Origin of the sequence: Erythrobacter aurantius (assembly GCF_023823125.1) — a bacterium.
GTDB lineage: Bacteria > Pseudomonadota > Alphaproteobacteria > Sphingomonadales > Sphingomonadaceae > Erythrobacter > Erythrobacter aurantius.
The window spans coordinates 1,930,629-1,988,299 of the sequence record NZ_CP090949.1 but is presented as its reverse complement, the minus strand read 5'-3'; the positions used below and the strand labels follow the sequence as shown (position 1 = coordinate 1,988,299).

Annotated in this window: 45 protein-coding genes and 1 tRNA gene (2 of these 46 cut by a window edge); 17 read left to right on the top strand and 29 right to left on the bottom strand. The window is 60.7% G+C overall.

The genetic code is table 11. The features are described from left to right. From L1K66_RS09430 to L1K66_RS09410, 5 genes are all read right to left on the bottom strand, one after another. Positions 1-306, bottom strand: the start of a protein-coding gene (locus L1K66_RS09430; protein WP_252257638.1) for a sodium:solute symporter family transporter. It extends 1,278 nt beyond the left edge of the window; only the first 306 of its 1,584 coding nucleotides appear in the window; its start codon is at positions 304-306; its stop codon lies beyond the left edge, outside the window. 137 nt (positions 307-443) lie between these two features. Further along, positions 444-2,840, bottom strand: a complete 2,397-nt coding sequence (locus tag L1K66_RS09425; RefSeq protein WP_252257637.1) for a glycoside hydrolase family 3 protein — start codon at positions 2,838-2,840, stop codon at positions 444-446. Between the two features lie 99 nt (positions 2,841-2,939). Beyond that, a complete protein-coding gene (locus L1K66_RS09420) occupies positions 2,940-4,139 on the bottom strand; it encodes an MFS transporter (protein ID WP_252257636.1) in 1,200 nt (399 codons plus the stop codon). Positions 4,140-4,147: 8 nt separating this feature from the next. Then, positions 4,148-5,206 carry a LacI family DNA-binding transcriptional regulator gene (locus tag L1K66_RS09415; RefSeq protein ID WP_252257635.1) on the bottom strand — a complete coding sequence of 353 codons (1,059 nt, stop codon included), beginning with the start codon at positions 5,204-5,206 and terminating at the stop codon, positions 4,148-4,150. A 269-nt stretch (positions 5,207-5,475) separates the two neighbouring features. Next, entirely contained in the window at positions 5,476-8,772 is a 3,297-nt protein-coding gene (locus L1K66_RS09410) for a TonB-dependent receptor (RefSeq protein WP_252257634.1), read from the bottom strand. A 194-nt stretch (positions 8,773-8,966) separates the two neighbouring features. Here L1K66_RS09410 and L1K66_RS09405 point away from each other — a divergent pair, with 194 nt between their 5' ends. Both L1K66_RS09405 and L1K66_RS09400 read left to right on the top strand, forming a co-directional pair. Beyond that, the gene (locus L1K66_RS09405; protein ID WP_252257633.1) at positions 8,967-10,481 is read left to right on the top strand and encodes a tryptophan halogenase family protein; all 1,515 of its coding nucleotides are present in this window, start codon (positions 8,967-8,969) and stop codon (positions 10,479-10,481) included. A 209-nt stretch (positions 10,482-10,690) separates the two neighbouring features. Further along, entirely contained in the window at positions 10,691-11,821 is a 1,131-nt protein-coding gene (locus L1K66_RS09400) for a hypothetical protein (protein ID WP_252257632.1), read from the top strand. Positions 11,822-11,828: 7 nt separating this feature from the next. On the opposite strand, the gene L1K66_RS09395 is transcribed toward L1K66_RS09400, so the two are convergent. Next, on the bottom strand, positions 11,829-12,284 hold the full coding sequence (locus tag L1K66_RS09395) for a DUF3429 domain-containing protein (RefSeq protein WP_252257631.1): 456 nt from the start codon (positions 12,282-12,284) through the stop codon (positions 11,829-11,831). Positions 12,285-12,361: 77 nt separating this feature from the next. Here L1K66_RS09395 and L1K66_RS09390 point away from each other — a divergent pair, with 77 nt between their 5' ends. Both L1K66_RS09390 and L1K66_RS09385 read left to right on the top strand, forming a co-directional pair. Continuing rightward, positions 12,362-13,135 carry an SDR family NAD(P)-dependent oxidoreductase gene (locus L1K66_RS09390; RefSeq protein ID WP_252257630.1) on the top strand — a complete coding sequence of 258 codons (774 nt, stop codon included), beginning with the start codon at positions 12,362-12,364 and terminating at the stop codon, positions 13,133-13,135. Between the two features lie 67 nt (positions 13,136-13,202). After that, a complete protein-coding gene (locus tag L1K66_RS09385) occupies positions 13,203-14,585 on the top strand; it encodes an ABC1 kinase family protein (RefSeq protein WP_252257629.1) in 1,383 nt (460 codons plus the stop codon). On the opposite strand, the gene L1K66_RS09380 is transcribed toward L1K66_RS09385, so the two are convergent. Further along, on the bottom strand, positions 14,586-16,352 hold the full coding sequence (locus L1K66_RS09380) for a DUF885 domain-containing protein (RefSeq protein WP_252257628.1): 1,767 nt from the start codon (positions 16,350-16,352) through the stop codon (positions 14,586-14,588). Between the two features lie 69 nt (positions 16,353-16,421). On the opposite strand from L1K66_RS09380, the gene L1K66_RS09375 reads away from it, so the two are divergent. Then, positions 16,422-16,922: a low molecular weight protein-tyrosine-phosphatase gene (locus L1K66_RS09375; RefSeq protein ID WP_256471501.1), complete on the top strand. Its 501-nt coding sequence runs from the start codon at positions 16,422-16,424 to the stop codon at positions 16,920-16,922. Positions 16,923-16,938: 16 nt separating this feature from the next. Here L1K66_RS09375 and recG read toward each other — a convergent pair whose 3' ends face one another. Continuing rightward, on the bottom strand, positions 16,939-18,999 hold the full coding sequence (recG, locus tag L1K66_RS09370; protein ID WP_252257626.1) for an ATP-dependent DNA helicase RecG: 2,061 nt from the start codon (positions 18,997-18,999) through the stop codon (positions 16,939-16,941). A 55-nt stretch (positions 19,000-19,054) separates the two neighbouring features. Between recG and L1K66_RS09365 the strand changes: the two genes are divergently transcribed. Next, on the top strand, positions 19,055-19,333 hold the full coding sequence (locus L1K66_RS09365; protein WP_252260478.1) for an FAD assembly factor SdhE: 279 nt from the start codon (positions 19,055-19,057) through the stop codon (positions 19,331-19,333). Positions 19,334-19,395: 62 nt separating this feature from the next. Continuing rightward, a complete protein-coding gene (gene mfd / locus L1K66_RS09360; protein WP_252257625.1) occupies positions 19,396-22,890 on the top strand; it encodes a transcription-repair coupling factor in 3,495 nt (1,164 codons plus the stop codon). 5 nt (positions 22,891-22,895) lie between these two features. On the opposite strand, the gene L1K66_RS09355 is transcribed toward mfd, so the two are convergent. Beyond that, entirely contained in the window at positions 22,896-24,326 is a 1,431-nt protein-coding gene (locus L1K66_RS09355; RefSeq protein WP_252257624.1) for an amidohydrolase family protein, read from the bottom strand. A 101-nt stretch (positions 24,327-24,427) separates the two neighbouring features. Here L1K66_RS09355 and L1K66_RS09350 point away from each other — a divergent pair, with 101 nt between their 5' ends. Beyond that, complete coding sequence (locus L1K66_RS09350) at positions 24,428-25,018, top strand: hypothetical protein (RefSeq protein ID WP_252257623.1); 591 nt, start codon at positions 24,428-24,430, stop codon at positions 25,016-25,018. 8 nt (positions 25,019-25,026) lie between these two features. Here the strand turns inward: L1K66_RS09350 and L1K66_RS09345 are convergent, their stop codons facing one another. Next, entirely contained in the window at positions 25,027-25,854 is an 828-nt protein-coding gene (locus tag L1K66_RS09345; RefSeq protein ID WP_252257622.1) for an EAL domain-containing protein, read from the bottom strand. Positions 25,855-26,031: 177 nt separating this feature from the next. Here L1K66_RS09345 and L1K66_RS09340 point away from each other — a divergent pair, with 177 nt between their 5' ends. Together L1K66_RS09340 and L1K66_RS09335 are read left to right on the top strand one after the other, a co-directional pair. Next, on the top strand, positions 26,032-26,844 hold the full coding sequence (locus L1K66_RS09340; RefSeq protein WP_252257621.1) for an NAD kinase: 813 nt from the start codon (positions 26,032-26,034) through the stop codon (positions 26,842-26,844). A 99-nt stretch (positions 26,845-26,943) separates the two neighbouring features. Then, positions 26,944-27,018 (top strand) — tRNA-Asn (locus L1K66_RS09335). Between the two features lie 260 nt (positions 27,019-27,278). Here the strand turns inward: L1K66_RS09335 and L1K66_RS09330 are convergent. After that, complete coding sequence (locus tag L1K66_RS09330; RefSeq protein WP_252257620.1) at positions 27,279-27,932, bottom strand: GDSL-type esterase/lipase family protein; 654 nt, start codon at positions 27,930-27,932, stop codon at positions 27,279-27,281. A 25-nt stretch (positions 27,933-27,957) separates the two neighbouring features. Here L1K66_RS09330 and L1K66_RS09325 point away from each other — a divergent pair, with 25 nt between their 5' ends. Further along, positions 27,958-28,767 (top strand): hypothetical protein, encoded by an 810-nt coding sequence (locus tag L1K66_RS09325; protein ID WP_252257619.1) that lies wholly within the window; start codon positions 27,958-27,960, stop codon positions 28,765-28,767. A 32-nt stretch (positions 28,768-28,799) separates the two neighbouring features. Here the strand turns inward: L1K66_RS09325 and L1K66_RS16545 are convergent, their stop codons facing one another. From L1K66_RS16545 to L1K66_RS09290, 8 genes are all read right to left on the bottom strand, one after another. Next, positions 28,800-28,964, bottom strand: a complete 165-nt coding sequence (locus L1K66_RS16545) for a hypothetical protein (RefSeq protein ID WP_407931939.1) — start codon at positions 28,962-28,964, stop codon at positions 28,800-28,802. Next, positions 28,909-29,595, bottom strand: a complete 687-nt coding sequence (locus tag L1K66_RS09320) for a hypothetical protein (protein ID WP_252257618.1) — start codon at positions 29,593-29,595, stop codon at positions 28,909-28,911. The genes L1K66_RS16545 and L1K66_RS09320 overlap by 56 nt, the downstream gene beginning before the upstream one ends. Before the next feature lie 115 nt (positions 29,596-29,710). Continuing rightward, a complete protein-coding gene (locus L1K66_RS09315) occupies positions 29,711-31,204 on the bottom strand; it encodes a YfjI family protein (RefSeq protein WP_252260477.1) in 1,494 nt (497 codons plus the stop codon). Between the two features lie 2 nt (positions 31,205-31,206). After that, the gene (locus L1K66_RS09310) at positions 31,207-32,091 is read right to left on the bottom strand and encodes a DUF7146 domain-containing protein (RefSeq protein ID WP_252257617.1); all 885 of its coding nucleotides are present in this window, start codon (positions 32,089-32,091) and stop codon (positions 31,207-31,209) included. Continuing rightward, positions 32,088-32,279, bottom strand: coding sequence for a hypothetical protein (locus L1K66_RS09305; protein WP_252257616.1), 192 nt, complete (start codon positions 32,277-32,279; stop codon positions 32,088-32,090). Before L1K66_RS09305 ends, L1K66_RS09310 begins: the two co-directional genes overlap by 4 nt. Before the next feature lie 3 nt (positions 32,280-32,282). Then, entirely contained in the window at positions 32,283-32,471 is a 189-nt protein-coding gene (locus tag L1K66_RS09300; RefSeq protein ID WP_252257615.1) for a helix-turn-helix domain-containing protein, read from the bottom strand. A 334-nt stretch (positions 32,472-32,805) separates the two neighbouring features. After that, on the bottom strand, positions 32,806-35,934 hold the full coding sequence (locus tag L1K66_RS09295) for a class I SAM-dependent DNA methyltransferase (protein WP_252257614.1): 3,129 nt from the start codon (positions 35,932-35,934) through the stop codon (positions 32,806-32,808). Between the two features lie 462 nt (positions 35,935-36,396). After that, positions 36,397-37,704: a tyrosine-type recombinase/integrase gene (locus L1K66_RS09290; RefSeq protein ID WP_252257613.1), complete on the bottom strand. Its 1,308-nt coding sequence runs from the start codon at positions 37,702-37,704 to the stop codon at positions 36,397-36,399. Between the two features lie 285 nt (positions 37,705-37,989). On the opposite strand from L1K66_RS09290, the gene L1K66_RS09285 reads away from it, so the two are divergent. Genes L1K66_RS09285 through L1K66_RS09275 form a run of 3 tightly spaced genes read left to right on the top strand, consistent with a single transcriptional unit; the run spans position 37,990 to position 41,638 of the window. Next, complete coding sequence (locus tag L1K66_RS09285; protein ID WP_252257612.1) at positions 37,990-39,528, top strand: B12-binding domain-containing radical SAM protein; 1,539 nt, start codon at positions 37,990-37,992, stop codon at positions 39,526-39,528. Then, on the top strand, positions 39,525-40,802 hold the full coding sequence (locus L1K66_RS09280) for a nitric oxide synthase oxygenase (protein WP_252257611.1): 1,278 nt from the start codon (positions 39,525-39,527) through the stop codon (positions 40,800-40,802). The genes L1K66_RS09285 and L1K66_RS09280 overlap by 4 nt, the downstream gene beginning before the upstream one ends. Further along, positions 40,748-41,638, top strand: coding sequence for a glycosyltransferase (locus L1K66_RS09275; protein ID WP_252257610.1), 891 nt, complete (start codon positions 40,748-40,750; stop codon positions 41,636-41,638). The genes L1K66_RS09280 and L1K66_RS09275 overlap by 55 nt, the downstream gene beginning before the upstream one ends. Positions 41,639-41,651: 13 nt before the next feature. Here the strand turns inward: L1K66_RS09275 and L1K66_RS09270 are convergent, their stop codons facing one another. Continuing rightward, a complete protein-coding gene (locus L1K66_RS09270) occupies positions 41,652-42,533 on the bottom strand; it encodes a glycosyltransferase (RefSeq protein WP_252257609.1) in 882 nt (293 codons plus the stop codon). 11 nt (positions 42,534-42,544) lie between these two features. Beyond that, the gene (locus L1K66_RS09265) at positions 42,545-43,024 is read right to left on the bottom strand and encodes an acyltransferase (protein WP_252257608.1); all 480 of its coding nucleotides are present in this window, start codon (positions 43,022-43,024) and stop codon (positions 42,545-42,547) included. A gap of 342 nt (positions 43,025-43,366) precedes the next feature. Here L1K66_RS09265 and L1K66_RS09260 point away from each other — a divergent pair, with 342 nt between their 5' ends. Next, positions 43,367-43,735: a hypothetical protein gene (locus tag L1K66_RS09260; protein ID WP_252257607.1), complete on the top strand. Its 369-nt coding sequence runs from the start codon at positions 43,367-43,369 to the stop codon at positions 43,733-43,735. Positions 43,736-43,753: 18 nt separating this feature from the next. On the opposite strand, the gene L1K66_RS09255 is transcribed toward L1K66_RS09260, so the two are convergent. The 3 genes from L1K66_RS09255 to L1K66_RS09245 form a co-directional block, all read right to left on the bottom strand. Beyond that, the gene (locus tag L1K66_RS09255; RefSeq protein ID WP_252260476.1) at positions 43,754-44,497 is read right to left on the bottom strand and encodes a sulfite exporter TauE/SafE family protein; all 744 of its coding nucleotides are present in this window, start codon (positions 44,495-44,497) and stop codon (positions 43,754-43,756) included. A 39-nt stretch (positions 44,498-44,536) separates the two neighbouring features. Further along, positions 44,537-47,299: a preprotein translocase subunit SecA gene (secA, locus tag L1K66_RS09250; protein ID WP_252257606.1), complete on the bottom strand. Its 2,763-nt coding sequence runs from the start codon at positions 47,297-47,299 to the stop codon at positions 44,537-44,539. Between the two features lie 135 nt (positions 47,300-47,434). After that, entirely contained in the window at positions 47,435-47,713 is a 279-nt protein-coding gene (locus tag L1K66_RS09245; RefSeq protein WP_252257605.1) for a hypothetical protein, read from the bottom strand. Between the two features lie 122 nt (positions 47,714-47,835). On the opposite strand from L1K66_RS09245, the gene argJ reads away from it, so the two are divergent. Both argJ and L1K66_RS09235 read left to right on the top strand, forming a co-directional pair. Beyond that, on the top strand, positions 47,836-49,062 hold the full coding sequence (argJ, locus tag L1K66_RS09240) for a bifunctional glutamate N-acetyltransferase/amino-acid acetyltransferase ArgJ (RefSeq protein ID WP_252257604.1): 1,227 nt from the start codon (positions 47,836-47,838) through the stop codon (positions 49,060-49,062). Next, the gene (locus L1K66_RS09235; RefSeq protein ID WP_252257603.1) at positions 49,059-49,862 is read left to right on the top strand and encodes an inositol monophosphatase family protein; all 804 of its coding nucleotides are present in this window, start codon (positions 49,059-49,061) and stop codon (positions 49,860-49,862) included. Before argJ ends, L1K66_RS09235 begins: the two co-directional genes overlap by 4 nt. 9 nt (positions 49,863-49,871) lie before the next feature. Here the strand turns inward: L1K66_RS09235 and trxA are convergent, their stop codons facing one another. The 5 genes in view from trxA to L1K66_RS09210 are tightly spaced (at most 50 nt apart) and all read right to left on the bottom strand, a layout consistent with a single transcriptional unit that may run on beyond the window. Further along, entirely contained in the window at positions 49,872-50,192 is a 321-nt protein-coding gene (gene trxA, locus L1K66_RS09230; RefSeq protein ID WP_034953771.1) for a thioredoxin, read from the bottom strand. 50 nt (positions 50,193-50,242) lie between these two features. Further along, positions 50,243-53,785: a double-strand break repair helicase AddA gene (addA, locus tag L1K66_RS09225; RefSeq protein WP_252257602.1), complete on the bottom strand. Its 3,543-nt coding sequence runs from the start codon at positions 53,783-53,785 to the stop codon at positions 50,243-50,245. After that, positions 53,782-56,811: a double-strand break repair protein AddB gene (addB, locus tag L1K66_RS09220; protein ID WP_252257601.1), complete on the bottom strand. Its 3,030-nt coding sequence runs from the start codon at positions 56,809-56,811 to the stop codon at positions 53,782-53,784. The genes addA and addB overlap by 4 nt, the downstream gene beginning before the upstream one ends. Further along, positions 56,804-57,520 (bottom strand): nucleotidyltransferase family protein, encoded by a 717-nt coding sequence (locus tag L1K66_RS09215; protein WP_252257600.1) that lies wholly within the window; start codon positions 57,518-57,520, stop codon positions 56,804-56,806. The genes addB and L1K66_RS09215 overlap by 8 nt, the downstream gene beginning before the upstream one ends. Further along, a protein-coding gene (locus L1K66_RS09210) for an aminoglycoside phosphotransferase family protein (protein WP_252257599.1) crosses the window boundary here: on the bottom strand, positions 57,517-57,671 show its final stretch. Its footprint extends 835 nt past the window's final position; 155 of the gene's 990 nt are visible here — the last part of the coding sequence; its start codon lies off the right edge, out of view — the gene reads right to left on this strand; the stop codon is at positions 57,517-57,519. The genes L1K66_RS09215 and L1K66_RS09210 overlap by 4 nt, the downstream gene beginning before the upstream one ends.

Below are 57,671 nucleotides of genomic sequence, written 5' to 3'. Positions count from 1 at the left end.
CAGGAAGATCGGCAGGAAGTATTTGGCAACGATGATCAGGACGATGGCCGCCTGCCATTCATAAGCCGCAATCGCGACCCCGACGGCAAACCCTTGCCCCGACTGGCCGATGATCTGTTCCGCGGAAATATTCGACGCGATAAGCGAAGCGCCAATCGCCCACCACGGCAGCGCCCGTCCGGCGAGGAAGTAATCCTCGGTATTCTTGTCATGCCCTGCCGGTTCACGACTGACGAACAGCGCGATCCCCAGCAGCGCGAGCGCGTAGCCCGCGATAATTATGATATCTATTGTCTCCAGCGTCATCGGCCGATCCCCTCTCCTCGCGCGAGATTGTTTGCCCTCGCGTCGTATTCCCCCGATTTCAGATGACTAGCACACAAGCCGGCGGCTCCAATGAGACCCCGCCGACTTATGCGCCATCATCATTCAAACTGTTCCGTTCAGAACGAACATTGCGTGCCGGCGGGCAGTTCGCGGCGCGAAATCTCAACCACCGACAGTTCCAGCGGAGCGTCTGTCGCGATCGTCAGGCTGTCGCCCAACGAACCCAGACACGCCTGCGTGAGCACCATTTCGCGCCAGCCCTTGCCCGCCGCGATCGTCAGTTGCGGGCTGACCGAAACCGGCTCGCCGCCGCTGGAAATCGTCACCTGGCCCGCAGGAGCCTGAGGCAGGTTATAGCTGATGACGAACGCGCCCTCGCCCGATCCGTTCAGCGTCAAACTGCCGCCCGGTCCGAAGGTGATGCTGCGTGCGTCTTCCTGGCGATCCTTGTCGATCCCGCGGGCTACAAGGCCATCGCCCTGGCCGCGCAGATTGGGCAGGTCGCTGCCTCCGGCCAAAGCCGAAACACCCGCCGCCAGACGCCCGTTGGCATACCATTCCGAACCGGCGGAAAGGCTCAGGAAACCGCAATCCTCGCTCAGCGTGCCAAGCGCGCTGTGATCATCAAGAGCGCGGCCGTATCCCATAGCGAACAACGCGCCGTCGGGGCCGTTCAGCGGCATTCCTTCGCAGCTTGCCGGCCAGCTGAAAGACAGCTTGCCCGTGGCGGGAACGGCGCCGAACAGCACATTGGCCACGCCCGCGCCCTCACTTCCCGGAAGCCACGATGCGACAAACGCGTCGGAAGCATTCAATTCGCGGTTCATCCACAGCGGACGGCCCGAAAGGAAGACAGAGACAGTCGGAATGCCTTCAGCCTCGAACTTGCGCAGCAGTTCCAGCCCTTCTTCATCGCCGAAAACCATGTTTTTGCGGTCACCGGCGAATTCGGCATAGGGTTGTTCACCGAACACGACGATGGCGACATCGGGGCGCTGTTCAAAAGAACCATCGGCTGAAAGCGTCGCCGAACCGCCGCTTTCGACAGCAGCCTCTTCGATACCGGCCCAGATCGATGTCGCGCCGGGGAAATAGTCATTGGTGAGCTCGCGCCCACCTTGCCAGGTCAGCGTCCAGCCCCCGGCAGCCTGCGCGATGCTGTCTGCCGCTTCGCCCGCGACGAGGATATTCGCGCCCGATTTGATCGGAAGCACGCCCTCGTTCTTCAGGATCACCTGCGATTTGGCGACCGCTTCGCGTGCAATTGCACGGTGCGATGCCTGACCCAGCTTTTCATACTCGCCAGCGTTGGGGCGTGCAGATGGCTTTTGCGCATCAGGGCCGAGCAGCCCGGCGCGCATCTTCACGCGCAGGATGCGGGTGACAGCTTCGTCCACGCGCGCTTCGGGAATGGTGCCGTCGCGCACCTGTGCCAGAAGCGATTCATAGAGCGCCACCGCATCATCGGGCACCATGTAGATGTCGAGGCCCGCCAGCAGCGACTGCGGGCAATCCGAAACGGTGCACCCGGCAATCTGCCCGTGCGCGTTCCAGTCACCCACAACCAGCCCGTCAAAGCCCATTTCGCCGCGCAGCACATCCGTCAGCAGGTCACGATTGCCGTGCATCTTGATGCCGTTGATCGAGTTGAAGCTGGCCATGATCGTCTCGACCCCGGCGGCAATCGCCATCGGATAAGGCACCGCATGGATCGCCATCAGTTCTTCGATATCGCCGTTCACATCACCCTGATCGACACCCTGATCGGTTCCGCCGTCGGCAAAGAAGTGCTTGGCCGTCGCGATCACGCGGCCTTGTGCGAGGAAGTCTGCGTCACCCGGCTTCCCCTGCAACCCTTCGATCAGCGCCGCGCCCATTTGTCCGGTCAGCACCGGGTCTTCGCTATAGCTTTCGTAGGTCCGGCCCCAGCGATCGTCGCGCGCGACAGCCACAGTGGGGGAGAAGTTCCAGTCGATGCCGGTAACCTCGATCTCAACCGCAGTTGCCGCGCCAATCTGGCGCACGATATCGGGATCGCGGGTAGCACCCAGCCCGATATTGTGCGGGAAGATCGTCGCATTCATCACATTGGTGTGACCGTGCACCGCGTCTGTGCCCCACATGGTCGGAATGATCGGCTCGCCATTGGGCAGAGGCGCGGTAGATGCGTCCCACATCTCGTCCGCAAGCCGCAGCCATTCGGAAGCAGGCGCAAATTCGTCGCCATAGGGGCCGCCGTTGCCGCCGTTGAGATAGCTGCCCCAGCGATACTTGCGCATTTCCTCCGGCGTGACGGAATTGATCTGCGGCTGGATAAGCTGGGCAATCTTGCGCTCCAGGCTCATGCGCGAAACGATATCCGCGATGCGGGCTTCGCTGTCAGCTTCAACAGAGGTGGAAGCGGCCACAGCCACAGGTGTTGAACTGGCCGATTGCAGGCTTCCTTCGCTGCAACCGGAAACGGCAAGCGCCATGATGGCGCTGGCGAGCACCAGACGTGCTTTACTACGCATTTTCAGAGAGTCCCTCCCAAAGACCTTTGCTCTCTTATCCCAAATGAGAACGTTATCAATATACTACAAATCGCGCCTTTGAATGCAAGCTTTGCGGTGTCAGCGGCGCACAGGAATGGTGAAAAGCAGCGCTCCGGCGATCCCGGCCAACAGCGCAAAAAGCAGGAAAAGTCCTGTGAATCCAAAGCCCGGCACCAGAGTCAGGGTGAACCAGGGCATCACAATCGATGGCAGCGTATTGGTGAGATTGAACACGCCGAGATCGCGCCCACGGTGCCTTGGCTGCGGCAAAACGCGCAAGGTCTGCGCGGTGTGCAGCGAAAGGAACACCGATGCGGCGATTGAAAACACCACATATCCCGCAATCGCAACATCCAGTTCGCGCGCAAATGCCATCAGAACCAGCCCCGCGGTGATCACAAGAGCACAGATCGCCAGCGGAATGATCGGGCGCTCGCGCCGGTCAGACCAGCGGCCCAGCAACAGCGCGAGCGGAACCGATATGATCAGCACCATGCTGAAGATGTTGGCGGCGGTGTTTTCGTGAAAATCCTCTGCCAGCGAGCGCAGCCAGAACAGAAGAAAGGCGAACAGGCCCGCTTCGGCGATCTGCACAAGGAAACGCGCAGCCCACATCCGGGCAAAGGTGGCACGATCCTTGACGATCCTTGTATCCTCTTGTGTTGGGGGCGCCTCCTCCATCAGTTCCGGACGCACCCTGTTTCTTGCCGCGAGCGCCGCGGGCAGCACGCAAAGCGTCACCAGCAGAATGACGGTGAGCAACCGGTTCTGCGGATCGACTACGTGTTCGGAAGTCACCAGCGATCCAGCAACAGCGCCCATCGCAGGCGCCAGCGCCAATGCGCCACCCAGCACGCCTTTTTGACTGTCCGGAAAGCAATCCCCCGCCAGCGCCAGCAACGGAGCCAACATCATGTTGAGCCCCACCTGCCAAAGCATGACAAGGATCACCAGTTCGGTAAGGCTGCTGGCGTGTCCAATTGCGATCAGCAGCGCGCTGGAACTGGCTAGCCCCAGCAGGATCCACGGAGCGCGCGTTCTTGTCCTGTCGCTCAAGATGCCGAAGGCGATGTTGGCGAGGCTGGCGACAAGCGCACCGAAGAACGTCACCCGCGCAAGAGCGGGCACGTCCGCCGTCCCCATCAGAGCAGTGATCTTGAGCGGCAACAGGACCGTCAGGAACGGCACATAGGCAATTGCTCCTCCCCCCGCGGCCAATGCGAAGAGGGCAAGGTACCAGATCGGCTGGCGATTTTCGGGACTGTCGATTGCCTGCAACCCCGCGCTCAGTCAGCCTTTAGCGCCGGACCGATCGAAGCCCGTTCGACGAGGCTAGCAGGAACATCAATCACACCGCCCTTGTATGGCTTATCCTTAAGCGTGATGAGTTTTTCGACCGCTGCCGAAACTGTCTTTGCGATCGGCTGATCGATTGCCGTCAACGGCGGCTGCGAAAAACGGATGATCGGCGTGTTGTCGAACGAGATGATCGAAAGATCGCGCGGGACATGCATCCCCCGGTCGCGCGCCACTTCAAGCGCAGCCAGTGTCATCTGGTCGTTGCTGCCGATGATCGCGGTGATGCCGGGATTACGATCCAGCAGCGCACGGGCCGCCTTTGTCCCGGATTCATAACCAAAATCTCCGCGCTCGCTCAGCCCGTCAGCGTTCAAGCCATGCTCTTCCATAGCCCGCCGCCAACCATCGACACGCCATCCGCTGAGGCTGTAATCGCGCGGGCCGGCAATGATGCCGATGGTGCGATGGCCAAGCTCAATAAGGCGCGACGTGGCCTGATGGGCGGCTTCCTCATCGCCCATGGTCAACGGAATGCCCGGCCCATCCTCGGTCGACCCGATCCGGGCGAAAGGAATTCCCCGCCGCTCCAGCAGATCGGTGATCAGACGGTTTTCCGAGTGAGGCGGGGTCAGGATCACCCCATCCGGCTGAAGCGCCGAAATCGTGCCGTCCAGCTCGCGCTCGACATGGTCCATATGCGTGTCGACCAGTTCGACCATCATGCGATAGCCATGCTTCGAACAGGTCAGAATCCCGCCGAGCAGCATCTGGTCGACCCAGTCGGTGCCCTGCCTCTCGCGCCAGTCGGCCAGCGTTCGCTCACGATCATTGATGGCGAGGATGATGTAGGATCGCGATCCGCTCATCCGCTGGGCGGCAAGCGATGGCACATATCCCAGACGATCGATTGATGCCTGCACCTTGTCGCGCATCTGCGGACGGACATTCGGCCCGTCATTGATGACGCGGCTGACAGTTTGCAGCGAAACCCCTGCATCTTCCGCCACATCGCGGATTGTCACCGACTTGTTTCGACCCCGTGCCATGTCCCGTTCGCCGTCAATTCAGACCGGTTGCACTGCGTCCCTTCAGCGCAAACCAGCTCCCCTTTATCCCGATATCCCGATTATTGGCAAAGGCCGATGCAGGCAATCACCCGCTTCGTTTTGGGATATCGATTTGTGCCACAGCCGATGGCGTCGTGCCATCGGGTTGGCAACCAAGAAAGGGGAATCTTGCCCCCTCAAGCAAGATTCCCCTTTGCACCCTACCCAGTTACTGGGCCCGATTGCTCGGATGGCTTCGACGGATCCCCTTAGAAGTCGAAGCGCGCAAGGAAGGTGTAACGCCGGTCGTTGCGGAAGGCCGAACGTGTGATCCGGGTTCCGTCAAAGTCGACGACCTGGCTCGTCACGGTCACTTCGTCGAGCAGGTTCACGCCCTGGACGCCCAGCTTCAGGTAATCGGTGACCGAGAAGAAGATCGACGCATCGAGCTGACCGGTCGATTCCTGCCAGATCGGCGAGAACGGGAAGATGTCGTCGCGCGGCGTGATCAGGAAGTCCGAACGCCAGTTGTAGGCTGCGCGCATCGACAGCGGTCCCTTTTCATAGAAGACCGTGGCGTTGACCGTGTGCTCGGAAATCCCGGCAAGCGGCTGCGATGAAGCGAACAGGCTGGTGTTGCCCGCCAGATCGGAGTTCGAGAATTGACCACCATCAATGTAGGTGTAAGTCCCCGCGAACCCGAGGCCGTCAAGCGGCGAAGGCAGGAAGTCGTAAGTCTGCTGATAGCCGATTTCGACGCCCTTGAGCGTGCCGCCATTGGCATTGACTGGGCCGTTGACTTCAACCGGTACAACCAGATTGCCGCTCGGCGCAATGAAATCGACCGTATCGACACCCGAATTCACGATACCCTGAATGTCCTTGAGGAAGCCGGAAACCGTGATCGAGCCGACATCGTCGAAATACCATTCGACCGAGAGATCGTAATTCCAGGATTCAACCGGGCGAATGTTGCGGTTGCCGGTGAACAGCTGGAACAACGGACCGGTTTCCAGCGTGCCTTCGGCGCGCAGGTCGTTGGTGTTGTCACCAATCGCACCGCCCGAACGGAACAGCTGCAAGTCAGGCCGCGAAATGCCCTTCGAAACGGCAGCACGGAACAGCAGCCCGCCGCCGACATCAAGCCGTGCGTTGAAGCTGGGCAGCCAGTGATCGAAGGTGATGGCGCGATCATCGAGCACCAGATCGCCGGTGAAGGCCGCCGCAAATTCCTGTTTGCGGGCATCCGACAGGCCGCAGAAGCCCGGCAGGGTCTGCCCCGGAGGCGTACGACCGCAGGAAGCGTTAAGCTCCGACACTTCGACAATACCGTTACCGTTGCCCTGACCGTTGGTGACGCTGGGGTCATCAAAGCCGAACGGGCTCGGGAAACCGATCAGACCGCCGGTGCGGACCTTGGTTTCGACGAAACGTACGCCGAAGTTGCCTTCGAGGTTCCAGCCATTGTCGAAATCCGTGCCGTAGTCGATGCGGGCGTAGGCTGCCTTGGTGATTTCGGTAACATCCGAAACTTCAGGCGGGCAGAACGGGTCGCAAGCCGTGGTGTTGCCGGCGATATCGGTGAAGAAACGACCCTGAACGCCGAAGAACGGGTTCGGAGTTTGCGAGAAGATGTTCAGCTCGCGCGCCTGATTGGCGGTTTCGCCCGAGAGGTATTCACCCAGGAAGTCATCGCCGCCGTAGAAGAACGCGCCACCGCCCGCGATCGGGGTCGGCGCATTGCCGCGCTGGAACCCGTCTGCGAAGGGTGACCGGAAGTTGGAGAAGCCAGGGAATTCATCAACATAGGCACCGCCTGCGATCGCGAATTCCTGACCCGGAAGGCCGGTGAAGAAACGACCCGGCTGGAAACCGCCGGTAGCAGCACAGCCCGGACCCGCGTTCCACGGAGCGCAGCCTGCACGGCCAGCCCAAGGAGCCGAAAGGTTGCCCCAGGTGCTGAAATTGGTGTCACGGGTGATCCGGTCACGCTCGGCCCAGCGAGCACCGAAGCGGGCGCTCTTGAAGAAGCCGGTGTCGCTGATGTCGTATTCGGCATCGAAGCGCGCGCTTTCCAGTTGACCTTCGTTGCGGGCGAGCGAGTCGAGCAGGAACCAGTAATAGGTGTTCTGGCCGCTGGTGAAGTAATCGCTCGGAGCCCCCGGAGGCGCGAGGAATTCGACCTGCGGAGTCTCGCCTGAAGCATCAATGGCAATGTTCGCCCAGCTGCTCATTACGCCGATGATCGAGTCCTGACGCAGGTCGGATTCGATCCGCTGCGCTTCGAAGTTGACCCGGAAGCGATCGGTGACTTCCCAATCGATGTCGATCGAGAAATCTTGCGTGGTTGCAAGCGTATCACGCTGGAAACGCAGCGATTCGAGCGGAATACCGCCGCGACCGAACGGGTTGGCGTAGGCATCGCCGATGCGCTGGCTGAGAATGCCGCGCTGGAAAATGCCGTTTTCGTCGAATTCCCAAGTCGTGCCTGCCGCCGGGACCGGGAACAGCGCATCGTCATTGACGAGCGCGAGCAGCGCGGCTTCGTCAGTGGCGAAGCTGGTTTCCGAACGCAGCCATTCAAAGGTGACGAGGAAATCGCGGTTTGGGCTTTCGTACTGGACGACAGCGTTGAACGCTTCACGATCACGCTCGAGTCCGGTCGTGCGGACACCCGCACCCTTGGGCGCAATGACCGTGCCCGGAGGTGGGAAGTTCGACGAATCGAAGCCGGTGGGATCTCCGACGCCGCCCGAGCTCACCGAAGTCGTGCGGAAGCACGGACCGTCCAGAGTGTCTGCGCGATAGCAGGGGTCAGTCAGCTGCGACGCATCGGTGCGGCTGATCAGTTCCGAACGAGCATAGCCAAACTGGAGGCCGATCGAACCGCCTTCATTTTCGAAGGTGGTCGAACCGAGAACCGAGAAGCCCGGCGAGGTTTCTTCAGCGAGGTCACCAACGTTGGCTTCGATCGTGCCCGACAGGCGGGTGCCGCGATTGTCGAGCGGCTTGCGAGTGACGAGATTGACGGTACCGGCGATGCCGCCGTCGACCATGTCAGCCGTGACGTTCTTGAACACTTCGACGCGGCCGAGCAGTTCGGGCGAAACGTCGTTGAAGCTGAGGACAACACCGTTAGAAGCCGAGAAGATGTCACGACCATTCAGTTCGGAACGGACAAACGGCAGACCACGGATGATGACGCCGGTGCCTTCGACCGAGAAACGGTCAGGGTCGGAAGTCTTTTCGAAACGGCCGATGTTGACGCCGGGGATACGCTGCAGCGTTTCGGCAACCGAACGGTCAGGCAGTGCGCCGATGTCCTCTGCGGTCACCGCATCGACGAAGGTGTCTGCGTCACGCTTGATGTTCTGGGCGTTTTCCAGCGAGGCGCGGAAACCGCTGACGACGATCTCATTGCTGGCTTCAGCAACTTCGGTGACGTCCTCATCTTCGTCTGCATCCTGCGCATAGGCAGGACCGGCGATTGCCATGGACATCGCCAAACCCGAAGCGGTGGTGAGTGCAAAAAGACGCCGCGAAGGCGCAGTACGACTGGTATTCATGGATTGAATTCCCCTCCCAAGATCCCCTGGCGGCGTTCTTGCCGTCCGTGTTGGAAGTCTGGTAGCAACATTTGTGAGCGTTCTCAAGACTTGCAATATTAGGTTCACATTGCATTGTGGCATACAAGTCACAGAGGCGCGGGTGGAGAGGATGCGCGGGGGCTGCTAAAGCGGCCTGCGGGATAGAGGAAATCATGGCAATTCAACAAATAATCATCGTCGGTGGAGGCACCGCAGGCTGGATGGCAGCAGCGGCCCTGTCGCGACTCAAGACCAACCGCGATCTGGGGATTACTCTGATCGAATCGGAGCAGATCGGTACTGTCGGCGTGGGCGAGGCAACCATTCCGCCTTTCGTGGGCTTCAATGATCTGCTCGGAATCAGCGAGGCGGAAATGCTCGCCGAAGTGGGCGGCACGTTCAAACTGGGCATCCAGTTCGAGAACTGGGGGAAGCGCGGCGACAGCTATATCCACCCGTTCGGCGCTTATGGCTACACGATGGGCGGTCTTTCCTTCCACCACATCTGGCACAAATTCGCCAAAGACGGGGACAAGCGCCCGATTCAAGTCTTCAACGTAGAAACCATGGCCGCCTATTTCGGCAAGTTCATGCGCAGCGAGGACTATCAAAAGCAGCGCGACGATCTGCCGCCGGTCAACTACGCCTATCACCTCGATGCGGGCCGCTATGCCGCCTACCTGCGCAAATACGCCGAAGCTCGCGGCGTGGTGCGGCAGGAGGGGCGCATCAGCAATGCGAATCTCCACAGCGAAACCGGCTTTGTCACTTCAGTAATGCTGGACGACGGGAGCGAGATTGCGGGCGACCTGTTTATCGATTGCTCGGGTTTCCGGGGGCTGTTGATCGAACAGGCGCTGGAAACCGGGTATGAGGACTGGACCCACTGGCTGCCCTGCAACCGGGCGGTTGCCCTGCCCTGCAAGCGCGAGGATGGCAGTCCGCCCCCACCCTTTACCCGCGCCACCGCGCACAGCGCCGGATGGCAATGGCAGGTGCCGCTGCAACACCGTAACGGCAACGGCCACGTCTATTGCAGCAGCTACATGGAAGATCAGGAGGCGCTCGACATCCTGCTCGGCAATATCGCCGGAAAACCGCAGGCCGAACCCAATTTCCTGCGCTTCACCACCGGACGGCGCAAGAAGTTCTGGAACAAGAACGTCGTTGCGCTGGGCCTTGCCGCGGGGTTCATGGAGCCGCTCGAATCGACCTCGATCCACCTCATCAACACCGGGGTGGACAAGCTGTTGTCGCTGCTTTCGCTCGACGGGGTGACACAGGCGCAGCAGGACACGTTCAACCGCCTGACCGCGCGTGAGTACGCGCGCATCCGCGATTTCCTGATCCTGCACTATAACGCCACCACGCGCGACGACAGCGACTTCTGGAACTATGTCCGCACCATGGACGTGCCCGATACGCTCACCGAGAAGGTCGAGATATTCAAGGCCAACGGTCAGATCTTCCGCGAGGAAGACGAACTGTTCACCGAAACGAGTTGGGCAGCGGTGATGATGGGTCAGGGCATCGCCATGACGGGCCACAATCCGATGGCGGATTCGCTCGATATAGCCACCACGCGCCGCGAAATCGACGAGATGGAACAGTCAATCCGCTTCCTGGTGCAGCACATGCCGGGGCATGGCGACTATCTGGCACGCTATTGCCCGGCAAAGGCCGCCTGAGGGGGCTCAACGACACACAAGTGGGGCTGAAAGGTTTTGAGAAAGCCCGAAGCCCCGCTTCATCCGCTTCATTCATGACCGTGCAATCGGCGAGACCATACGCATCAGGTTTTCGACAGCAAATCTTGATAGCGTTCTCATAAATGGACAACACAGCCTGTCAAAAGGCATGGACTCAATAAACAGATCGGAACCTGGGGAGGATTACGATGAAGACACAAGTCGCAACTCTGGCCGCAGCCGTGCTGCTGGGCACTTCGGCCATCGCTCTTGCACCGCTGGGCGCACAAAACCGCGCCGCGCTTGAAGCGCTCGATGCGCAATTGCCCGGTGATCTCGTCAACGATCCCTCCCGTATCGACTGGCAAAGCTACGGTGCCGATCTCGAAGCGTCCTCGATCGTCGATGAATCGATCCCCGGCGGCGGGGCGGCACGGCGGTTCGAGGTCAAACGTGCGGCGGAATTCATCTACACGGCGGGCACCAATATCCCGCTGACCGAATCGGTCGATCGCGGCGAGACGGTAACTGTCGGGTTCTACGCCCGTACCATCGAAAGCGACGAGCCCGACGGCAACGGCGTGGTGCGCGTGCGCTTTCAGCGCAATGTCGAACCCTATCCCGGCTTTGGCGAACAGACGCTCACCATCGGCAAGGATTGGCAGTGGTACGAAGTCACCGCCACCGCCGAACAGAAACTGCGTTCGGACGACGGGATCATCGCCCTGCAATTCGGACGCTCGCGCCAGATTATCGAAATCGGGCAGGCCATCGTCGTCAGCGGCGCCGCCAAGATCGCCGAGACCGGGCCGGTAACCGTGGCGGCGGCCAGCTTCCAAATCCCCGACCTCGAAATGCCCGAAGGGCTCGAAGGGACAGGCACGCTGATCAATGACCCGGGCCAGAATTTCTGGAAGTTCGGCGGCTCCACCGGCAGGCACGAAAGCCGCGAGGAGCGCGAAATCTGGATGATGCGCGCCACCCGCTTTACCGTGGATGATCCGGCATCGAACCTGACCGATCTGGCCGCGACCGTGCCGATCAACCGCACCATCAACGAAGGCGACGATCTGGTTATCGCGATTGCCGCGCGCACCATCAGCGCGTCGACCGAAGACGGGCGCGCCGTTGCCGCATCGCGCATTCAAGGGACTTCGCCGCCGTTTGAAAGCTTTGCCTCAAACCGGTTCCGCATCGGCCCGCAATGGCAGCTGATCAAGATCGAGACGAAGGCTCCGCGCGGTTACGGCGCAGGCGGCGCCGAGTTGGAGCTGTATTTCGGCGGAACCGTGCAGGAAGTGGACCTTGGCCCGGTCTACGTCTTCAAGGTCAACAAATAGGCGGAAATCAGACAATCGCGTCGGCAATCACGCCCAGCGCGATTGTCAGCAACCCGAGCCCAGTGGAAAGCTGCACGCGCAGGCTGAAGAAGTCCTTCGCGGCGTATCCCAGCGCGCGGTCCACCAACGGGGACGCAATTATCAGCGCGCCCAGATACATCAGCGCCGGGCCGGGCCATTCCCACCCGAACGTCCACGGCAGGAACAACGCAACCGCCAGCAGGCTAGGCATGACGGCAATCAGATAGGCCCCCGCCCCGCCCCTGCCCGTGGCGATGGCCTGTCCCCACCACACACCGCCAAGGAAGCTGAAAATCGCAGCCGCATAGGCGAACCCTCCGGCAAGAGCGGTATAGGCGTAGTCATGACCCATAGCGGCCAGTGCAACGCAGATGATCTGGGGCAGCAGCCCGGCATAGCCGAGCCAGCGCGAAGCGGGAGTAAGGCTGTTTTGTCCGTCCATGCAGGCACAAACCTGCGGGAATCGGGCAAGTTCCCGCCAAGCTTGCGAGCCGGGGCGATTTGCGCCAACCCGTGGCCATGAACCTGTTCGATCTTTCTGGCCGCGTCGCGGTCATCACCGGCGGCAATGGCGGCCTTGGACTTGGCATGGCGCGCGGGCTTGTGAAAGCGGGCGCGAATGTCGCGATCTGGGCGCGCAACGAGGCCAAGAACAACGCCGCATTCGAAGAGCTTAGCGAAATTGGCGGCGGTTGCGTTCTCACCCAACTCTGCGATGTCGCTCGGGAATCGGATATCGAAGAGGCCATGCGCGCCACGCTTGACGTGTTCGGCCGCGTCGACATCGCTTTTGCCAATGCCGGAATTTCGGGCGCGGGAACGCGGATTCCTGACATCACCGCCGAAGGCTGGAACGCGACCTTTGCCGTCAACACCCGCGGCCCCGCACTCGTCTACAAGCACGTCTCCCGCCACATGATCGAACGCGCCGAAAACGGCGATGCAGGCGGCAAGTTGATCGTCACATCCTCCGGCCAATCGATCATGGGGGTCAACAAAAGCTCCGACTATGCCGCGTCCAAGGCGGCGGTGAACGGCCTGACCCGCGGCGCGGCCTTCGAACTGGCGCGCTATGGCATCACCGCCAACGCGCTGCTTTTCGGCTATTACGAAACCGACATCACGGCGAAAGCCAACCCGCGCTTTGCCGAATGGATGTCGCAGCGCATTCCCTTGCGCCGCCCCGGCGATCATGCAGGGCTGGAAGGGCTGGCGGTGTTCTTTGCCTCCTCGCATTCGGATTACATCACCGGACAATGCCTGCCGGTCGATGGCGGGCTTTCGATCAGCTAGAATTGGCGGAACGGCGGCCCCATATGCCCGTTGTCCCCTTACCTCCCTTGCAAACGGACCCTTCACCTTGGCCGAAGACGACATTCCCGATTTCGACGACAAGCCCGCAGACCGGTCACGCGAAAAAGCCGTGCCGTCGGGACGGCTGGCGCGGATCGGCACTTTCGGGCGGCTGGTCGGTGGGGTCGCTGGCGGCATGGCCGCAGAGGGCGCGCGGCGGCTTTCCAGTGGTGAGAGGATTTCGGCGCGCGACCTGATCCTGACGCCGGGCAATGTCCAGCGGCTGACCGATCGCCTGTCGCACCTGCGTGGCGCGGCGATGAAGATGGGGCAGATGATCAGCCTGGATGCAGGCGATTTCCTGCCGCCCGAATTGTCGAAAATCCTCGCCACTCTGCGCGATCAGGCGAATTTCATGCCGACGCGGCAACTGGATCAGGTGCTGAAAAGCGAATGGGGGCCGGACTGGCGCAAGCAGTTCCGCTGGTTCAACCCCCGCCCCATTGCCGCCGCCAGCATCGGGCAAGTGCACAAGGCGCTGACCCGCGATGGCGAATTGCTGGCGATCAAGGTGCAATATCCCGGCGTTGCCAAGAGCATCGACAGTGACGTCGACAATGTGATGACGCTGCTGAAAGTCGCCGGTTTCGCCCCGCCTGAGCTGGAGATCGAAAAACTCCTCGCCGCAGCCAAGAAACAGCTGCACGAAGAAGCCGACTACCAGCGCGAAGGCGCACAGATGGAGATGTACCGCGAAAGGCTCTCCGGCATCGAAGGCTTCGTCGTCCCGCGCCTGCACGAAGGGCTGACGCGCGGCTCGATCCTCGCCATGAGTTTCGAGGAAGGCGTGAGCATCGAGGAACTCGAAAACGAAACACCCGAGCGGCGCAACGCGACGATGGAGCGGCTTATGCGACTGGTGGCGCGCGAATTGTTCGATTTCGGGGTGATGCAGACCGATCCCAACTTCGCCAATTTCCGCTTCCGCCCTTCGACCGGGGAAATCGTGCTGCTCGATTTCGGTGCCTGCCGCGATGTCGATCCCGATGTGTCGAACGGCTATCGCAAGATGTTGCAGGCGGGCCTCAACGGCAATCGCGAGGAAGTGCTAGCGGCAACCATCGAATCCGGCTTCATGATGCCGATTGTCGCGGAAAAGCACCCGGAGCGGGTGAACCGCATGATCGACATCGTGATCAACGAAATGCGCGAGGACAAGCCGTTCGACTTTGGCGACCGCGCCTTTGTCCCGCTGCTGCGCGAAGAAGGCATGGAAATCGCCAAGGACAAGGACACCTGGGCTTTCCCGCCGATCGAAACGCTGTTCGTCCAGCGCAAGGTATCAGGCACCGCGCTGCTGGGTGCTCGGCTCAAGGCCAAGGTCAATATCCGCCGCCTGACGGAGGAGGTGCTGGCTTCGACCAAGCCCCTCCCCGCCAAGGCCGCCTGATCACTCGCCCTGTACGGCCAGTTGCGCCGCGATCCAGCGATCAACGTGCTCTTCCAGCACGGACAGTGGAATGGCGCCGTTTTCCAGCACGGTATCGTGGAAATCGCGCAGCGAGAAATTCGCGCCCAACGCTTCCTCTGCGCGGGTACGCAGTTCCCGGATTTTCAGTTCGCCCACCTTGTAAGCCAGCGCCTGACCCGGCCAGGTCATGTAACGATTGACCTCCGCATCGATATTGGCCGCCGACAGCGCGGTATTCTCGGTCATGAAATCGACCGCCTGCTGCTTGCTCCAGCCCTTTGAATGCAGCCCGGTGTCGACCACCAGTCGGGTCGCGCGCCACATTTCATAGCTGAGCCGCCCCATCTGCTTGGCCGGGGTGTCATAAAGGCCCATCTCGATCCCGAGCCGTTCCGAATAGAGGCCCCAGCCTTCGACAAAGGCGGTGAAGAAGGTGCCGTTGGCGCGCAGCGGGTGAATGTCGAGCTCCTGTTGCAGCGCGATCTGGAGATGGTGGCCGGGCGCCGCTTCGTGCACGCCCAGCGCGGGAAGTTCCCACAGAGGCCGCTGGTCCAGTTCGGTCATGTTGAGCCGGTAAATCCCCGCCTGCCCGTTTTCGAGCGAACCCGGCTCGTAATAGGCCGTGGTGTTGCCCGGCGCGACGGCCGCAGGCATCGGCAGCACGGTATAGGGCTGACGCGGCAGCCGCCCGAACAGCTGCGGCAGGAACCCGTCGATATGCTTCGCCAGCGCCTGAGTGTAGCGCAGGTACTCGTCCTCGTCGGTCATGTAATATTGCGGATCGGTGCGCAGGTGCTCGATGAAGGCCTCTCGCGTGTCGAACCCGGCCTCTGCCGCGACCGTCTCCATTTCGGCCCGGATACGTGCGACTTCGGACAGCCCCAGATTGTGCACTTCTTCCGGCGTCATGTCGGTGGTGGTGAAGCTTTTGACCCGGTGGGCGTAATATTCGGCCCCGCCCGGCGTCGCCATCACGCCCGGAGTGCCGCTGCGGCAATTGGGCGCGTATTCCTGCGTGTAGAAATCGAGGAACGCCTTGTACCCTGAAAGCACCCCGCCGCTGATCGCGGTTTGGGCGCGGGCTTTCAGCGAAGTCCAGTTTTCTTCACTCACTGATGCGGGCCGCTCCCCGGCGAAGGGGCGCCAGAGCGGCGATTTCGTGTAATCCTCCACCACGCGCTGACGAATGCCGTTGTCGAAGCCCTGCATCGGCTCGCACGGCTGCGTCAGCCCGCGCGCCACCGCTTCGCGGCTGCGGGCGATACCATCGGCATTGTAGGCCTCGAACCCTTCGAGCCGCCCAACGTAACTTTCGTAATCGGCCTGCGTGAACAAGGGCGAGCGATACGGCATGGAATCAAAGCCGTAGAACCAGCCGCCGCGATTGGTGAAAAGGATGTAGCGCGAATGATCAAAGGCGCTGGCTTCTATCTGATCTTCGAAGCTGCTTTTCAGCACCGCGTAATCAATCTGGAGATCGACCGGGAGTTGTTCGGCATCAATGCCATTAAGACGGGCAAGAAAAGCCCGCGCTTCAGCGATTTCACGATCATATGCGGCAAGCGACAGATCGCCCAGCTTCCCGTCACCCCGCCGGTCGCCGACGCTGGTCGCCAGCATCGGAGAACTGTCGAGCGCCGCCTCCCAAACTTCTTCGCGCAGCGTCTCGTAATCCTCAACCGGGCCGGCGAGTGCCGGAAATGCGGGAAGTGCCACCAGGGCAAGGCTGCAAACAATTCTACGCATCCGATATTTACTCCAAATTCAGTATGTTAATTGTTGCCCAAGCGATCAATCTTGCGGTACAACGCAAATATGTTGCAGGCTTCGACAAGCAAACCATCTATCCTCTTCGTCTGCCTCGGCAATATCTGCCGTTCGCCCATGGCCGAAGGCGCATTGAAATCGGCCGCTGCCAAAATCGGTCTGGACGTCATCGTCGATTCCGTCGGGACTGCCAATTACCATATCGGGCAAGCACCCGATCCGCGAGCGATTGCTGTTGCTCGCGCCAATGGCGTCGACATCGGCGGAGTGATCGGGCGCCAGTTGACTGAAATGGACTTCCTCGATTTCACTCATATCTTCGCCCTTGATACCGCCAACATGGCCGGGATCAAGGCGCGCGCTCCGCGACACGGCACGGCTCGCATTGCCTTGCTGCTTGATGCTGTCGAGGGGCGCGAGGGAAAGTCGGTGCCCGATCCGTATTATGGCGATTCCGAAGAATTCGAGCAGTGCTGGAAGACAATCGACGAAGCCTGTCATGCCTTGGCCCGCACACTGGCCCGCGATGGTGTGAACGCCCGCTTCTGACAGAGGCCGCAACAGCCTACCCGCCACGCAGCAATTGCACGCCCCAATCGCGTTCGAACAGATACAGCAGGATACGCGCCGCCTCGCCGCGTGGAGAGGTCAAGCCCCCGTCACGCTCGATCAAAAGCCGCGCATCGGCATGGGCTGCGGGTAGCAGTTTCTGCACCTGATCCAGAGCGGCAATCCGAAACGCAGCCTCCCCCGATTGCCGCGTGCCGAGCAATTCGCCGCCACCGCGCAGCTCAAGGTCTTCCTCGGCGATGCGGAAGCCGTCCTGCGTTTCGCGCATCAGCGCCAGCCGCTTCTTGCCGGTTTCGGTTAGCTCCCCACCGCGCAGCAACAGGCAGACCGATTTCTCGCTCCCCCTCCCCACGCGCCCACGCAACTGGTGCAATTGGGCTAGGCCAAACCGTTCGGCCTGTTCGATCACCATCAGCGTCGCGGATGGAACATCGACCCCGACTTCGATCACCGTGGTCGCGATCAGCAGCTTCGCCCCGCCGCTGGCGAAGCGTTCCATATTGGCGTCCTTCACCTCGGGCCTCAGCTGTCCGTGGACCAGCACCACGTCATCGCCAAACCGCTCCTTCAACGAGGCATAGCGCGCCTCCGCCGCGGCGATATCGGCGACTTCGCTGTCGCGCACCATCGGGCACACCCAATAGGCTTGCTGCCCGGTGGCGAGGTGACGTTCCACCCCGGCAACCACATCCTCCAGCCGTTCCTGCGCGACGACCCGCGTATCGATCGCCTGCCTGCCCGGCGGCAACTCGTCGAGGCGGCTGACATCCATCTCGCCATATTGCGCCAGCGTCAGGCTGCGCGGGATCGGCGTTGCCGTCATCGCCAAGGTGTGCGGCGCCCGCCTGCCCTTACCCGCCAGCGCCAGCCTTTGCTGCACGCCGAAGCGGTGCTGTTCGTCAATCACGACAAGTCCGAGATCGCGATAGGTGACGCTGTCCTGAAAAATGGCATGCGTGCCGACGAGAATGTCGATCTCGCCATTCACCAGCCCCATCAGCAGCCCTTCGCGCTCGCGCCCCTTCGCACGGCCTGTCAGCAAAGCGATTTCCGCGCCCGTGGGGGCAGCCATCTTGCTCAGCGTCTCGTAATGCTGGCGCGCGAGGATTTCCGTCGGGGCGAGCAAAGCGGCCTGCTTGCCCGCCTCCACCGCTATCAGCATCGCCTCAAGCGCCACCACCGTCTTGCCCGCGCCGACATCGCCCTGCAGCAGCCGCAGCATCGGCGCTTCCTGCTGCATGTCGCCTTCGATTTCCGCGACAGACCGCTTCTGCGCTCCCGTCGTCTCGAACGGCAATTGCAGACGGTCGCGCAGCGATCGGTCACCAATCAGCGCCTGCCCCTTGCGCCTGCGCCCCTCCGCCTTGACCAGCAGCAGCGCGAGGCTGTTCGCGAGCAATTCGTCATAGGCCAACCGGTCGCGCGCCTTTTCATTGGTGGACTGGTGCGCCAGCTTGATCGCGTCGCGCCATGCGGGCCAACCCTCTCGCTCGAACTGGCCGGGTTCGATCCATTCGGGCAGGTCGGGCAGGCGATCGAGCGATTGCGCGACCAGCCCTGCTACCTTGGGCTGGGTCAGCCCTTCGGACAGGGCATAGACCGGCTCCACCAGCCGCCCCATATGCGCGGCGCTGTTGTCTTCGACATGATCGGGATGGACGATCTGGAGCATGTCGCCATAGCGATCAAGCCGCCCGGCAACCCAGCGTTTCTCGCCCACGGGCAAGGTCTTTTTCGCGGTGTAGGACGCCCGCCCGAAATAGGTCAGCGCGCAGATATTGCCGATATCGTCCTGGGCCAGCACCCGGTAGGGCCCGCGCTGGTTGCGCGATGCGCGATGCTCTGTCGGGGTCAGCGCGATAATAACCTGTTCGCCCTCCGCCCCTTCGTCGAGATTGGCGATGGCACGCCGGGTAACGAAGCGTTCCGGCAAATGGTACGCGACATCCTTCACCCGCGTCAGGCCGAGCTTCTCAAGCGGCTTCGCCAGCTTCGGCCCGACACCGTCGAGCGTCTGGCTTTCGGCAAAGATCGGATTGAGCACCTCTGGACGCATGATCGCAGTCTATACCCGGTTGCACGGCTGGCGCGAGTGTCTTACCTGTCCGGCCATGTCGGATATGCCCACTTTCGAAACCCGTCTCGCCCGCGCCAAATTCCGTGCATGGCATCGGGGCACCCGCGAAGCCGACTACATGATCGGCGGTTTCTTCGATCGCTACCACGCCGAATGGGGCGAAGCCGAAATGGACTGGTTCGAAGACCTGCTGGCCGAAGATGACGTCGACGTGATGGCATGGGGGCTTCAGACGCAACCTGTGCCAAAGCGGTTTCAGGGCGAACTGATCCAGAAGATGCAGAAGCTGGATTACGTCGATATTCCAAGCTAGGGCGCGGTTCTTTTCTGAAAGCGCGGGAACTCTCTGCGCGCCTGCGACCTTTTGACCTGACCATGCCCGATTTGAACCGCATATTGCGCGCCGACGCGCCGTTGACCCTGTCGTCGCTCGCACGCGGCGCGCAGCCGCTGGTCATGGCCGATCTGGCGCGCGCGGCAAAACAGCGCGCCGTCTTCATCGCGCCCGATGATGCCGCGATGCGCAGCGTGGCCGAGGCCGCACGGTTCTTTGCACCCGAAGTCGAAGTGCTCGAATTCCCGGCTTGGGACTGCCTGCCCTACGACCGCGCCAGCCCCGCCCTCTCGATCAGCGCGGCGCGGCTTTCGGCGCTGTTCCGGCTCCAGCGACCGTCTTCGTCCTCGCAATTGCTGGTCACGACGGTCAATGCCGCGCTGCAACGGGTGCTGACGCCGTTCCGCATCCGGGAAAGCGTGCGCGAGTTCAAGCCCGGCACAACCATCGGGCATGACAGCCTCGCCGCGCTGCTGACGCGTCAGGGTTACACCCGTACCGATACAGTGATCGATCACGGTGAATTCGCGGTGCGCGGGTCAATTGTCGACATCTTCCCGTCGTCTCTGGAAGAAGGCCTGCGGCTCGATTTCTTTGGTGACGAGCTGGAAAGCCTGCGCCTGTTCGATCCCTCGACCCAGCGCAGCACCGGGCGGCTCGACGCGCATCTGCTGCTCCCTGCGTCGGAGGCGTTGATCGACGAAGACAGTATCAAGCGCTTCCGTTCGCGCTATCGCGAGATGTTCGGTGCGGCGGCGACGCAGGACCCGCTCTATGAGGCGGTGAGCGACGGGCGGCGACTGGCGGGGATGGAGCACTGGCTCCCCCTGTTCGAAGACAAGCTGGCGACACTGTTCGATCATCTGGGCAAGGATGATGTGGTCGTGATCGACCAGGCGGCGCTTGGCGCTGCGGAAGAGCGCCTGTCAGACATTTCCGACTATCACGAACAGCGCGGCCGCGTGGCGAGCGAGCGCACCGGCAGCTATCGCCCGCTGGCGAAGGATGCGCTGTATCTGTCTGACAGCGAATTCCAGTCGGGCCTTGCCAACTCCAAGGCCCACCGTGCCAGCCTGTTCGCCTCTCCCGAAGGCGAGGCGACGCTGGATTTCGGGTTCAAGGGCGCGCGTGACTTCGCTCCGGAACGGGCCCGAGGCGACAACGTCTACGAAGCGGCAGCGAAGCATTTCGCGGGCGTAACCAAGGCCGGGCGCAAAGCCTTGTTCGCGGCCTATTCCACCGGCAGCCGCGCGCGCATCGCCTCCATCCTTGAAGAAGCGGGCGCGCCCACCGTTCTGGCGGACAGCTGGCAGGAAGCGCTCGGCCTGGCCGCCAAAGGCAAAACTGCGGCGATGGTGCTTCCGCTCGACACCGGCTTTTCCAGCGACGCGATCGAACTGCTGACCGAACAGGACGTGCTCGGCGACAGGCTGGTGCGGCGCAAGAAGAAGCGCAAGGATTCCGACGCCTTCCTCGCCGAGCTTCAGGCGCTTTCACGGGGCGATCTGGTCGTCCATCTCGAACACGGGATCGGCAAGTACCTCGGTCTTGAACCCATCGCCGTTGGCAAAAGCCAGCACGATTGCGTCGCGCTGGAATATGCAGGCGGGGACAAGCTGTTCATCCCGGTCGAGAACATCGACGTGCTGTCGCGCTACGGATCGTCCGAAGATGCGGTTCCGCTCGATCGTCTGGGTGGCGAGGCATGGCAGAAACGCCGCGCCCGATTGAAGGAACGCATCACCGCCATCGCAGGCGAACTGATGAAGATCGCGGCCCAGCGCGCTCTCAGGAAAGCGCCCGTGCTGGCAGCGGACGAAGCCAGCTTCAACCAATTCGTCGATCGCTTCCCATGGGAGGAAACCGAGGATCAGGACGCGGCCATCACCGATGTGCTGCGCGATCTGGAAAGCGGCAGGCCGATGGACCGGCTGGTGTGCGGCGATGTCGGCTTCGGCAAGACCGAGGTGGCCCTGCGCGCCGCCTTCGTCGCGGCAATGAACGGGCAGCAGGTCGCCGTGGTCGCGCCCACCACCCTGCTCGCCCGCCAGCATTACCAGAACTTTGCCGAACGGTTTTCCGGTTTCCCGCTAAAAGTCGGACGGCTGTCGCGGCTCGTCACCTCCAAGGAAATGACAGAGACGCGCGAGGGGCTGGCCAAGGGCGATATCGACATCGTCGTCGGCACTCACGCGATCCTGTCCAAATCAACCGAGTTCAGGAACCTCGGCCTCGTCATCGTGGACGAGGAACAACGGTTTGGCGTCACCCACAAGGAAAAGCTGAAGCAACTGCGCGCCGATGTGCATATGCTCACGCTCACCGCCACGCCGATCCCGCGCACGCTGCAAATGGCGATGAGCGGCCTGCGCGAACTTTCCACCATCCAGACCCCGCCGGTCGATCGCCTCGCGGTGCGCACCTATGTGATGGAATGGGACGACATGGTGATGCGCGAAGCCTTGCTGCGCGAACACCATCGCGGCGGGCAAAGCTTCATCGTGGTGCCGCGCATTTCCGACATGGCCGGCGTCGAAGAATGGCTGCGGGAACACGTGCCGGAAGTGAAATCGATCAGCGCCCACGGCCAGATGGGCGCAGGCGAGATCGAAGAACGGATGAGCGCGTTCTACGAAGGCAAGTACGAAGTGCTGCTTTCGACCACCATCGTCGAAAGCGGGCTCGACCTTCCCTCCGCCAACACCATCATCATCCACCGCGCCGACCGTTTTGGCCTTGCCCAGCTTTACCAGCTGCGCGGGCGTGTCGGCCGGTCGAAACTGCGCGCCTATGCCTATCTTACGCATGAAAAGGACGTGCAATTGTCCGAAGTCGCGGAAAAGCGGCTCAAGGTGCTGGGCGATCTAGACAGCCTAGGCGCAGGGTTCCAACTGGCGAGCCACGATCTCGACATTCGCGGTGCGGGCAATCTGCTGGGTGACGAGCAGTCGGGCCACATCCGCGAAGTCGGGTTCGAATTGTACCAGTCGATGCTTGAGGACGCGATCCTGGCTGCCAAGGCGGGCGAAATGGGGCTGGAGAAGGCGCAGGATGCCTTCAGCCCGCAGATCACCGTCGATGCGCCGATCATGATCCCGGAAGATTACGTCCCCGATCTGGCGGTGCGCATGGCGCTTTATCGCCGTCTCAACCAGGCGCGCGACAAGGCCGAGATCGAAAGCCTCGCCGCCGAGATGATCGACCGTTTCGGCGACCTGCCCGCCCCGACCAGGAACCTCGTCCGCCTGATCGAAATCAAGCATCAGGCGATCACCGCCAACATCGCCAAGATCGACGTCGGCGCGCGCGGAACACTGGTGAGCTTCCACAAGGACGATTTCCCCGACGGCCCGGGCCTTGTCGCCTATGTTGACCGGCTGAACCAGAGCCGCCCCGAAACCGCCAAGCTGCGGCCCGACATGAAGCTGGTCATCAACCGTGCATGGGGCGATCCCGACAGCCGCCTGAATGGCCTGTTCCAGCTGACCAAAGGACTAAGCGGGATTGTGCGCAAAGCGCGCAAAAAAGCAGCTTAGAGGCGTCAAAGACCCAGCGTTGCCGGGTCCACCCCTTGTGCGACAAGGGCTTCAACCAGATTGCGTTGGGTTCGCTCGACATCGTGCTTCGCGGCTTCAGCTAACTGCGCGTCCAGCGATGCCCGGTCGAGCCATCTTCCCCCGGCGACAACGCCAGACACCGACCGGAGCGCGGCAATATCTTCCGTAGGGTCGCTGTCCAACAGAATAAGGTCGGCTTGGTAACCCTCGACCACCAGCCCCACATCGTCTTGCCGGCCCAAGGCGATCGCGGGATTGATCGTGGCTGCACGCAGAACGCTGGTGATATCGAGTCCAGCTTCCTCCAGCAGTTCGAGTTCCTCGATCAGCGAAATTCCCGGCACGTTGGTGAATATCCCGGCGTCGCTTCCTGCGACAAGCAGCACGCCCTCATCAGCGAGTTGGCGGACCATGAACTTGTAGAATTCGAACGCCGCGCGGTTCCGTTCCACATCCTCATTGGCCCAGCGATCATACTCCGCCTGGCTTTGTGCAACCAGCAAGGGATTGAGCATCTCGGTCCCCGGTCGCTGAAGATAAGCGCCTTGGGTCTCTGCCACCCTGAGCAGGTTGTAAAATGCCAGCAGGGTCGGATCGACCGGCACCTTGGCTTCGGCGATCTGGCGCGCAAGCGCACGCCCGGCCGCTTCATCGTGGCGATCCCGCAATCCATGCCACACAATCGATTCGACGTGCTCAATGGTAACAAAGCCATCATCCAGAATTTCACCGAAGGCTATGTCGAAAGGGAGCTGGTACGGCATTCCAGCCTTTCGCTCGCCTTCGGGAGTGTGCCCCATGATTGTCATCCCGAGCCGATCCGCTTCGCTCAGCACTGCCTCATAGGCTTCGCGGGTGAGGTTCGAATGCACCTTGATCCTGCGATATCCGGCCTCGTGCTGTTGCTGCACGGCACTTCGCGCTTCCGCAGCCGTCGCAATCATCTGATGGTTGATCTGCGCATTAGGGCCGGGACTGTTCAGGATCGGCCCTGTCGTAATCAGCCGGGGGCCGATCACGTCCCCTTGCTCGATTTCCTGTGCTAGGCGCAGATGGAACGGCATCCCCGATGCATTGCGGATCGTTGTAACGCCAGCCGCCAGATAGGCGCCCAGGGATTGCCGATCCCAGACGTGGACATGCATGTCGACGAGCCCGGGCATGACCACCCGCCCGTCTCCTTCGATAATCGTCGTTGCGCCTTGGGTCTCGACCTGATCGGTCGGCATGATCCGAACGATCCTGCCGTCCGCGATCAGGATGGCCATTTCGGGAACCAGCCGGGCATGTTCCCCTTCGAGGTGGAGTATCCGGACGTTGTTCAGCAGCAACCTGTCACCGTCCTGCGCGCTCGCAGGGGTGGCTTGCATCACGAATGCAGCAAGGCTGAAAAGAAAGGCTCTCAATACATTCATGGCATCCCCCATCGCTGGAGAGGCACCTTAGCCATGCCGCCATGAAGTCGGCAACCGCGCTTGGGTGAGATCGGGACAACCGCCTGAACGGCCTGTTCTAAGTGACCAAGCTGCCAAGTGGGATTGTGCAGAACGGGAAGAAGCGGGAAAAGGGCTCCGTCAAATACCCGGAAAGGGAGAATACGATGTTCACCGGGCTGGTTCCAATACCCGAGGGGTGTCCGTGGCAATATCTCGACGAAGAGCATTCGCGGTTCTTCACATCTGAACTCAGAAGCGAAATCGGCCCCGAACATTTTCTCAGTTCCTGGGCAAACACGCTCATCGTCATCGCAAGGCACAGCGGCTCCGATGATGTGATCGTCGCTGACACGGATAACATCCGGAACCTGTTCTGGGTGCATCTGACATGGTCTGGAAAGATCGATCAGTTCCCAGACAAATATCCATCTGTGGGTCGAGTTCCGAATTCAGACTTGCTTGGATTCTTCCTTAAGGAAGCGAAAAATCAGACCGCTAGAGGCGACCAAGAGTCGCTGATCGATACGGTCACGCGCGCATTGGAAGAACTTGAGGCGAGCGATGATCTTGTCATTTGCAGCCCGTATTCCAGCCTCGTGGCGCAAAAGATAGTCGACAAGATTGAAGTCGCAACCGGCCTGTCGTTAAGTCGAGGGTCGCCGACGAAGTAGGCCAGCCCCTACCCGTGCCCCGCACCCCTTGCGGTCTTGGACAAGGCCAGAACATCGTCGCTCTTCATCGGCTGGGCGCGCAGGAAGCCCTGCCAGTAATCGCAGCCTTCGCTGATGATTGTTGCGCGCTGTACGTCGGTTTCGATCCCTTCGGCGTAGACATCCAGTTCCAGCGCCTTGGCATCGCCGGGAACGCCATCGACCATGATCTTGTCCAGCTTGATCGCGTCCAGCGGCAATTCGCGCAGGTACCGGAAATTGCAGAAGCCCGCGCCGAAATCGTCAAGCGCCGTGCGAAAACCGAGCGCCCGCAACGCACCAAGCGCGCCCGACGCCTGCGCCAGATTGTGCACCAGCAGGTCTTCGGTGATTTCCAGCATCAGGCGATGCGGCTCGATCTCGCTCTTGCTGATGACGGCGGCGAAATCGGCGGCAAAACGCGGATCGCCCAGTTCCTCGGGCGTGATGTTGAGCGATACGGTGAGTTCGTCGGGCCAGTGCGATGCATCCTCCAGCGCACGGGCGACGACATGGCGGGAAAGCGGGGCGACCAGCGCGGCGCGTTCGGCAATCGCAAACAGATCGCGCGCGCCGATTTCCCCCAGCGTCGGGTGCTGCCAGCGCGCCAGCGCCTCCGCCCCGACGACCGCGCCGGTGCGGCAGGAAAACTGCGGCTGGAACAGCACTTCGATCTCGCGCCGGTCAAGCGCGCGCAACAGATCGGTTTCGAGCGCGGATGCCTTCACACCCGGAAACGCACCGCGCAGGGGCTCTCCCCCAGCCTCGCGCAGCGAGCCGGACAGCGTCTTTCCGATTGATGTGGGCCCTTTGTCCATTTCCCTCCATCTAGAGCCACTCGGCACGATTTGCTCTATCCAATTGCAATCCGCCCAGTTTTGGAACATCACACGCGCGATTTATGCGCAAGGGGGGGCGCGCAGCTATTGTATCCACACAAAAGTGAACGCGTGGGTAAGGCGGAAACAAGGGAAACCTTGTGCGAAAGGGCGTGAATGGGAACTTCACCGGCGACACAGGCTGAACGCAACGGCTTTCGCAAGGTCGCGCTGCTGGCGTCCGATGCTCCGCGCGCGCAGGAAGCCCATGCGATGCTGTCCGAACAACGCGAATGGGCTCCGCTAGAGGAGGCAGACGCGGCCGTGGTGCTTGGCGGCGACGGCTTCATGCTCACCATCCTGCACGACATGCTCGAATCAGGGCGTGTCATCCCCGCCTATGGGATGAACCGCGGAACAGTCGGTTTCCTGATGAACCGCTTTCATTCACGATTCGACGTCATCGAACGGCTCGACAAGGCGCGCGGCAAAACGATCGCCCCGCTCGAAATCAAAGCCACGACGCAAGATGGTGCGACCCACACCTTGCGCGCGATCAACGAATTGTCGCTGCTGCGTGAAACCCGTCAGACGGCGAAAATCGAGGTCACCGTCGGCAGCCGGGTGCGGATCAAGGAGCTGGTGTGCGACGGCGTGCTGGTGGCGACGCCTGCGGGTTCCACCGCCTATAACCTCTCCGCCAACGGCCCGATCCTGCCGCTGGACAGCGGGATGCTCGCCCTTACCCCGATTTCGCCATTTCGCCCCCGGCGTTGGCGCGGCGCGATCCTGCCTGATGAAATGCCGATCAAGTTCCGCGTGCTCGAACCGGTCAAGCGACCCATCGCCGCCGTGGCCGACCAGAAGGAACTGCGCGACATCGCCGAGGTGGAGATCCGGATCTGCCATGAGACGGAGCTGGAACTGCTGTTCGACCCGGGCCAATCGCTAGCCGAACGGATCGTGTCGGAGCAATTTGCGGTCGATTGATTTCCGGGCGTCATTTTTCCTCGAAAGGGGTCTTGCAATGCCCGCGCTCGACTCATATACGCGCGCTCTCGCTTCCCTCCATACCGCTTGGGAAGCTGCTCCCCGATAGCTCAGCGGTAGAGTAGGTGACTGTTAATCACTTGGTCGTTGGTTCGAATCCAACTCGGGGAGCCATTTTTCCTTTAATTTTCATTACTTTTCAAAGCCTTGCAGCGATACGCGCCAGGCCTTCCCCACGTTATTCCCCACATCTGAGCAACAGATTAGCCTTTCTCATCTTGGCCAATCAGTTTTGCCATAGCCTTTAGGTAACGTGTCGCGGCCTCAGCTTTGGCAGATCGCACACCGTGCTTCCAAGCGTTGCTCTTACCTTTAAGCGCAACCCGGTTTGTCCCGCCTTACCTACAGCACCTCTTCCGCCCTTCTCACTTGGTTTAACAATCAATCGAGCCAACCAGTATGTCTCTCCAACGTTCGTAAGCCGCCGGAGTGAGATGAATCCCGTCGGTTGTGTATTCGGGCAGTAGATAGCCAGTTGGGGCAATCTCGGCGTTGAGATCCATGAAGGTGCAAGAGCCGGAGCTGCATTCGCGTTCAAGCGCGCTGTTCAATTTTTTGATCCGAGCGTTAGCGTCATTCTGTTCGGCATCGCGCAAGGTTGTGGAAACGACAATCACGTTGGCAGTTCGGTCTAGTCGGTTGATGACTTGGCGGTATCTTTCAAAGATCGCGTGGTCATCCTGACTGTAGGCCAAATCGTTTGTTCCAACCATGACAACAGCGGTATCTGCTCCGACGCGTGTAATTTCATCTATCCGCGCAAGAAGGCCAGCCGTGGTTTCCCACTCAACACCCCTCATCACCATATCGCACTCTGGCAACTCCTGATCCCACTTACCTCGCCAAACTATGCTGTCGCCCAGTATTACTACACGGCCCGAGGCCGGATTTGCTTGATACCATGCGACCTTGTCACGATAGAACTTGTCGTCGGGGATTTGGTCGATATTGCGAGCCTGATGCAAGACGGCTGCACCTGCCCCGGCAAGGACAACCATCAACGTAGTAAGCACCAAAGATCGCTTCATAACCGGGAAATAGGCTAGGCCATCGATGGCTCGCAATCAAAACATTGAATTGGTTCGCATCGCTTCGGCGTTAGGAATCGTGCTGTTCCATTCAGGTGCACCCGGAGCCGCCATAGGCTATTCTGGGCTAATCGCTTTCACAGCCCTCTCGACATACTTCGCAAACAGCGATGCAACCAAACTGGCGAAGCGCGTTTTAGTGCCTTGGCTGTTCTGGTCGATTTTCTATTTTGCTTGGAGGTTTGCCGCCGACGGCAACCCGTTCCATGACGGCCTAACCCCTTTGCAATCCGCGCTCTACGGCACGCACCTATGGTTTCTGCCGTTTATCTTCGTGGTCAACGTCGTGGTGTCGAAACTTCGCTCAGAGCATTTGCCGCTCGTTTGTTCTCTATTGGCTTTTGCATTCTTAGCCGCGACCCCATGGTGGAGAGAAATACAGCTCTCCTTTGACCCTCCACTAATTCAATTTCTACATGCCATCCCAGCCGCGCTGCTAGGCATAGCGTTCCGGACTAGGGCTGGAATTGCCATATCCGCGCTCGGTTTGGGCGTTTGTATGTTCTGGCAAATTGGCGGTGTCAGCTTGCCCTACGCATTGGGCGGAGGTGCGGTAATGGCGGCCATCCTTTTGCCGAGGATAAGCCTAAACGTGGAGAACGTATCCGCGTGCATGTTGGGCGTCTATCTGGTCCATATAGCCGCATTGGGGGTCTTCAATCGCATCTCAGGACCGGAAACAATTATCACCGCTTCTGGTGCCTTCTTGGCCTCGCTAGTCGGCGTGTGGTTGACGCGGAAGTTCATGCCGTTGAGCCGTTCGGTGCTTGGGTAGGCCTGCGCGCTGCGCTGTCTAGGACATTGCAGTCACTCAACCTCTAATTTCGCAACCAACCGCGCCATCGCTTTCAAATAGCGTGCCGCCTCTTCTGCCTCCGCCGATCGTCCACCATGCTTCCACGCATTGCGGTTTCCCTTAGGTGCGCCGGGATTTGTCCCGCCGTGCATCCGGCACCGCTTCCGACCCTTCACCGCTGGGGATTGGCACTCCGTTCCCTTGCGGGTCTTGGCCAAGCATCGCGGGGCTTTCGCCAGCCGCTCCGGTTGCATGGGATTGTTCGTTTGATTTTCCATTTTCACTCCCCCCGCCGTGCTGGTGGAATTGATCGGCGACAACAGCTTGCCCGCCTTCATTGACGTGAACGTGTTTGACGGTTTGCTCTCGCGGCTGGTGCAGCTTTGCCAAGGCCTCCAGCGTTGTGCGGCAATTGGCCTGAGCTTTGAGCGCCAGCCGCATGTAGCGTTCGCTGGCATCGAGATATTCGCCCATATTCACCGCAGATCGGCGAGCCAGTTCGGTAAACATTGTGTCCAGTGTCACCGCTTGTGCAGCGAGTATGTCGCTCGCCAGTGACTTGTCGCCGTCGCGCGCTCTGGCCATCGCGTCGCCAAAAACGGCGGTGCTGGCATTGATCGCCAAGGCGTGATTTTCGCTAAAGAGGCTGGACGAAAAACTGTTTCCGATTGTCGCGTGTCTCACACCCGGCTTTAGGGCCAGTCTGGCAAGGGTCGCTTCCCGTTCCTCACCATCCTTGGCCTTGGCGTTCAGAACGTTCACCGCCTTGGCCTTGGTGTCTTTGCTTGCTCGCTTGTTATTCGGCATTTTGAACCTTTCTCAAACAATCTGGCACCGCTGCGACAACCGCGACTTGTGCGACATGGGCCAGTTCGGCTGGCGGTTTGTCGCGATTGTTGCAGTTGTCGCAGCGGCCTAGGCTTCACTCAGTAACGCTGCCCGATCGCACTACGCGCCACGCTTCGCGCCGTCTGGCACCGCGCACGACAGTTCCCGGATTAAGCGGGACTAGCCACCCGACTTCTTCCAGCTGGCGAATGGCTGCCCTAGCCCTAGCCCTTTCCCTCAAGGCGTTTGGTCCACGGTTCTGCACATCACGCACCAACAAATCGGGTTCCGGCCAATTCTCGATAAGCCAGCGGCGAAGTTGCTCGGCCCGATCGGTTTCTGCTGAGACGTTCGCAACCTCGGCCAGCCGTGAAGCTTCCAAGAGATAGAACCGCGCCAATTCGATCGCATTAGCCATCGCAACAGGTCCAACCTCGTGCGCTTGCAGATCACTCCACAGTGTCAGCACTCCGGCAATCCGCGCCGCTTGCTCGGCAGATTTGGAGGCCGTTCCTGTTAGGTGTGCCATATCGCCACCGGGCCTTTGCGAGCGCTCCACCCGATCATGATATTGCACCAGCAGTTCCCGCGCCTCTGCGCTCAGCGAAAGGCAGCGCGGTTCCACTCCGCCTGTTTCCGGGTCGATAGGCATAGGGGTTCGCAGAATTTCCCCTAACCGCCTTTCAAAGCTGGCCAGCACAGGCGCATTTGCTTTGGAGTTGGCATACAGACGGGTGCCGATCGCGCTCGGGGGCTCGCAAATCAGGAAACGAGCCAAGAACCCTGTATCAGTTGCCAGCCGATCGGCCATGAAAGCACGCGCAACGGTTGGCTGCACCATAAGGTGAATAGCCAATCGCCTTCCCGTTAGGGACTGGTGCCCGTCGCCAGCGCGCGTTCTCTTGATCGCAAGACCGTCCCAAAGGGCATTGAACGCAGCAAGCGTCTTTTGCCGATTGTCGGTATTCATTGCATGCCCGCCGAGAAACTGCCCTCCTTCGTCCGAAAAAAGGCCAAGGCTCGGCTGGCCAAGGGCAAACAGCTTTGTGAGGCCTTCGAATGTCGGTTCGCTGACAATCCTATCGATCAAGGTGGGGGGCTTTGGTTCTGGACCAAGCGCGCGCAATTCGGCTTCCGCTGCCGCACGGTCTCCCTTCTTGCGGCTTCCCGCGATTACGCCTTCATACTGCGCTTTCCAGATTGCATGCCGCCTCAGCCAATCCTCGCGGTCGGCCCGATAGGCAATTCCAGCCTCGCGCTCGCGCGCGCGTATTGGTTTCAGAAATGGCCGATCGCAGGCGGATTTGCGTTCGCCTGACTGGGCAATTGTCAGTGCAAACAGAGACACTGGACGCGCCCCTGCCAAGGTTTCAACGTCGGCAAAGCCTTGCACCGCCAGCGAGGCAGCAGCCAGGGCGGATTGCGCCGGGATCGCGACGGGTGCCAAGGTTTCCCCCTTCACCGCCTCCACAACCGCGCTAAGCGGCCCCAGAGCGGAAACGGGATAGGGTGCGCCCGGGGGAATCTCACGCACAAGTGGCTGCGGCCCCTCGGCTTCGAACACGGTTTCGACAAGGTTAGGTTGCATGCTCATGCTGCCACCCCCTTCCCGGTCAGAACGTCGTTGAAATCGAAGCCATCGCCCGGATCGATCAGCGACACGCACCAGCCGAGGCCATGTGCCTTGGTAGCCAATGCGTGCACCGCCGCGCGTCCCGGCTGGTCTCCGTCGCCTGCAATCACAAGCTGCCCGGTTTGCTCGGGCAATCTCAGTGAGCGCAACCCGCTGGTGGAAAGCGCGGCCCATAGTTGCAAAGGCCCCGCCAGAAGCCCGCAGAGAAGCGACAGGGCGCTTTCTATGCCTTCGGCTATGACAAGCCGCCCCGCGCCGTCACAGAGCCTTGCAGCGCCTCCAGCGGTTGCCCCGAGCATAAGCTTGTCACCGCCCGGCAAACCTGCCTTGCCGCCGCCATCAGGTCGCAAGAAAGTGCGATGCACCGCGAAGCTTTCCCCGCCTTCGACAAGCGCCACCATCGCCGGGTAGCGCGCATTGCTCTGGCCGTGCCAGCATTGCGGGTGAAAGCGCAGCTGATCGGGCAGCGGGCAGTTAATCCCCCGCCCTCTCAGATACGCCTCTGCCGGGGTGCCATCGATCGGCTGGGCCTCGCTCCAGACGTTCCGTGCCGCGTCAGCACGGCGGGCAACCTTTGCCTTTTCCTCGGCTTTGCGCTTGGCCAGATCGATGGGATCAGGCGCGCTATAATCGCCTGCCCGCAGTCCAGCCGCCGTCAGAATGTCGCAAAAGTCGCAAGCCGCCCGCTTGCAATGGAGCAACAAGCCTGATCGGCCATCTGACAGTGTAAGCGCGTTCTGGTCCCTTCTCCGGTGCGGCTGGCAAACAGGGCAAGGTGCAACACCGTAGCGGCCATGCCAGCGCCCGCCGAGCGCCAGCGTCAATTCTCGGGCATCAGTCATTGCGCGCCCCCTTCAAAGATCAACGCGCCAAGCATCACCGCCATGTCAGGGCGAATGGAATGGGCCATCATCAGGAATTGCGCGCGCTGGAGCGCAAGGCTAGAAGGATCGTGCGAAAGGCCACCAAAGCTATCGCGTGAAGCCCCGCTGGCAGCCACCAGCGGGGTTTTTTCTTTCTTGTTCGACATTGCTTACGCCTCCCCTTCGATCAGGGCGCGCAGGCTTGCGGCTGGGATCAGCGTTCGCTTCCCGATTTTTCGGGCTTCGAGTCGGCCTTCGCCGATCAGCTGATAAAGGCGGGTTCGGCCTATGCTGGAAACGCGGCAAGCGTCCGAAATGCTGTAGGCCAAGGGTTCGAGATTTGGAGAGGTATTCGACATTGTGTTCTATCCAATGTTAGCGTTCGCCCACGAACCCTGAGGTCCGTCAGCGAACATATTTGCGGTTGTCGAAGCCCGCCGAAATGGATAGAAACTGCCGAGCGATGAGACGCCAATCTTTCGCGCGGAGCCCCTGCCATCTTGGCGGGGGTTTCGTTTATTGAGCCTTCAAAATGTTCGTTCTCCTAGCTGTTTACGGGTGCAAACACGCTCGTTTGCGTCCATTCAACATAGAGAAACAAACTTTGGAATCGAAGGCAAGCGGCTATGAATCGGTGGGGATAAACCGTGCAAAGGCGCGGATCGAATCAATCCGGCGCGATTTATTCCCACGCTATTTGCTGCCGAACCTCGGCACTTGATAATCCGGGCGAAGCCAACGGACCTTCCCTGCCTTTTCTTCTGACGCGCGTTCGGCATTTAGCGCCACCAGCCGTGCGACTATTTCAGCGGGGGGCAAATCGGCTGGCCAGCCGTATGCGGCTGCCACCTCGGCATCGATTTGCTCGTGGAGCCGATCGATAATGCCGACACGCGCGGCCTTGGCGCGGTCTACTTCTAACAGGTCCGCAAGCTGCCCAGTGCGCTGCCGCTCGCGAAGGTTGTAAATCTCGGTCATGGTGAGGCGCGGCACCTCGGCGAGCGCCAGCTTGCGGGTTTCGTCCAGTTCCTCTGCCAGATCGGCAATCGCCGCGCGCTGCGCTGGAGTCGCATCGGGGAACGGGAAAGGATCGAAAGTCAAAGATTTTGGGTATCTTTCTGTCAATCCAAGTGCGGAGCAATTAAACTTTGCCCACGCTGAATGCACGTCCGATGACAACACTCCCAAATGGAAAGCATTATCACTGCAAATAATGACAACACCATCATCACAGATAAATTCGATCGGCAAAAATTGGAATAACCGATGCTTTGCTGTGTCAACTGTTCCAATGTAGCGATCCAAATCCTCAAGCGCAGGTCGCATTTCCCGCCTCGGCTCGCCGTGAACCCACCAATTTAGGCGATAGGTCGCGCGCCGATTTTTGTCTCGCTCTGGCTTCACTGTCTCCAGCAAGTGCTCATAAACCTCGGGGAAACGCTGGCGCACCTCCCGTTCCTCCAGCCCCAAAAGATCAATAACAAACTTGTCGGTAACCGCTTGCGGGTTCCGGCCAGCCAAATCTTTGCCATTTCGATAAGGCCGAATGTGTGCGTCCAGCCCATCGCGCTGCCCTAACTTCAGTGTGATGGCATCGGCTCGCGTGATAGAGAAGCCTTTGCCATGCAGCTTCACGCCATCATGACCAATGCCAAAATTAGCCTGCAAACGAGCCGCCTTTGTTACATCGGTTCCACAAGTGAGATCAGCATTGATTTTGCCCATTACTGGAGCGTGAAAATCCACTTTGGGACTATCCGTGTCGAGATCACTTTCCCGCCTTACAGCAGACAACGCTCCTTCCGTTTCACCCGCCATCGCGACCGTCATTGCAATGCGAACAGCAGCTGGCCCTTGCTCTTTTTTGCGCTTGCCCTTCTGGCGAGGGTGGCCTTTTGGCGCTTCAATCCAAGGATGGTCCGGTATCGCGAACAACAGCGAAATTGCGCCTTCTTGCAGATAGCTTTCGATCACGCGGCGGCTGAAAGTCTGGGTAATGCTGTTCGTTGTGACAAAGCCGAACCGGATTAGCGGGCTGTCATTCGCCGCCAAAATATGTGCAGCGCGGTCCCACCATTGCATGACGAAATCGGCAGATTTGGGAACGCGCTGGTTAGCCTGCCAAAGTGCCTCGGCATAGTCGCCCCCCAACTCCTTCCGTAAATCCTGCCCTGCAATAAAGGGCGGGTTCCCGATGATGAAATCAGCCTCAGGCCAATCAGGAATCGTCGGGTTTTCCGTATCAGGCTCGCCCGTATGGGTGCGGCGCAGCACCGCATCATAGCCTGCGTGGCCCCCGAAATTGATATTCCCGAATTGCTTTAACACCGGGGTTGGCGCAGCGGCTGGATCATTCTTCATGCGCCAGCGCAGCCAGCCGATCCACAGCACCAGTTCGGCGATAACGGCAGCGCGCGGGTTCAATTCCAGCCCCAGGAATTGCTGCGGCCCTACGCGCGGCTCCACCGTGCCGCCAAGCTGGCGGATCAGTTCAACCACATCGCCTTCCAGCCGCATGAGGTTTTCCATCGCGACATAAAGGAAATTGCCCGTTCCGCAGGCCGGATCAAGGATGCGCAGCGCGCAAAGCCGATCGTGAAAGGCCTGCACAGCCTCCAGCGACACATCGCCGCTTTCGGGGTTCTGCACAGCCTCCCATTCGGCTTCCAGCACCTCCATGATTGTCGCCTGCACCAGCCGTTCGACATAGGGGCGCGGGGTGTAATGCGCCCCCAGCTTGGCACGCTCGCTCGGGGTTAGAGCCTGTTCCAGCAAGGTGCCGAAAATGGCGGGTTCAACCTTGGTCCAGTCTTTCTTTGCCGCTTCGAACAGTTCGCCCCGATCGGCATTGGACAGCTTGTAAGTCTTGGCCGAGGCGAACAGGCCTCCATTGAAATAGCGAACCTCTGTCCCGATCGCAGAGGCGTAGCGCCTGCCCCCGTCGCTTCCCATGACAGTCCAGAGGTCTTGCAATTCAGGTTCGAAAGCCGCCTCATTCTCGACGGCGCGCTCCAGAAACTTTGTGAAGCTTTCCTTGGGCAACAGGCCCACATCCTCGGCAAACATGCAGAAAATGACGCGCATCAGGAACAGCGCGGTTTCTTCGATCGCTAGGCTGCGCTCGCTATCGGTTGCCTCGGTCGTGCGGTGCCGCTGGATTTGTTCAAGCCATTTGGAAACCTGTGCCAGCCGCCGTGCAATCTCACGCGAAACCTCGGCAGACTTGGCGCGAGGATCAATGCTGGCAGGATCGGTCCAGATCGCGCGGATTGTCGCCTGCACCTCGGGATCGGCAAACTGGTGCAGTTCGATGCGATAGGATTGCTGGTCCGGGAAATAGGCGTAGCCCCGCCCGTTGCCTGTGAAATCGAAATAGAGTTCGAAAGCGCGGCCCACATCGCAAACAATAAGGAACGGGGGCCAAGGATGATCGGCTGGCAGATTGACAGCGTAACGCTTCGCCTGTGCCAACGCGTCACGCATCAGCTTGTCATATCGCGCGCCAGAGGGGGCGACGGGCGCAGTCTCGGCAATATCAAACAGCTGGGCCTGTGCCTTATCGGCTTCGCTCAATTTGGACTGTTTGCCTTCCAGCACAAAACAGCCCTTTTTGTAGAGATCGATCGCACCTGTATTGCCGCCAGCGCCACCGCCCTGCACCGGGCCCTCAAATTGGTAATCAGACAGGACCCCGCCCTCGGCAACGCCGGGAAGCGGCAAGCCGAGCGCTTGGCACATATCATTGATGAATTGCCCAAGGTTGGCGCGCTCTGCCCCGCCCGTCACCCCGGCCCACTTCGCAATGAAATCGTTGACGGTCATTGGTTATGCGCCACCCCTTCAAGAAAGGCATAACCGCCAGTCTGCCAGCCGCCAAGTGATTGATTGGCCCACACATCATCTTTTGCTATCCTTCCCCGAGACAATTCGGGACGATGATGTATGTCGGGTCAAGAGGAACCTAAATTAGTTTATTTTCAGCGTGACCCTCGGCTTGCAAAAGTCGACGGTGAGACATACGCGGTTCTATTAGACACTTATCTTTCGGGCTCTCTCTATCGCGAGGACATAGGTAGTTTTGACGGGATCGCGCACCTATTCAGGACATGCCTTGACCATCACAAATCGGCAGTTCTTTGCCACGTAGACAAGAACGATGATTACCATCCGTTAGGCATGCACACAGTAGATGGCACTGACTTTTACAGCGCGTCCTCCTCTTTGGAGTGTGAGGTCGGAGAATTGATTTTCCCTCTGATTGAACCGGTGTGAGCGCGTAAGCTTTCAACCGACAGCTTTGCCAATCATCGAAACATTATCAGACATGCCGGAAAGCGCCGGAGCGACGTGGCGGCCCCAAGCGTCCATCAGCGCGCGCCGCATGTCGCGAAGGTCGCTGCGCAGATAGGCTTGCTCGGTTGCAGTGCCGACTTTGTGAGCCAGCGCCATTTCCGCAACCATAGCGGGAATTGTCGGCATTTTTTCGGCTGCCCAGTCCCGGAATGACGAGCGGAAACCGTGCACGGTCGCTTTTTGGCCAGTGTCGCGCAGGATCATTGAAAGCGCCATGTCGGTTAGAGGCTTCCCGCGCTGGCCCCTGAAAATCAGCCCTTCCCGCATATCCTCGGGGGTGTATGCCTCAAGGAACGCCACTGCCGCATCGGAGAGCGTAACAACGTGGCCTACATCCATTTTCATAATGCTGGCAGGGCGCGTCCAAGTGCGCGCCTCCAGATCGATTTGCTCCCATGTCGCCTGCCGCACTTCGCCAGAACGCGCGGCAGTCAGAATGGTAAAAAGCATGGCCGATCGGCTGGCCGCCGCGTCCTTGGCATACTCACTCGCAAAAAATGCTGGCACCTCGGCAAACGGCATGGCCGCGAAGTGTCCGCCCTTCTTTTGCTTCGAAAGGCCCGAGCGCAGTTCCCGCACATCGGGCAGGGCCTCGGTCCGCCAGCCTTGCGCCTTAGCAAAGGCTAACACTTGGCCAATGCGGCTGCGCACCTTTCGGGCCATCATGGGTTTGTCATTCCAGATCGGGGAAAGCACCCTGATAACCTCGGCACTGCCGATCGCGTCCACCTTCAAAGCCCCCAGTTTTGGCAAGGCGTGGTCTCTGAGCGAGGTTTCAAAGGCCTTTGCTGTCTTGACGCTCCAACCCGGTTTAAGCGCCTCATGGGCAGCCTTTGCCGCCTCAGCAAAGGTCGGCACCCTTTTGCGCTTGCGGTCTCGCTCCAGCACCGGATCAGCCCCCGCTTTAGCCAGCTTTCGCAATGCCGCCGCCTTCTCCCTAGCCTCGGCTAAGGTGAGCGAGCGCTTTAGCATTAGCGAAGCATCATCCAGCCGATCATCACCGGGGCCGAAAGCATCGCGCCCCGCGTTGTCCACATCGGCGGCACCCAAGCCAATGTCGCGCCGCTTGCCGTCTATCTGCACTCGCAGAATCCAAGATTTTGCCCCGGTTGGCGCACAATTCAGAAACAGACCTTGGCCATCCTGAAACGTCGCCTTGATCGGCTGGCCATCCTTGCCAATTCTCGGCTTGGCGTTTCGCACCTTGGCAACAGTCAATTTTCCCATGTCATTCCCCACATCCTTCCCCACACTCTAGGGCGGCTGTGAATGAATGGCAATGGCCGATAGTGATTACATATCCGCCTTAGACATCTGTATTTTCGTTGTTTTATTGCCCGTCACTGAATGGCACCGAAAGCACCCTTTGATTCAACTCGGGGAGCCACTTCATCTCACAACTCATTCAAGTAAGCGCCCGGTTTCCGGCTTAACTGATCCATACCCGCCGGTGGAATTATCCGGGTGATTGCGCTTATGTTGCCGTGGGCCGCATCACGATTCGACTAGGGGGTCGAAGGGTCGATGGCGAAAAGGGTAGACCGCGTTCACGTTCAACTTGGACGTGATGGAGTTGATTTCGCTGGCCCGCAGAGCCTGTCGGATGAGAGGCGAATTCTCATCGTCGACCTCAACGTCTTCGCGAATTTTCCGACCCTTGCCGTAGGATTGCTGGCTGCGAGCCTGCGCGCCGCTGGCCGAAACGTCTCAATCCTCTCACCCCTAGCTTTCGACGCGCCGGCAAGCGAGCGGGAGCGGAGGGAGAACCTGCTCGACCATCTCGCAAGACTCATGCACCTGACCGATTTCGGCCCCGCACTCCGAGCGAGAGACGCAATGCGCCAGATCCGGCTCGGCTGGATCGAGCGTCCAAACTCGATCACGCGCCAAGCCGTTATCGACGCGCTTGATCAACGCCCGAGCATCGTGCTGCTGTCAGCCTATTTCAACCAGTTCAGGGCCGTCGAAGATATCGCCGCAGAGGCCCGCAAAAGAGGCATCCCGGTGCTTGTCGGTGGACCGATGTTCAATCAGGGCGCCGTGCTCGACAAGTGGCGACAGATCAGCGGCCTTGTCGGAATAGTCGGCGCCGAGGTCGATCTCTCGATCGGAGATATCGTCGATGCCGCCATGTCCGGAGAGGACCTCTCCCGCTTTCCCGGAGTGACGCTGCCCGATGGAAAACGAGCGCCACCGGCACCGCCCTTGAGGCATCTCGATCACACTCCGATCCCCGATTTTCGCGATTTCCCGTGGGATCGCTATCCCAACCGGATTGTCCCGGTGATGACGGGGCGTGGGTGCCAATGGGACAAATGTGCGTTCTGTTCCGACGTGATCTCAGTCTCCGGCAGAACTTTCAGGACAAGAAGCGTCGAGAATGTCCTGCTGGAAATTCAGGAACAAGCACGGCGGCACAATTCGACGAATTTCCTGTTTCTCGACCTCAAGCTCAATTCATGGCCGGATATGCTGCGCGGCATTTCGCAGAACATCCAGAAATACGTCCAGGGCGCCGAATGGGTGGGAACGGTGCATGTGGACCAGCGCAAGGACAACGGCCTGTCTGCAAGGGATCTGAAAGCCGCGGTAGACGGCGGCATGCGGCGCATTTCCTTCGGTCTCGAAAGCGGCAGCCAGCGCATCCTCGACGCGGCGAACAAGGGCTGCACGGTCGAGGCCAACCGACAATTCATCAGGGATGCCCATCAGGCCGGGCTTTCTGTCAGGGCGACAATGTTCAAGGGCTTTCCTGGCGAAACTGCCGAGGACATGGAAGAAACGGCAAACTTCCTCGAGGAGAATGCGGCATACCTCGACCGCGTGAGGTTCAACGATTTCTCGCTCCTGCCCGACACGCCGATCTGGAACGATGTGCGCAATTCCAGGACACCGCTGGATATCATCAGGCTGGACACCCAGCGCGGGCGCGCGATCTACCGCAACCGCGATGCTCGTTCAAAAGATTACCGCCGGGCCAAGCGTAGAGCCTTGAACGCCGTCTACGCCATCAACAAGCGTCCGCTAAGGGATGCGGCGAGACAGTTTGACGGTTTGATGTGATACGGCGGCAAGCTTCCCGGTTTCGTTTCTCTCATGCATCGCAAGGTGGAGCGCTGCACCGGCGCTTTCGCAGAATTTCCAAGCGCGAGCGGAAGGAGGAAGCGCGGGCCTTTCTTGAAGAGTATTACGCAAGCATTGGCGCAAGCGCAGCCGATCACGCCCGGCGATGGGCCGACGTCCGGCGGTCGCTTTCCAAGTTCGGCTGGTACGAGCATACGCCGCAGGAACTGGCCTATGGCGCGCGCGTGGCCTGGAGAAACCACGGGCGCTGCATCGGGCGACTGTATTGGGAAAGCCTCGAAGTCTTCGATTGCCGGAACATCGAAAAGCCCGATGATATCGCGGCGCGGATGGAGCAACACTTGCGCGATGCTAATTCGGATGGCCGGATACGCTCGATAATTTCCGTCTTCGCTCCCGTTAAAGGCGACGAACATCCGGCCTGGATAGAGAGCGAGCAGCTCACGCAATATGCCTGCCACCAATTGTCCGACGGCACTGTCCTTGGAGATCGGCAAAATATTGAAGTGACCCGGATTGCGGAATCGATGGGATGGAAGCCTCGGGGGGAGCCTGGTCACTTCGATATCCTGCCGTGGTTCCTGCGGGACAAGGCCGACCGCAGGCTACGCTATGACCTGAAGCCGGGATCGGTTCGCGAAGTCGCAATCAGGCACCCCGCTCATACGGGCCTCGATGAACTGGGGCTCCGCTGGTACACGGTTCCGATCGTCACGGGGATGATCCTTACGATCGGGGGCATCGACTATCCCTGCGCGCCGTTCAACGGCTTCTATCTGTGCACCGAGATCGCCTCGCGCGATTTTGGCGATGTCAAACGGTACAACCTGCTTCCTGATGTGGCGCGTGCCCTCGGCATTGAGACGGGTTCACACAACCCGCTCTGGAAGGACGAAGCGCTTACCGAGCTGAACCGGGCTGTGCTGGCATCCTACAACGACGCGAAAGTGACGATTGTCGATCATCATACGGTGGCATCGCAGTACATGACCTTCCACGGGCGAGAGCAGGCGGCAGGCAGGCGCGTCGCGGGAGACTGGCGCTGGATCGTCCCGCCGCAAGCGAGCGCTGCATTCGATGTATTCCACCTGCGCATGCGCAATTTTCACCCCGTCCCCAATTATTACCGCAGCCGCGGTGAAGACGGATTGCGCCTGATGCCTTGGTATGGCGATCGATACCGTCGCCGCTGGCAAAGATGGTCGGACAGGATCACGCGACGCTGGAAGATCTGGAAGCGAATGCCGTGGTAACGAAAGCGGACAAGCCGTTCAGCGTGGTCATCCCGGTCTTCAACGAGGCATCCGGATTGGCCGAAAGGGCAAGAAGCGTCGTTTCGGGGCTTCCGCCGGGCTGCGAGATCGTTTTCGTGTGCAACGGCTGCACCGATGACAGCCAAGCGATCCTTGAACGCGAGGTTTCTGAACACGCAACGATCCTGTCCTGCGCCAAGGGCAAGGCGCGTGCGATCCGTTTTGGCGAGCTGCACTGCTCGATTTTCCCCCGGTTCTATGTGGATTCCGACGTTTGGATAAGCGGCGATGGTCTTGCTCGCTTGAGTGCGGGCCTCAATGACCAAACCCTACTGGTTTCACCCCGGATCCGGTTCGACTTCACTGGCGCAAGCCCGACTGCCGCGGCACTCAGCCGCTTCTGGCTTGCGCTCCCGCATGGCCAATCGAGCGCCTACCACCATGTCCTCGGCATCAGCGAAGCCTTGCGTGCGCGCTGGAGCGAATTTCCCGATCTGATCGCGGACGACACCTTCATTGAAGGCCACGCGAATGATGGCGAAAAGACAATCATCGAAACCGTCTTTGTGACGACTTCTCCGCCGAAAACGTGGTGGGCGTGGGTGCAGGTGCGGGTGCGCTGGCAGCAGGGGATAAACCAGCTGGTTCGCGCGCGGCACAGGCTGCCCCGATCACCGGGCCAGACCAGCGCCCTTGTGAAGAAGGCATTGGAGCCTCGCTGGGCGCTGACCGCCGCACTCTACATATCGTCGGTCGTGCTGGCCCGCATCCTCGCGCGCTCGGGGCTTTTCCCGGAATCCGCGTGGATCACTGACGCGACATCGCGGCAATCCTAGACACACTGGTGCCCTAGTCAGTCAGCCACGCTGTTCTATCCCTCCAGCATGCTCTCCACGTTCCCTGCCTGCCCGCAAGGGTTTCCAGAAGCGCCCGAATGGCCACTCCTACGATAAGCAGTCCTGTTCCAAGCCGGCCATGCGCGTAACGCTGATACAAGAGCCGCCTTCCGCGAAGCACCCGTTTCATCATCTCGGCGTGCCCGCCAGAACTGCCACCGCGAATGTGCAAATAGGTGCAGCGATCAGTGAATAGACATCCGTGGCCAAGCGCGCGTGCCTTCATGCAAAAATCGACGTCTTCGCCATAGAGGAAAAAGAATTCGTCTAATCCGCCAATCTCTTCCCACAAGGAGCCGCGGACCAGCATCAGGCACCCCACGATGACGGGCACTGCGTGCGTGCCTTTCGGTATGCCGCCGGGTGGCATGTCGGGGGCCAAGCGGCCTGTGAACGGGATCACGCCAAACAGGAGTGCAAACTTGGCAGCGTGGGCGAGGTTATGGTCGTTCAGGACCGCACCCGGCCATGTCCGCCCCAAGGTGTCGCGCGACTCCCCACCGAAGATTCCGGCCTCAGGATGATCTCTTGCCGCATCGATCAAGGCATCAATCGCATCGCCATCAAGCAGCATGTCAGGGTTTGCAAGCAGCAGAAAATCAAACTGCCGACCTTTCGCCGCTAGATTCACCGCCCGCGAAAAGCCGAGGTTGGTATCGCTCCGGATGACATCGCTCACAGCATCATGCGCTTCGGCAATCGCAGCGCTCGCATCCGCTGAAGCATTGTCGAAGACGACGATTTCATTCGTCGCCCGGCTGCATGAAATGCTGTCGAGGCAAGCGGCAATGTGATCGGCGCTGTTATAAGTAACGATAATCGTAAGAAGCTTCACCGCCGTGTTCTCTATGCTTTCGTAGGGGCGTTTGCGCCATGCACATTTCGAGCACCGACGACCTTTGCCGGAACGCCCGCAGCGATCGCGCCGGGCGGAATTTCCCCAAGTACGACAGCGCCCGCGGCAATGATCGCACCATCGCCAATCCGCGCGCCCGGCAGGATGATCGCCCTCATGCCGACCCACACGTCAGCGCCTATGACGACGTCATCTTCCTTCATCGGCTGGCGCGTCACTGGTGATCCGCGATCGTAATCGTAGTTTGCAGCCGTGATCAGCACTTCAGGCCCAAACAGGCCGTCATCACCAATCACGATCCTGCCATGCCCCGGCCCCGCCCAGAAATGGCACCGCGATCCGATCTCGATCCGCTCGCCCAGTTGGATACGCTCCGAATTGGCGAAGACCGCATCGGGACTGATCCTGCGCTCCTGCGGAAGACGCATCTTTCGCAGTTCGGCAACGTGGCTGTAGTTGTAATAGTTCACGATTTTCAGGAGGTGGAGCCAGGCACGCGGGTCCAACAGCGACCTCGCGGCACGCACACCTCTTTGAAAGCGAGTGAGCGCCTCCTTGTGTGCGCCTCGGTGTTCAGAGATGTCCGACATTCAGCGTCCTCTTGAAAGCTCCGCCATGGACTATGCCGAACGCCAGCGTTCAGCGCCAGAGTTCTAGATGGCGAAGGCGCACCATGAGGTATTGGCCGTCGCTCCATACTTCCTCTTACGATTTGGACATTTTGCTCCGCTTGGTGTTAGCTCTGTCAGGACAAGCAATGCCGAACGGAGGAAACGATGGCACCAATCGCGCTTCTTGCAGTACCTGTTTTGATGCTGGTGGCTGATGGAGGTCTGAGCAGCGATCTGCAGAAACAATATGATCGCCTGTCAGTCGCCTATTCGATGGCAGACACCTGCCGCCAGCATGGCTGGGACGTGGACATGGCGGGTCTCGAAGAATGGAAAGTCGCAGCGGTTGATCGCGCAGTCGAAGGCGGAATGGACCGGACCGAAGCACAAGAGCGGCTCGATACCCGCATTCAGCGCGAGTACGACGATGTACGCGAAACCTTTGAAGAAGCGGCCCGAATGGCGCAATCGCGCGATCATGTGACCCGTTTCAACCGCCGGATGAAGCGCGATTGTGAACGGATCGGCAAGGACGAAATGACCGGCGGCTACTTCTACCCGCCAGAATGAGGGTGAAGCGCCTGCGGGTCACACACCTGTCAGCAGGCGCGCTCCCACCACTGTCACCAACAGCGCTGTCAGCCAACGGATCCACTTGAGCGGCAGGACCCGCACCGCCATGAGGCTTCCGATCTGGCCGCCAATGACAACCGCGATCACAAGCGGCAACGCATCGGTCATGGCTCCCGCAAAGGCGCCCTGCCCGGTCTTGGCCATTTGCCCGGCAAGCCCGAACAACGAATTCACCAGAATGAAAAGGCTGGCCGTAGCGGCAATCGCCCGCGCATCGCGCCAGCGCGTCAGGTGCAGTAGCGGGGCAAGGAATATGCCCCCGCCTATTCCGACCAGTCCCGCCAAGAAGCCAAGCGGCGCAGCGATAAGCGGCATGGCACGAGCGAGCGGGTGCGGCTCTTCACTGTGCGCCTCACTCACCGGAATCAGCATGGTGACACCCGTCAAGACAAGGCTCGCGCCGAGCAGCAACATAAAGGCATCACGGTCAATCGGGATCATCCCGCCGACAAATGCAGCCGGTGCGGCAATGCCTGTGAGCACAATTGCGCCTTTCCACGGAGTCACTCCCGCACGGGCAAAGCGCCAGCTTCCTCCAGCAACCACCACGATATTGCAGGCGAGCGAGATGAGCGGCAGCAGGCGATAGTCGATGCCCGACAGCGCAAGCAGCGCCGAATAGGTCGATCCACCGCCAAACCCGACGCTCGCATACAGCAGCGCTGTCAGGAAGAAGCCGATGGCGAGGAGCAGGATCAGCGGCACGCCGATTTCACCCCTCGCCTTGTCTAATGTCCATTACGCGGTCTGTCGCGCGCCTGCGGCCCCATGGCAATGCTTGTACTTGTTGCCCGAACCGCAAGGGCACGGAGCATTGCGGCTGATTGCCATGTGGGAATAGGGGTTGTCGGTGTTTGCCCCGCCCGGCCCCGATGCGGCACGCGGACTGCCTGCGAGTGAGCCGAACAGTTCCGGCCGGTCTTCGGAGCCATCACCGTCATCCGAATTGTCGAGCCCGGTCAGCGGATCGATATGCCCGGTCAGGAAATCGGGAAGATCGGGCAACGCCTGCGTTTCGGGCTGGGCGATGCGCAGTTCCGACTTGAACAGCAGCTTCGTCACTTCCTCGCGCAGCGTATCGAGCATCGATTCAAACAGGCCGAATGCCTCCTGCTTGTATTCGTTGATCGGCTGCTTCTGCGCGATGCCGCGCATCCAGATCACCTGCCGCAGCGCGTCGAGCGTCGCGAGATGTTCTTTCCAGTGATAATCGAGCTGTCGCAGCAGAATGTCCTTTTCGACCAGACGCCAGATGCCTGCATCATTGCGCGCGATCTTGGCTTCCATCATCTCGTCGGTCTGCGTGCGCAGGCGATCTTCGAAGATTTCCTGATCGACTTCGTCTTCTTCCAGCCACTCGTCGATTGGCGGGGTGAGGCCGAAGACTTCCTCGATTTTGGCCTTGAGCCCTTCGACATCCCACTGCTCCGGGTATGAGCCGGGAGGGCAGCTGGTGGCGATGATCGAATTGATCGTGTCGTGCCGCATATCGACAACGACATCGTCGACCGTTTCCGAATCCATGATCTCGGCGCGTTGTTCGTAGATGACCTTGCGCTGGTCGTTCATCACGTCGTCGTACTGAACCACCTGCTTGCGCTGATCGTAATTGCGCGCCTCGACCTTCTTCTGCGCGGTCTCGATCGCTTTTGACAGCCACTTGGACCCGATCGCCTCGCCATCTTCGAGGTTGGAATTCATCATCTTGGCGAACAGCGTATCCGGGCCGAAAATACGAAGGAGATCATCTTCCAGGCAGAGGTAGAAGCGCGAAAGGCCAGGGTCGCCCTGACGACCGGAGCGGCCGCGCAACTGATTGTCGATCCGGCGGCTTTCATGGCGTTCGGTGCCGAGAACAAACAGGCCACCCGCTTCGATCACCTTCTGCTTTTCGGAAGCAACCTCTTCGCGAATGCGGGCAATCGCCGCGTCCTTTTCAGGGCCGTCTTCCATATGGCCCAGTTCATCATTGATGCGGAATTCGAGATTGCCGCCCAACTGAATGTCGGTGCCGCGACCCGCCATGTTGGTGGCGATTGTTACCACGCCCAGCCGACCGGCCTGCGCCACGATATGCGCTTCGCGTTCATGCTGGCGTGCGTTCAAGACCTCGTGCTTCACGCCTTCCTTGTCGAGGAATTTGCTGAGCAGCTCGGACTTCTCGATCGAAACCGTGCCGACAAGGATAGGCTGGCCGCGTTCGCTGTGTTCCTTGATCGTTTTTGCGATCGCCTGGAACTTGTCCATCGTGTTCTTGTAGAACTCGTCTTCCTCGTCAATCCGCGCAACCGGAAGATTGGTAGGGATTTCGACCACGTTGACCTTGTAGATGTCCCAGAATTCCGCCGCTTCGGTGGCAGCTGTGCCGGTCATGCCCGAAAGCTTGGGGTACATGCGGAAGTAGTTCTGGAAGGTGATCGAGGCCATCGTCTGGTTTTCAGGCTCGATCTTGACCCCTTCCTTGGCTTCGACCGCCTGGTGCAGGCCGTTGGACCAACGCCGCCCGTCCATCATGCGGCCGGTGAATTCGTCGATGATCACCACCTTGTCATCCTTGACGATGTAGTGGTCATCACGACGGAACATGTGGACCGCACGCAGCGCCTGATCGAGGTGATGGACGACCTGCGTGTTCTCGATATCGTAGAGGTTGTCGGTGGCGAGCAGCCCTTTTTCCATCAGCAGCGCCTCGACCTTGTCCAGACCTTCTTCATTCAGCTGGATGTTCTTGGTCTTCTCGTCCTTCTCGTACCAATCCTCGGGGATTTCCTTAGCGACGGCATCTAGCGCCACGTACAAGTCCGACTTGTCTTCCGTAGGGCCAGAAATGATCAGCGGCGTGCGCGCTTCGTCGATCAGGATCGAGTCGACTTCATCGACGATGGCGAAATTGAACGGGCGCTGCACCATCGCGCTGCGTTCATGCTTCATGTTGTCGCGCAGGTAATCGAAGCCGAATTCATTGTTCGTGCCATAGGTGATGTCGGCGTTGTAGGCGTCGCGCTTCGACATCTCGTCCATGTTCGGCACGATCACGCCCACGGTCAGACCGAGCCAGTTGTAAAGGCGACCCATGTCGGCGGCGTCACGCCGGGCGAGGTAATCGTTGACGGTAACGACGTGAACGCCCTTGCCCTCGATCGCGTTGAGATAGACGGCGAGCGTCGCCATCAGCGTCTTGCCCTCACCGGTGCGCATTTCCGCGATTTCGCCGCGCTGGAGGACGATGCCGCCGATCAGCTGCACGTCGAAATGGCGCATTCCCAGCACGCGCTTCGACGCTTCGCGCACTGTGGCAAAAGCTTCGGGCAGGATTTCCTCAAGGGTGCTGCCATTGTCGAGCTGCTCGCGGAACTTGGCGGTCTGTGCCTGCAGCGCTTCGTCCGAAAGCCCCTCGATCATCGGCTCCAGCGCGTTGATCTTGTTGACGATCTTGCCCATCGATTTGACGTAACGATCATTGGACGAGCCGAAGACGGATTTGATGATTGTGTTGAACATGAAAGGTGAAGCCTTTGAATTCTGTCTGATATGCGTGCGGCCCCGTGTGTCGGGGGCCTGCCTGGATGCAGTTTTGTGAAAGGGCATTCGCGCCGGACGCATCCGCGCGTTGCCGGAGATCAAAGAGAAAGGGCGCTATTCCAGCGCGCGCTCACTGCCGAAGATGATCGGAGGGCGGACTCGCCGCAGGACGCGGGGCGGCAGGCTGTCGGACTTTGTCGGAGGACAGGCCTTGGCCGCTTCATCGACGCGACGCTCACACACGCAAACCTGCGACGACGCGGTATCGTTCGCACGTGCGAATGCCCGCGCATCGAACACCATCGATTCAAGCGAAGATGCGCTCGCTGGCGAATGCAGCGCGGCAAACCCGCTGAACAGGGCAAACAGTGTGAGCAGATGGCGACGCATCATGATTGCCGCGAGATAGTGCATTTGTCGCAATACGTCTACCTTGCGGACACAGTTTTGCGCCTTGTCGCCAAGGCATCACAGGAACGTTTACTCAGGCGGGCAGCGCTCCTATTGCGCCGAGCATGGATCTGAAGACTTCCCCCCTCGCCCGGCCCTTTCCCGAAATGCCTCCGATCGCGGGCGCTACGCTGCGCGTGGCAAGGGCGCGATACAAGACATGGGACCGTTGCGACCTGACCTTTGTCGAACTGGCACAGGGCACCAGCGTGGCGGGCGTTTTCACCAAGTCCCTGTGCGCCTCATCCGAGGTCGAGCTGGGCCGTGAGGCGGTCAAAGCGGGCAGCGCAAGCGCGCTGATCGTCAATGCCGGCAATTCCAACGCTTTTACTGGATGGCGCGGACGCGAAGCTGTGGAGGCAATCCAGAAGCAGGTGTCTGACACGCTCGGCTGCGCGATAACCGAAGTGTTCGTTTCCTCCACCGGAGTTATCGGCGTGCCGCTGCCTATCGACAAGGCGCGAGCCGGGATCGCAGCAGCAATCGAGGCGGCCCCCTGCGGCTGGGAAGATGCCGCCAACGCGATCAACACCACCGATACCTTCGCCAAGGGCGCACACGCTTCGGCCATGATCGGTGACATCCGCGTCGAGCTTTGCGGCATCATCAAGGGATCGGGTATGATCGCCCCCGACATGGCGACCATGCTCGGCTATATCTTTACCGATGCCAATGTGGCTCCCGCCTTCCTTCAGGAATTGTTGGGGCGGGCCAATGCCGCCACCTTTTCGTGTATTACCGTCGATGGCGACACTTCGACCAGCGACACAGTGATGGTTTTCGCCACGGGCAAAGCGGATCACGCCCGGATCGAAGGATGGGACAGCCCCGGGGCAGATGCCTTCGCCGCAGCGTTGAACGATGTGTGCCGAATGCTCGCGCAGTTGGTGGTACGCGACGGTGAAGGCGCGACGAAATTCATCACCATCCGTGTGTCCGGCGCCGCGAGCGATGAAAGCGCCCGCCGTGTCGGCCTTTCAATTGCAAACTCGCCCCTCGTCAAAACCGCGATCGCGGGTGAGGACGCAAACTGGGGACGTGTCGTAATGGCGGTCGGCAAAGCGGGGGAACCGGCCGACCGTGACCGGCTTTCGATCGCTTTCGGTGGAGTCTGGACGGCGAAAAACGGCTTGCCCGTCGATGGCTATGACGAAGCGCCTGTTGCCGAGCATCTGAAGGGGCAGGAAATCGATATTACCGTCGATCTCGGCATCGGCGACGGAAAGGCGACGGTCTGGACCTGCGACCTGACCCACGGTTACATCGCCATCAATGCGGATTACCGGTCATGAGTGAACTAGGCGCGCTGGATGCGGAAATCCTCGACCTGATGCGGTTTGCAGCGCAACGCTCAATGCTGCCGCGGTTCCGGGCGCTTGCCGACAGCGAGATCGAGATGAAGGGCGACGACGATCCCGTCACCGTGGTTGACCGCGAAGTCGAAGCCTTCCTGACCGAAGCCCTGACCAAGCTCGCGCCGGGTGTCGCCGTGGTGGGCGAAGAAGCGGTCGCCGCCGACAAATCTGTGCTTGATCACCTGTCACAGCAATGCTGGATCATCGATCCGCTCGACGGGACGGCCAATTTCACCGAGGGCAAGGAGCCGTTCGGGATGATCATCGCACTGGCTAACGCAGGAAAGGCGGTCGCCGGCTGGCTTTACGATCCCAATTCAGACCGCTTGTGCCACGCCCGTGCAGGCGAAGGAGCCTTCATCAACGGCGAACGCATCGCTGCAAGGCCCACCGGGCAGGAACGCCCTGTCACCGCGGTGAGCCGCATCTTCCTGACCCCGGAGCAATCCGCGATGGTCGATGCAAAGCTCGCCCCGCATTACACGCTGGTCGATATCCCGCGCTGCGCCGCGGAACAGTATCCCCGCCTTGCCATGGGTGAAAACGACGTTTCCAGCTTCAAGCGCACGCTCGCGTGGGATCACGCGGCGGGGGTCTTGTGGCTCAATGAGGCAGGCGGCAAGGCTGCCCGGCTCGACGGCAGCGAATACCGCGTCGACGAGCAGGACAAGCCGGGCCTGGTCGGTGCCTCGAGCCCGGCTATCTGGGACGAATTTGTAGGACGCGTTCTGGCCTGACGGCGGCGATCAAAGTTCGCCTTCGAGCCAGCCCTTGAGTTGGCTCTTAGGTGCTGCGCCAACCTTGCGCGCCACCGGCTGACCATTCTTGAACAGCACCATCAGCGGGATCGACTGCACGCCCATTTCGGCGGGAATGCCGGTGTTTTCCATGATGTCCATCTTGGCGATCTTCACCTGACCTGCCAGTTCCTCGCTGATCTCCTCAAGCGCGGGAGCGATCATCTTGCACGGGCCGCACCAATCGGCCCAGAAATCGACCAGCACAGGCGTGTCGCTGTCCAGAACATCGGTCTTGAAGCTGTCATCGGTTACATTGACGGTTGCCATATCGGCGTCTCCTGAAGTTTGCTTACGCCCAACTTAGGCGGGTTCGCGTTTCACTCAATAGCTGCGGGGGCATAGCTTTCCTGCGCCTCTCCCAAACGATCCTTGTGCAGGTCAAGTGTAACCGCCGGGATTTCGAACAGGCTTGGCGCATGGGTGTAAAGGATTGCCGCGCGAATTGTGCGACCGGGATATATCTTCGCCAAGGCCGCGGCATAGGCTGACATCTGGCGCAGGGTTGAAACCGGGATATCCTCGATCCGCCCAGGCGGGCGCCGGGTCGTCTTGAAATCGACCACGGTGACTTGGGTTTCCGTAACCAGTAGCCTGTCAGCCGTCCCTGCGATCACGACTCCGCCGACAGTGGCAGCGAGCGGCACCTCTGCCAGCGCGGACGGTGAGAATATCTCGGCAAATTCAGGCTGTTCGACAACCGCAATCGCGCTTTCGAGCATTTCGGCGCGCACCGCTTCGTCAAGGTCGCCAGCCTGCCGTTCCAGCCATGCTGTCGCCTTCTCCATCCGCAGCGCAGGTGCGATTTCGGGCAGGCGTTCCAGCATGCGGTGGATCAATGTCCCGCGCCGCGCAGCAAGGGCTGCGGCTTCGGCGGGAAGCGGGGGATCACTGCCCTGCACCTCACCTGCACTGCTGGGCGCAAGCGGGCGTGGCGGGCGAGGTTCCGGCCCAATCGGCTGCGTCAGCCACGGCGGCAGATCGGCCGTTTCCTGCCGATCTGGTTTGTCTTCCATTTCCCCAGACCGGGGGAATTCGCCAATCTGGCGTCGGCCGAGCCAGATCGGGTCGTCAATCCGTTCCCGGTCAAAAGCGGCTTCAAGATGCGCGTACCAGCTGTCCTCCGGGACACCGCTCTTCGCCTGTTTGGCCGTCAGCGCGCCGCCGATGAACAGCGCTTCCTCTGCGCGGGTCATGGCAACATAGAGCAATCGCCAATGCTCTTGCAGATTTGCCGCAAGGGCCGCTTCATGGGCTTCGGCCAGCCGCCCGGCGCGCGCATCCTTGGAAACCGGGGGCACAGGCACCTTGCGCGCTTCTTCGCCAAGGGTTCCCAATGGATCATCCACCAGTTCAAGATCAGCACTCTCGCCCGGCTTGCCGGTCGCATCGGCCAGAATGACAATTGGCGCCTGTAAGCCCTTGGAACCATGGGCCGTCATGACCCGCACTTGCCCAGTTGCCTCGTCGGAGTCCCGCTTGAGTTCGCCATCGCAAGCGTCGAACCATGCAATAAAGCCGGCTAGGCTGGGAATGTGGCCGCTTTGATAGGCGAAAGCCGTGTTGACCAGTTCGTCGATCGGATCGTTGGCCTCGCGCCCCAACCGCTCGACCAGCCGCCTGCGCCCCTTCCATGGCCCCGTCAGCAACCATGCGAGCAATGCCTGAGGCGTCTCGAAATCGGCCCGCGCCAGAAGTTCGCGCAGCTTGTCGACCGTTTCGATGACCTTGGCATCGGAATGATCGCGCAGATGCTCCCACAAACGCGACTTGGGCTTCCGGGGAAGGAATTGCAGAAGGTCGTCCTGAGACCAGCCGATCAAGGGTGATGAAAGCAGATTGGCAAGGCTGAGATCGTCCAGAGGCTGCGCGGCAAAGCGCAAGGCAGCCATCAGGTCCTTCACCGCCAACGGATCACCCAGCCGCAACCGGTCCACCCCTGCGACAGGCACGCCCCTGGCATAAAGCTTGGCGACGATTTCGCGCGCAAGCTCCGCACGTCTGCGAACGAGCACCATGACATCGCCCGCCTGCGCATAGCGGCGTTTGCCTTTTTCCAGCACGAAAGGCTCTGGTCCATAAATCCATTGGTGGACCTGATCTGCGATCTTCTCGGCCAGGACCGTGTCATGCTTAGGAAGCCAGCCGCGCTCCTCTCCCTGCTGATAATCGGAATTCTCGCCGGCGTCTGGACCGCGTCCTTCGTCATCCTCTTCCTCATTGTCAGCCACAGTCACCGGGTCCCACAGCGTAACGAGTCCGCCGAGTTCCGGTGTCGAGGATTCATGAGGTTCGGGCGCCTTCTTGAGACCGAAAGCGGGAAAGCCGAGCATCTCGATCACGCGATTGACGAAATCGAGGACAACCGGCGATGTCCGGTATGACAGGCCCAGTTCCAGGTCTTCCCACGTTGGCATGCGACGGTTCGAACGGATCGCCGCGGCGTTTGCCTTTGCCGCCTCGATCCGCGCATGCACTTTCTGCTTGGCGCGCTCGAAATTGTCCGGGCTGGTACCGTGAAACCCGAAGATCGCCTGTTTGTAGTCGCCAACGGTGAAGATCGTGCGGATCTTGTCACCTCGCGCGCCTTCGCCGCTGAAATAGTCGTCTATCACCGCGTGAACGATATCCCATTGTGCGCGGTTGGTGTCCTGTGCCTCGTCGATCAGGACGTGATCGAAACTGCGATCCAGCTTGTAACGGATCCAGTCGGCGGCAGTGCTGTTCTTCAGCACCGTACCCGCCTTGCGGATCAGGTCGTCGAAATCGAGCAATCCTTCGCGAGCCTTGGCTTCCTCCCAACGCAGGAAGAATGCCCGCCCCAGTTCAAGCGCCGGGGTGAGAAAATCACTAAGAGCGAGCAGCCTCCTGCGTGCCTCGTAATCTGCCATCGCTTCAGCCACCGCCTGTTGCCAATCCGGCAATCGCGGCTCCGCCTTGGTCGGCTTGGCCATGACACGCGGCTCGCCGTCTTTCTTGAGGATGCTGTCATAGATCGAACTGACTATTTCGGCCCTTTGCGAAACGTCGGCGACCAGCCAATGCGCAATGAAATCCGAAGCCTCACGCCCAGCCTTTGCATTCCATGCCTGCATGAGGGGCAACATTGAACGCAGATGCCCGTCAGGGAAATTGTCGGGATGAAGCAATTCCTCGGCCCAACGCTCATCCGCGTCGGAGGGGATGCTGATCAGGCGGTTTACCCTCGCTTGCATCGGAGGCTGCCAAGCGTCGAGCCCTTCCCACAAGTCGGCAGCACCCGCACACCGCATTAGCCAGCCCAGCAGCGCGTTCGGACCTTTCTCAAGCGAATACATGCGAACCGCGCCAAGCAGGGCTTCGTCACCGTCAGCCTCGGCCTTGTCCAGCATTTCGGCGAGAACATCGCGCGCCAGCATTTCCCGGTCGCGATCTTCCATTGGTCTTGCGCCGGGCAGCAGGCCCGCTTCCTCAGGAAAGCGCGAAAGCAGCCATTGCGAGAAGGCGTGAATTGTATCGATCCGAAGGCCCCCGCCGGGACAATCGATAACGCTGGCGAACAGCGTACGTGCATGCGCCATGGTCGCTGCGGATTGATCGGCGCCAAGGTTGCCGAGATCCTTGAACAACGCGGTCTCTTCCAGCCGGACCCAGCGCGCCAGCACCTCGTTGATCCTTGTGGCCATTTCCGCAGCCCCGGCCTTGGTAAAGGTAAGGCACAGGATTTGCGACGGATCGACACCGGGGGTCAGCAACAGGCGCAACACCCGCGCCGAAAGAACCTGAGTCTTGCCTGTGCCGGCCGAGGCGGAAAGCCAGACGTTATCTTCCGGATTGGCGGCGGCCAGCTGCTTGTCCTTTAGCGGGAAGACCTTGGCGCTCATGACTGGCCCTCAGCGCCGCCTGTCATACGGACGATCCATTCCTTAAGCCGCATCAACTGGTCGTAATCCGAATAGCCAGGGTAATCGGGGTTCTCCTTCGCCATGAAGGGCGCGCTGCCGAGCAGATACCGGTCAATCGCACGCGCGAGGAACTCCTCATGCTTGGGCAGGAAATCCTCCGGGGGAAGTCCGCTCTGCCTATTCGTCCTCTTGATCGGATCAACCACCTTGCCGAACCGGCCGTCCTTGCGTGCGAAAGTCCAATATTCGAACTCCACCGGTTCGCCGGAAATGGGCCGATTATCGAAGGTGAATTCGCCGTCGCGCGCGATCAGGCCAAGTACGCCCATTTGCAGCGCGAACCCTTTCTCGACCTGTTTGCCGCTGCGCACGGTGCCTGTCTTGTAGTCGACAATCGCCAGAGTCCCGTCTGCCAAGCGGTCAATCCGGTCGGCCCGTCCGTGCACCTTGATGCCGCGAACAGACATCTCCCCCTTGGTCTCTGCCGCAATCACCACGCGGCCTTCTTCGGCGGCTTTCCTTTCGATCATCTCGGCAAAATGTTCGAGCGCGGCGATCAGCCTCGGTTGCCACAGCCCCTTGAACAGCGGGTGGACCTGGCTTTCGGCGAATTTCCCGGCGGCGAAGGGACCAATCGCGAGATCGGGCTCGGTCATACGTCGCTTGTGCCATTGCTCCAGAATGCCATGCACGAGAGTTCCGCGCAGTGCGGGATCGGCAAAGGGATCGGCGGCAAGCGGTTCAAGCTTGCTCAAGCCAAGGATTTGCTGGGCGTAGAACTGGTAGGGATCGCCCAGCAACCGATCGAGCGCGGTGGCGCTGATACTGACCTTGCGCTGATCCGCAGTCGGGCTTGGCATCGGGCGGGGATAATCTTCCGCCCGCTCCGCTTCGCGATCAAGCGCCGCCATCAGACCGGGCATGCGCTTTTCGCGGTGATCGTCCTCTAGCTCGCCCAGCAGGGCCTCGACCCGCAACAGGAACCGCGACGGCAGCGTCGGCCCGTCGGCATCGCGCAAGGCGCGGCTAAGCACGACCTGGGGAGCGCCCAGTGCCCCGGCGAGATCGTGCGCGGCCAGACCAATTCTGAACTCGGAGGCCGGAACGCCCATCGCCCGCAACACTCCGGGAGCAAGCAAAGCATCGCCGCCGGGTGTTTGCGGCCAACTTCCTTCGTTCAACGCACCGCAGATCACCAGATCAGCGCGGGCCATGCGTGATTCCAGCAGACCATAAATCGCGACGCGAGGATGCCCGCCATAGGGTGGCCGCACCGCGATTTCCTCCATCGCATCGTGCAGCACCGGAGCCAGATCCTTCGGCGCAATCGCGGTTTCGAGCAGCCGCGCATTCAGCCGCAGATCTTCGACCATCGCGGCAAGCGCACGTCCATCCTCCCGCGACCAGATCGCATCGCCCGCCAGTTGCTCGGAAGCTTCGACAAGGCGATCGAGGGCCTCGGCCAATCGGATATCCGCTTCGCCCGGCAGCAAGGGAGCAACGATTGCCTCGACCTCTTCCCACCACTCCGCAACCCCGGCTAGGCGCGCGATATCACGCAGGGGACCGAGCCCGTATGCGGGGCTGGGACCGCGCAATTCGCGGTCAAAACGGCGCAGGCCGGAAAGCCAGCCGCGGCGCAAATCGGGATCAGGTGATCGCACCAGGGGATGCGCAAGAGCCGCGATCAATTCCGCCGGTTTCGGCCCATGGGAAGCAAGCTCCGCCAGCAGGCCGAGCAACCGCCCTGCCGGTGTTACCGAAAGCGCGCGTCCTGCGGAATCATCGGCAACGATGTTCCAACGCGCCAGATGCTGCGTCACCCGCCGGGCAAGCGATCTGTCCGCAGTCACCACCGCGATCCGCTTTTCCGGCTCTTCCAGTGCCTCGCGCACCAGCAGCGCGATGGCTTGCGCCTCTTCTTCCGCTGTCGCGCTCGTCATCAGGCGGACGCCGTTAAGGCGGCGATCCTTGGCATCCAGATCGATCCACGTCCGGCTGGCTTGTGGCGGCAGGAACAGCGAGCTGATGGCTCTGCTGCGCGCCGGTTCGGACGCGGTCATGCCCTTGCGATGCCAGGGCATCACCTCGCCGCAGGCGACACCCATGCGCTCCAGCAGCAGCTTGAGGTGGTATTGCGGGTGGGTCAGCGCGTCGTTCCGGCCAAACACCTCCCCGCCCGGCTCGGGAGTAGCGCCCGCGCGCCCAAGTTCGGCCCATGCCTCATCGCTGAGAGAAAGATCGAGGTCGGGCAGAATCACCGCGCTATCCGGCAGATAGGCAACCGAGCGCAGCATCCGGGCAAGCGCCGGGGATGCGCTTGTCACACCGGCTGCGACAATCGGGGTTGAAGGCGGGTTTTCACGCCATCTGCGTGCCGCCAGGTCAAACAGCATGTTGCGCCTGGTGGCGGCATCGACAGCGCCCAGTTCGTCCAGACGGGCGCGCCAACGCTCCTGCACCCGCGCGAACAGCCTCAGCGAGTCGATCCAGTGCTGTGAAAGGTCGCCCAACATGTCTAGCACGCCGGGCTTGAGGAGATCCTCAGGCTCCTTTCCCTCGACCAGCAACCGGTCCATCGTCCGAGCGAGATCCCGCGCCAGCCGCAGTCGCGCCGCCCCCGGCAAGGGGCGCTCCTTTTGTTCCGCTTGCTCCTGCGCGATCAGCCGTTCCAGTTCGAACCAACGCTGTGTCGGATCAACCGCGGGCGGGATGTCATCCGCACCCAAGGGATCGAGCAGCACGCCGAGCGCTTCGTCCAGATCGAGATCGCCCACCGTGACCATGCGCGGCATCAGCATCCCGTCGCGACCGGTTTCGCCACTGTGCCGCACAAATGCTTCGGAAATGGTCCGCGCGGCGCGGCTGCTGGGGACCAGCAATGTTAGCCGGGCCAGCCCTACATCAGGTTGCGAGTAGCGCGGCACGATCCCGGCCACCAGCGCATCGGCAAAGCCGCGGTGGGCGGCGATGGAATAGACTTTGGGTTTCTGCCCTTCACCCACGCTTCAGCGCATCCTCGGTCGGGCCGATTGCCTGCGGGGTTCCGACTTCGAACCACTGACCGGTAAAGGAAACCCCAAAAAGCCGTCCCTCCTCGATGGCGCGATCCCACAGGATGTTGGTAGAAAACCTGCCCTCTGGCGCGTCGCGCAGAAGCCGCTGGGAAATCAGCTGGATCCCGGTGAAGATGAATGGCGCTATCCTGCCCGGCATCCTGCGCGAAAGCTTGCCATGCGGGTCCATGTAGAAATCGCCCGGCCCGTTGAAATTGGCGGCACGCGCATGGCTGACTAACAGCAGAAGCGCATCCATCCGTTCGGGGTCCCAGCGCCGCGACAGATCGCTGAAGGCGTTGCGGGGGCCGTCCAGCCAGATGTTGTCGGCATTCAGGCAAAAGAATGTTTCGGGAAGGTGCTCTCGCGCCTTGATCAGGCCGCCGCCCGTTTCCAGCAGTTCCGCGCGTTCGTCGGAGATGATCACCTTGGGCGCGGCGCGGGCCATCAGATGCGCTTCAAGCGAGTCGGCAAGGTAATGGACATTGACGACAGCCCGCGTGACGCCCGCATCAGCAAGCCGATCAAGCGCATGATCGATCAGCGGCTTGCCCGCGACGCGCACCATCGGCTTGGGCTGACTGGCCGTGAGCGGTCGCATCCGTTTGCCCATCCCCGCGGCCATCACCATCGCGGTATCGCTGGCAAGCGTGCTCATGCGATTGTTCCTCCGCCAGTCCGGCGCAGTTCCGCCGGGATATTCGCGTCAAACCACGCCGCCACAGGAGCCAGTGCGGGATAGGCCAGATCATCTTCGAGCAAGCGCCACACGCGCGGGATCATCGTCAGATACTTCGGCTTGCCGTCGC

Bases quoted from the DNA above. Each gene is read 5' to 3' on its own strand.
- argJ (WP_252257604.1), top strand. From the start codon at position 47,836: ATGGATCTGAAGACTTCCCCCCTCGCCCGGCCCTTTCCCGAAATGCCT.
- L1K66_RS09275 (WP_252257610.1), top strand. From the start codon at position 40,748: ATGGTCGGACAGGATCACGCGACGCTGGAAGATCTGGAAGCGAATGCC.
- L1K66_RS09285 (WP_252257612.1), top strand. From the start codon at position 37,990: ATGGCGAAAAGGGTAGACCGCGTTCACGTTCAACTTGGACGTGATGGA.
- secA (WP_252257606.1), bottom strand. From the start codon at position 47,299: ATGTTCAACACAATCATCAAATCCGTCTTCGGCTCGTCCAATGATCGT.
- L1K66_RS09380 (WP_252257628.1), bottom strand. From the start codon at position 16,352: ATGCGTAGAATTGTTTGCAGCCTTGCCCTGGTGGCACTTCCCGCATTT.
- L1K66_RS09295 (WP_252257614.1), bottom strand. From the start codon at position 35,934: ATGACCGTCAACGATTTCATTGCGAAGTGGGCCGGGGTGACGGGCGGG.
- addA (WP_252257602.1), bottom strand. From the start codon at position 53,785: ATGAGCGCCAAGGTCTTCCCGCTAAAGGACAAGCAGCTGGCCGCCGCC.
- L1K66_RS09325 (WP_252257619.1), top strand. From the start codon at position 27,958: ATGGCTCGCAATCAAAACATTGAATTGGTTCGCATCGCTTCGGCGTTA.
- recG (WP_252257626.1), bottom strand. From the start codon at position 18,999: ATGCGTCCAGAGGTGCTCAATCCGATCTTTGCCGAAAGCCAGACGCTC.
- L1K66_RS09415 (WP_252257635.1), bottom strand. From the start codon at position 5,206: ATGGCACGGGGTCGAAACAAGTCGGTGACAATCCGCGATGTGGCGGAA.
- L1K66_RS09355 (WP_252257624.1), bottom strand. From the start codon at position 24,326: ATGAATGTATTGAGAGCCTTTCTTTTCAGCCTTGCTGCATTCGTGATG.
- L1K66_RS09395 (WP_252257631.1), bottom strand. From the start codon at position 12,284: ATGGACGGACAAAACAGCCTTACTCCCGCTTCGCGCTGGCTCGGCTAT.
- L1K66_RS09310 (WP_252257617.1), bottom strand. From the start codon at position 32,091: ATGACTGATGCCCGAGAATTGACGCTGGCGCTCGGCGGGCGCTGGCAT.
- L1K66_RS09330 (WP_252257620.1), bottom strand. From the start codon at position 27,932: ATGAAGCGATCTTTGGTGCTTACTACGTTGATGGTTGTCCTTGCCGGG.
- L1K66_RS09365 (WP_252260478.1), top strand. From the start codon at position 19,055: ATGTCGGATATGCCCACTTTCGAAACCCGTCTCGCCCGCGCCAAATTC.
- L1K66_RS09345 (WP_252257622.1), bottom strand. From the start codon at position 25,854: ATGGACAAAGGGCCCACATCAATCGGAAAGACGCTGTCCGGCTCGCTG.
- L1K66_RS09340 (WP_252257621.1), top strand. From the start codon at position 26,032: ATGGGAACTTCACCGGCGACACAGGCTGAACGCAACGGCTTTCGCAAG.
- L1K66_RS09405 (WP_252257633.1), top strand. From the start codon at position 8,967: ATGGCAATTCAACAAATAATCATCGTCGGTGGAGGCACCGCAGGCTGG.
- L1K66_RS09410 (WP_252257634.1), bottom strand. From the start codon at position 8,772: ATGAATACCAGTCGTACTGCGCCTTCGCGGCGTCTTTTTGCACTCACC.
- L1K66_RS09245 (WP_252257605.1), bottom strand. From the start codon at position 47,713: ATGATGCGTCGCCATCTGCTCACACTGTTTGCCCTGTTCAGCGGGTTT.
- mfd (WP_252257625.1), top strand. From the start codon at position 19,396: ATGCCCGATTTGAACCGCATATTGCGCGCCGACGCGCCGTTGACCCTG.
- L1K66_RS09390 (WP_252257630.1), top strand. From the start codon at position 12,362: ATGAACCTGTTCGATCTTTCTGGCCGCGTCGCGGTCATCACCGGCGGC.
- L1K66_RS09305 (WP_252257616.1), bottom strand. From the start codon at position 32,279: ATGTCGAACAAGAAAGAAAAAACCCCGCTGGTGGCTGCCAGCGGGGCT.
- L1K66_RS09400 (WP_252257632.1), top strand. From the start codon at position 10,691: ATGAAGACACAAGTCGCAACTCTGGCCGCAGCCGTGCTGCTGGGCACT.
- L1K66_RS09375 (WP_256471501.1), top strand. From the start codon at position 16,422: ATGTTGCAGGCTTCGACAAGCAAACCATCTATCCTCTTCGTCTGCCTC.
- trxA (WP_034953771.1), bottom strand. From the start codon at position 50,192: ATGGCAACCGTCAATGTAACCGATGACAGCTTCAAGACCGATGTTCTG.
- L1K66_RS09315 (WP_252260477.1), bottom strand. From the start codon at position 31,204: ATGCAACCTAACCTTGTCGAAACCGTGTTCGAAGCCGAGGGGCCGCAG.
- L1K66_RS09300 (WP_252257615.1), bottom strand. From the start codon at position 32,471: ATGTCGAATACCTCTCCAAATCTCGAACCCTTGGCCTACAGCATTTCG.
- L1K66_RS09260 (WP_252257607.1), top strand. From the start codon at position 43,367: ATGCTGGTGGCTGATGGAGGTCTGAGCAGCGATCTGCAGAAACAATAT.
- L1K66_RS09320 (WP_252257618.1), bottom strand. From the start codon at position 29,595: ATGCCGAATAACAAGCGAGCAAGCAAAGACACCAAGGCCAAGGCGGTG.
- L1K66_RS09235 (WP_252257603.1), top strand. From the start codon at position 49,059: ATGAGTGAACTAGGCGCGCTGGATGCGGAAATCCTCGACCTGATGCGG.
- L1K66_RS09425 (WP_252257637.1), bottom strand. From the start codon at position 2,840: ATGCGTAGTAAAGCACGTCTGGTGCTCGCCAGCGCCATCATGGCGCTT.
- L1K66_RS09215 (WP_252257600.1), bottom strand. From the start codon at position 57,520: ATGAGCACGCTTGCCAGCGATACCGCGATGGTGATGGCCGCGGGGATG.